This is a genomic window from Neobacillus drentensis (genome assembly GCF_036962125.1).
Lineage (GTDB): Bacteria > Bacillota > Bacilli > Bacillales > Cytobacillaceae > Neobacillus > Neobacillus drentensis_B.
Window position 1 is genome coordinate 132,649 of record NZ_JBALOA010000001.1, and the last position, 57,671, is coordinate 190,319.

General features: G+C 38.6%; 59 protein-coding genes and 1 riboswitch (1 of these 60 running past the window's edge). Of the genes, 13 read left to right on the plus strand and 46 right to left on the minus strand.

The window, feature by feature from the left end:
• Nucleotides 1–114 precede the first annotated feature (114 nt).
• Nucleotides 115–864 carry a type I methionyl aminopeptidase gene (gene map, locus V7121_RS00610; RefSeq protein WP_335500592.1) on the minus strand — a complete coding sequence of 250 codons (750 nt, stop codon included), beginning with the start codon at nt 862–864 and terminating at the stop codon, nt 115–117.
• A gap of 273 nt (nt 865–1,137) precedes the next feature.
• On the opposite strand from map, the gene V7121_RS00615 reads away from it, so the two are divergent.
• Nucleotides 1,138–1,464, plus strand: a complete 327-nt coding sequence (locus V7121_RS00615; RefSeq protein ID WP_335500590.1) for a helix-turn-helix domain-containing protein — start codon at nt 1,138–1,140, stop codon at nt 1,462–1,464.
• Between the two features lie 92 nt (nt 1,465–1,556).
• On the opposite strand, the gene V7121_RS00620 is transcribed toward V7121_RS00615, so the two are convergent.
• Nucleotides 1,557–1,679: an anti-repressor SinI family protein gene (locus tag V7121_RS00620; protein WP_335500588.1), complete on the minus strand. Its 123-nt coding sequence runs from the start codon at nt 1,677–1,679 to the stop codon at nt 1,557–1,559.
• A gap of 30 nt (nt 1,680–1,709) precedes the next feature.
• Nucleotides 1,710–1,799: riboswitch (cyclic di-GMP riboswitch) on the minus strand.
• Between the two features lie 613 nt (nt 1,800–2,412).
• Here V7121_RS00620 and V7121_RS00625 point away from each other — a divergent pair.
• Nucleotides 2,413–2,616: a hypothetical protein gene (locus V7121_RS00625; RefSeq protein WP_335500586.1), complete on the plus strand. Its 204-nt coding sequence runs from the start codon at nt 2,413–2,415 to the stop codon at nt 2,614–2,616.
• 37 nt (nt 2,617–2,653) lie between these two features.
• Here V7121_RS00625 and hutH read toward each other — a convergent pair whose 3' ends face one another.
• Both hutH and V7121_RS00635 read right to left on the minus strand, forming a co-directional pair.
• On the minus strand, nt 2,654–4,180 hold the full coding sequence (hutH, locus tag V7121_RS00630; RefSeq protein ID WP_335500584.1) for a histidine ammonia-lyase: 1,527 nt from the start codon (nt 4,178–4,180) through the stop codon (nt 2,654–2,656).
• Nucleotides 4,181–4,585: 405 nt separating this feature from the next.
• Nucleotides 4,586–6,778 carry a DNA topoisomerase III gene (locus tag V7121_RS00635; protein WP_335545399.1) on the minus strand — a complete coding sequence of 731 codons (2,193 nt, stop codon included), beginning with the start codon at nt 6,776–6,778 and terminating at the stop codon, nt 4,586–4,588.
• Nucleotides 6,779–7,025: 247 nt separating this feature from the next.
• Between V7121_RS00635 and V7121_RS00640 the strand changes: the two genes are divergently transcribed.
• Together V7121_RS00640 and V7121_RS00645 are read left to right on the plus strand one after the other, a co-directional pair.
• Nucleotides 7,026–8,294: an MDR family MFS transporter gene (locus V7121_RS00640; RefSeq protein WP_335545401.1), complete on the plus strand. Its 1,269-nt coding sequence runs from the start codon at nt 7,026–7,028 to the stop codon at nt 8,292–8,294.
• Between the two features lie 366 nt (nt 8,295–8,660).
• Nucleotides 8,661–9,893 carry an aminopeptidase gene (locus tag V7121_RS00645; protein ID WP_335545403.1) on the plus strand — a complete coding sequence of 411 codons (1,233 nt, stop codon included), beginning with the start codon at nt 8,661–8,663 and terminating at the stop codon, nt 9,891–9,893.
• Nucleotides 9,894–9,930: 37 nt separating this feature from the next.
• Here V7121_RS00645 and V7121_RS00650 read toward each other — a convergent pair whose 3' ends face one another.
• From V7121_RS00650 to V7121_RS00660, 3 genes are read right to left on the minus strand one after another with little or no spacing between them, the layout of a single operon-like run.
• Entirely contained in the window at nt 9,931–11,163 is a 1,233-nt protein-coding gene (locus V7121_RS00650) for a hypothetical protein (protein ID WP_335500576.1), read from the minus strand.
• 13 nt (nt 11,164–11,176) lie between these two features.
• Nucleotides 11,177–11,563, minus strand: a complete 387-nt coding sequence (locus V7121_RS00655) for a DUF6114 domain-containing protein (protein ID WP_335545404.1) — start codon at nt 11,561–11,563, stop codon at nt 11,177–11,179.
• A gap of 21 nt (nt 11,564–11,584) precedes the next feature.
• Complete coding sequence (locus tag V7121_RS00660; RefSeq protein WP_335500572.1) at nt 11,585–12,157, minus strand: DUF6230 family protein; 573 nt, start codon at nt 12,155–12,157, stop codon at nt 11,585–11,587.
• A gap of 199 nt (nt 12,158–12,356) precedes the next feature.
• On the opposite strand from V7121_RS00660, the gene V7121_RS00665 reads away from it, so the two are divergent.
• From V7121_RS00665 to V7121_RS00675, 3 genes are all read left to right on the plus strand, one after another.
• Nucleotides 12,357–13,859, plus strand: a complete 1,503-nt coding sequence (locus V7121_RS00665; RefSeq protein ID WP_335545406.1) for a LuxR C-terminal-related transcriptional regulator — start codon at nt 12,357–12,359, stop codon at nt 13,857–13,859.
• A gap of 70 nt (nt 13,860–13,929) precedes the next feature.
• A complete protein-coding gene (gene mscL / locus V7121_RS00670) occupies nt 13,930–14,325 on the plus strand; it encodes a large-conductance mechanosensitive channel protein MscL (RefSeq protein WP_335500568.1) in 396 nt (131 codons plus the stop codon).
• A 49-nt stretch (nt 14,326–14,374) separates the two neighbouring features.
• A complete protein-coding gene (locus V7121_RS00675; protein WP_335500566.1) occupies nt 14,375–15,010 on the plus strand; it encodes a Bax inhibitor-1/YccA family protein in 636 nt (211 codons plus the stop codon).
• Nucleotides 15,011–15,071: 61 nt separating this feature from the next.
• Here V7121_RS00675 and V7121_RS00680 read toward each other — a convergent pair whose 3' ends face one another.
• The 12 genes from V7121_RS00680 to safA all read right to left on the minus strand — a co-directional run bounded on the left by V7121_RS00680 (nt 15,072) and on the right by safA (nt 27,402).
• Entirely contained in the window at nt 15,072–16,814 is a 1,743-nt protein-coding gene (locus V7121_RS00680; protein ID WP_335545408.1) for an aromatic amino acid hydroxylase, read from the minus strand.
• Nucleotides 16,815–16,855: 41 nt separating this feature from the next.
• On the minus strand, nt 16,856–17,374 hold the full coding sequence (locus V7121_RS00685; protein ID WP_335545410.1) for an RNA polymerase sigma factor: 519 nt from the start codon (nt 17,372–17,374) through the stop codon (nt 16,856–16,858).
• Nucleotides 17,375–17,524: 150 nt separating this feature from the next.
• Nucleotides 17,525–18,889 carry a polysaccharide biosynthesis protein gene (locus V7121_RS00690; protein WP_335500561.1) on the minus strand — a complete coding sequence of 455 codons (1,365 nt, stop codon included), beginning with the start codon at nt 18,887–18,889 and terminating at the stop codon, nt 17,525–17,527.
• Between the two features lie 106 nt (nt 18,890–18,995).
• Entirely contained in the window at nt 18,996–20,750 is a 1,755-nt protein-coding gene (locus V7121_RS00695) for an FTR1 family iron permease (RefSeq protein WP_335545411.1), read from the minus strand.
• Nucleotides 20,751–20,780: 30 nt separating this feature from the next.
• Nucleotides 20,781–22,073, minus strand: coding sequence for an iron uptake transporter deferrochelatase/peroxidase subunit (gene efeB / locus V7121_RS00700; RefSeq protein WP_335500557.1), 1,293 nt, complete (start codon nt 22,071–22,073; stop codon nt 20,781–20,783).
• A complete protein-coding gene (efeO, locus tag V7121_RS00705) occupies nt 22,074–22,925 on the minus strand; it encodes an iron uptake system protein EfeO (RefSeq protein ID WP_335545412.1) in 852 nt (283 codons plus the stop codon).
• A gap of 145 nt (nt 22,926–23,070) precedes the next feature.
• The gene (locus V7121_RS00710; RefSeq protein WP_335500553.1) at nt 23,071–23,703 is read right to left on the minus strand and encodes a response regulator transcription factor; all 633 of its coding nucleotides are present in this window, start codon (nt 23,701–23,703) and stop codon (nt 23,071–23,073) included.
• Complete coding sequence (locus tag V7121_RS00715) at nt 23,696–24,751, minus strand: sensor histidine kinase (RefSeq protein ID WP_335545414.1); 1,056 nt, start codon at nt 24,749–24,751, stop codon at nt 23,696–23,698. Before V7121_RS00715 ends, V7121_RS00710 begins: the two co-directional genes overlap by 8 nt.
• The gene (gene liaF, locus V7121_RS00720; protein ID WP_335500550.1) at nt 24,748–25,494 is read right to left on the minus strand and encodes a cell wall-active antibiotics response protein LiaF; all 747 of its coding nucleotides are present in this window, start codon (nt 25,492–25,494) and stop codon (nt 24,748–24,750) included. Before liaF ends, V7121_RS00715 begins: the two co-directional genes overlap by 4 nt.
• A gap of 129 nt (nt 25,495–25,623) precedes the next feature.
• On the minus strand, nt 25,624–26,268 hold the full coding sequence (locus V7121_RS00725) for a PspA/IM30 family protein (protein ID WP_335500547.1): 645 nt from the start codon (nt 26,266–26,268) through the stop codon (nt 25,624–25,626).
• Nucleotides 26,269–26,289: 21 nt separating this feature from the next.
• Entirely contained in the window at nt 26,290–26,637 is a 348-nt protein-coding gene (locus tag V7121_RS00730; RefSeq protein ID WP_335500545.1) for a flagellar basal body rod protein, read from the minus strand.
• A 150-nt stretch (nt 26,638–26,787) separates the two neighbouring features.
• On the minus strand, nt 26,788–27,402 hold the full coding sequence (safA, locus tag V7121_RS00735) for a SafA/ExsA family spore coat assembly protein (protein ID WP_335500543.1): 615 nt from the start codon (nt 27,400–27,402) through the stop codon (nt 26,788–26,790).
• 133 nt (nt 27,403–27,535) lie between these two features.
• On the opposite strand from safA, the gene V7121_RS00740 reads away from it, so the two are divergent.
• The 3 genes from V7121_RS00740 (at nt 27,536) to V7121_RS00750 (ending at nt 29,867) form a co-directional block, all read left to right on the plus strand.
• Entirely contained in the window at nt 27,536–27,910 is a 375-nt protein-coding gene (locus V7121_RS00740) for a DUF1360 domain-containing protein (RefSeq protein ID WP_335500541.1), read from the plus strand.
• A 94-nt stretch (nt 27,911–28,004) separates the two neighbouring features.
• The gene (locus V7121_RS00745; protein WP_335500539.1) at nt 28,005–28,151 is read left to right on the plus strand and encodes a hypothetical protein; all 147 of its coding nucleotides are present in this window, start codon (nt 28,005–28,007) and stop codon (nt 28,149–28,151) included.
• Between the two features lie 180 nt (nt 28,152–28,331).
• Nucleotides 28,332–29,867 carry an FAD-dependent oxidoreductase gene (locus V7121_RS00750; protein WP_335500537.1) on the plus strand — a complete coding sequence of 512 codons (1,536 nt, stop codon included), beginning with the start codon at nt 28,332–28,334 and terminating at the stop codon, nt 29,865–29,867.
• Nucleotides 29,868–29,980: 113 nt separating this feature from the next.
• Here V7121_RS00750 and V7121_RS00755 read toward each other — a convergent pair whose 3' ends face one another.
• The 6 genes from V7121_RS00755 to V7121_RS00780 form a co-directional block, all read right to left on the minus strand.
• A complete protein-coding gene (locus V7121_RS00755) occupies nt 29,981–30,115 on the minus strand; it encodes a hypothetical protein (RefSeq protein WP_278251575.1) in 135 nt (44 codons plus the stop codon).
• A 68-nt stretch (nt 30,116–30,183) separates the two neighbouring features.
• Nucleotides 30,184–31,644 carry an amidase family protein gene (locus V7121_RS00760; protein ID WP_335545416.1) on the minus strand — a complete coding sequence of 487 codons (1,461 nt, stop codon included), beginning with the start codon at nt 31,642–31,644 and terminating at the stop codon, nt 30,184–30,186.
• Between the two features lie 534 nt (nt 31,645–32,178).
• Entirely contained in the window at nt 32,179–33,324 is a 1,146-nt protein-coding gene (locus tag V7121_RS00765) for a DEAD/DEAH box helicase (RefSeq protein WP_335545417.1), read from the minus strand.
• Between the two features lie 115 nt (nt 33,325–33,439).
• Entirely contained in the window at nt 33,440–33,739 is a 300-nt protein-coding gene (locus tag V7121_RS00770) for a DUF5658 family protein (protein ID WP_335500530.1), read from the minus strand.
• A 149-nt stretch (nt 33,740–33,888) separates the two neighbouring features.
• Entirely contained in the window at nt 33,889–34,737 is an 849-nt protein-coding gene (locus V7121_RS00775; RefSeq protein ID WP_420490619.1) for an MBL fold metallo-hydrolase, read from the minus strand.
• Nucleotides 34,738–34,910: 173 nt separating this feature from the next.
• Entirely contained in the window at nt 34,911–35,111 is a 201-nt protein-coding gene (locus tag V7121_RS00780) for a heavy-metal-associated domain-containing protein (RefSeq protein WP_335500610.1), read from the minus strand.
• A gap of 166 nt (nt 35,112–35,277) precedes the next feature.
• Between V7121_RS00780 and V7121_RS00785 the strand changes: the two genes are divergently transcribed.
• On the plus strand, nt 35,278–35,979 hold the full coding sequence (locus V7121_RS00785) for a Crp/Fnr family transcriptional regulator (protein ID WP_335500526.1): 702 nt from the start codon (nt 35,278–35,280) through the stop codon (nt 35,977–35,979).
• Here the strand turns inward: V7121_RS00785 and V7121_RS00790 are convergent.
• Entirely contained in the window at nt 35,972–36,223 is a 252-nt protein-coding gene (locus V7121_RS00790) for an amino acid decarboxylase (RefSeq protein WP_335500524.1), read from the minus strand. The genes V7121_RS00785 and V7121_RS00790 overlap by 8 nt on opposite strands.
• 267 nt (nt 36,224–36,490) lie before the next feature.
• Between V7121_RS00790 and V7121_RS00795 the strand changes: the two genes are divergently transcribed.
• Nucleotides 36,491–36,826, plus strand: a complete 336-nt coding sequence (locus V7121_RS00795) for a hypothetical protein (protein ID WP_335545419.1) — start codon at nt 36,491–36,493, stop codon at nt 36,824–36,826.
• Nucleotides 36,827–36,941: 115 nt separating this feature from the next.
• Here the strand turns inward: V7121_RS00795 and kynB are convergent, their stop codons facing one another.
• The 5 genes from kynB to V7121_RS00820 all read right to left on the minus strand — a co-directional run bounded on the left by kynB (nt 36,942) and on the right by V7121_RS00820 (nt 42,473).
• Nucleotides 36,942–37,559: an arylformamidase gene (gene kynB / locus V7121_RS00800; protein WP_335500519.1), complete on the minus strand. Its 618-nt coding sequence runs from the start codon at nt 37,557–37,559 to the stop codon at nt 36,942–36,944.
• Between the two features lie 102 nt (nt 37,560–37,661).
• Nucleotides 37,662–39,644: a WG repeat-containing protein gene (locus V7121_RS00805; RefSeq protein ID WP_335545421.1), complete on the minus strand. Its 1,983-nt coding sequence runs from the start codon at nt 39,642–39,644 to the stop codon at nt 37,662–37,664.
• 97 nt (nt 39,645–39,741) lie between these two features.
• On the minus strand, nt 39,742–40,107 hold the full coding sequence (locus V7121_RS00810) for an SCP2 sterol-binding domain-containing protein (RefSeq protein WP_335500515.1): 366 nt from the start codon (nt 40,105–40,107) through the stop codon (nt 39,742–39,744).
• Between the two features lie 142 nt (nt 40,108–40,249).
• The gene (locus tag V7121_RS00815) at nt 40,250–41,263 is read right to left on the minus strand and encodes a 4Fe-4S binding protein (protein ID WP_335545423.1); all 1,014 of its coding nucleotides are present in this window, start codon (nt 41,261–41,263) and stop codon (nt 40,250–40,252) included.
• Between the two features lie 223 nt (nt 41,264–41,486).
• A complete protein-coding gene (locus V7121_RS00820) occupies nt 41,487–42,473 on the minus strand; it encodes a Gfo/Idh/MocA family protein (protein ID WP_335500511.1) in 987 nt (328 codons plus the stop codon).
• 243 nt (nt 42,474–42,716) lie between these two features.
• On the opposite strand from V7121_RS00820, the gene V7121_RS00825 reads away from it, so the two are divergent.
• Entirely contained in the window at nt 42,717–44,378 is a 1,662-nt protein-coding gene (locus tag V7121_RS00825) for a glutamine--tRNA ligase/YqeY domain fusion protein (protein ID WP_335500509.1), read from the plus strand.
• Nucleotides 44,379–44,414: 36 nt separating this feature from the next.
• On the opposite strand, the gene V7121_RS00830 is transcribed toward V7121_RS00825, so the two are convergent.
• From V7121_RS00830 to V7121_RS00900, 15 genes are all read right to left on the minus strand, one after another.
• On the minus strand, nt 44,415–45,476 hold the full coding sequence (locus V7121_RS00830) for a PAS domain-containing protein (RefSeq protein WP_335500508.1): 1,062 nt from the start codon (nt 45,474–45,476) through the stop codon (nt 44,415–44,417).
• Between the two features lie 18 nt (nt 45,477–45,494).
• The gene (locus V7121_RS00835; protein ID WP_335500506.1) at nt 45,495–45,944 is read right to left on the minus strand and encodes a GAF domain-containing protein; all 450 of its coding nucleotides are present in this window, start codon (nt 45,942–45,944) and stop codon (nt 45,495–45,497) included.
• An 11-nt stretch (nt 45,945–45,955) separates the two neighbouring features.
• Complete coding sequence (locus tag V7121_RS00840; RefSeq protein ID WP_335500503.1) at nt 45,956–46,609, minus strand: response regulator transcription factor; 654 nt, start codon at nt 46,607–46,609, stop codon at nt 45,956–45,958.
• A gap of 26 nt (nt 46,610–46,635) precedes the next feature.
• The gene (locus V7121_RS00845) at nt 46,636–47,289 is read right to left on the minus strand and encodes a sensor histidine kinase (RefSeq protein WP_335500501.1); all 654 of its coding nucleotides are present in this window, start codon (nt 47,287–47,289) and stop codon (nt 46,636–46,638) included.
• Between the two features lie 45 nt (nt 47,290–47,334).
• Nucleotides 47,335–47,616, minus strand: coding sequence for a hypothetical protein (locus V7121_RS00850; protein WP_335500500.1), 282 nt, complete (start codon nt 47,614–47,616; stop codon nt 47,335–47,337).
• A complete protein-coding gene (locus tag V7121_RS00855; protein WP_335500497.1) occupies nt 47,603–47,914 on the minus strand; it encodes a hypothetical protein in 312 nt (103 codons plus the stop codon). Before V7121_RS00855 ends, V7121_RS00850 begins: the two co-directional genes overlap by 14 nt.
• Nucleotides 47,907–48,098, minus strand: a complete 192-nt coding sequence (locus V7121_RS00860) for a hypothetical protein (RefSeq protein ID WP_026564483.1) — start codon at nt 48,096–48,098, stop codon at nt 47,907–47,909. Before V7121_RS00860 ends, V7121_RS00855 begins: the two co-directional genes overlap by 8 nt.
• Nucleotides 48,088–48,612 carry a Rieske (2Fe-2S) protein gene (locus tag V7121_RS00865; RefSeq protein ID WP_335500492.1) on the minus strand — a complete coding sequence of 175 codons (525 nt, stop codon included), beginning with the start codon at nt 48,610–48,612 and terminating at the stop codon, nt 48,088–48,090. The genes V7121_RS00860 and V7121_RS00865 overlap by 11 nt, the downstream gene beginning before the upstream one ends.
• Before the next feature lie 11 nt (nt 48,613–48,623).
• On the minus strand, nt 48,624–49,184 hold the full coding sequence (locus tag V7121_RS00870; protein ID WP_007086371.1) for a 4Fe-4S dicluster domain-containing protein: 561 nt from the start codon (nt 49,182–49,184) through the stop codon (nt 48,624–48,626).
• On the minus strand, nt 49,185–51,353 hold the full coding sequence (locus tag V7121_RS00875) for a molybdopterin oxidoreductase family protein (protein ID WP_335500490.1): 2,169 nt from the start codon (nt 51,351–51,353) through the stop codon (nt 49,185–49,187).
• Nucleotides 51,340–52,422, minus strand: coding sequence for a hypothetical protein (locus V7121_RS00880; protein WP_335545425.1), 1,083 nt, complete (start codon nt 52,420–52,422; stop codon nt 51,340–51,342). Before V7121_RS00880 ends, V7121_RS00875 begins: the two co-directional genes overlap by 14 nt.
• 157 nt (nt 52,423–52,579) lie before the next feature.
• A complete protein-coding gene (locus tag V7121_RS00885) occupies nt 52,580–53,761 on the minus strand; it encodes a hypothetical protein (protein ID WP_335500485.1) in 1,182 nt (393 codons plus the stop codon).
• A 158-nt stretch (nt 53,762–53,919) separates the two neighbouring features.
• Complete coding sequence (locus V7121_RS00890; RefSeq protein WP_335500484.1) at nt 53,920–55,107, minus strand: HD-GYP domain-containing protein; 1,188 nt, start codon at nt 55,105–55,107, stop codon at nt 53,920–53,922.
• A gap of 237 nt (nt 55,108–55,344) precedes the next feature.
• Complete coding sequence (locus V7121_RS00895) at nt 55,345–56,586, minus strand: ATP-binding protein (RefSeq protein WP_335500482.1); 1,242 nt, start codon at nt 56,584–56,586, stop codon at nt 55,345–55,347.
• A gap of 195 nt (nt 56,587–56,781) precedes the next feature.
• On the minus strand, nt 56,782–57,671 hold the 3' portion of the coding sequence (locus V7121_RS00900) for an amino acid permease (protein WP_335500480.1). Its footprint extends 526 nt past the window's final position; only the last 890 of its 1,416 coding nucleotides appear in the window; its start codon lies off the right edge, out of view; its stop codon occupies nt 56,782–56,784.

The following is a 57,671-nucleotide window of genomic DNA, read 5'->3' on the forward strand; positions in this document are numbered from 1 at the left end:
GAAGGACACTAGCCGCTAGGGCGCTGGAGCTAGACAGTAAACTAAGTTTCAAAAACTTATTTTTTCTTATCTTAAAGCGAAAAACCCGTTATTTGAAATAACGGGTTTTGTGATTTAATCCTGATTGGTTAAGATGACTGGTCCCTCTTTTGTAATTGCAAGGGTGTGCTCGTATTGAGCTGAATTTTTCCCATCAATGGTTCTTGCCGTCCAGCCATTGAGATCCATTTTTGTTTGGTATCGGCCAACATTAACCATGGGCTCAATCGTAAAGACCATCCCCTCCTTGATTCTAGCCCCTTTCCCTGGCAGTCCATAATGAGGAACATCCGGTTTTTCGTGAATGACAGCTCCAATTCCGTGTCCAATAAAGTCGCGAACGACCGTAAACCCTTCGCCTTCAACGTATTTTTGAATAGCGTGCCCGATATCTCCAATCCGATTGCCAACTACCGCTTGTTCTATCCCTTTGTATAGTGCTTCCCTGGTGACATTTAGTAAGCGTTCATTTTCCTCAGATACCTTACCAACTGGATATGACCAAGCCGAATCAGCTAAAGCTCCATTGTAATTGACCACCATATCCACTGTCACAATGTCCCCTTCTTTTAAAGGTTCCTTTCTTGGAAAGCCATGGCATATTTCATCATTTATACTCGCACAGGTGGCAAATTCATAGCCCTTGTAGCCTTTTTGTTCTGGAGTTGCACCTTTTTCTTTAAGAAATTCTTCAACAAATACATCAATTTCCCAAGTGGATATACCTGGTTTAATCAATTTAGCAATTTCTTTATGACAAGCAGCAAGTATTTCTCCTGCTTTTTTCATGGCTTCAATTTCACGTTGTGATTTAAGGACAATCATTATAGGAGGTCCCCTTCCTTTTTTTATTTTATATGTATTTAGATAAAAAGTGTTATTCGCCTATAGAAAGAACTTTAGAGAATAATACAATCAACCTCATTAGGCAACACTTTTAATATTAACTCTATCCTCGTTTTTTTTCAAAATTACTTTTTACATTGAATATTTCTCAAAGTTCATTTACTTGTCATATTTCTCCGTTCTTAATATGGTACTTTTCAATTCTTTTTGGTAGAATTAATTTAAAGTGACTAATAATTGGGTGTGATATGAATGATTGGTGATCGCGTAAAAAAATTTCGCTTAGATAAAAAGATGTCATTATCTGAACTTGCTGCTCAAGCAGGAGTGGCTAAGTCTTATCTAAGTAATCTTGAAAATAATAAACAAGAGAATCCTTCGATAAAGTTTCTCGAAAAAATTGCAGCTGTTTTGAATATCCCAGTGGATCATTTAATACATGAAGAAATCGATAAAGAAGAATTAGATATAGATTGGATGAATCTAGTCAAAGATGCTATGAATTCTGGTGTTTCTAAAGAACAATTTCGTGATTTCCTTGAATTCAACAAATGGCGAATTAATCAAGGCGATAAATAATTACCCTAAAAAGATCAATTGAAAAAGAAAAGCATTCTCATTAAGTGTAATACTTTTTGAGAATGCTTTTTATTTTATGTACATTTTCTTGACTATCTCTCGGTGGTTAAAAAATCACGAACTGTTTCTATTGATAACCCTAAGTCCTTCGCCTCTAGTATAAGTGCCATCCACTCTTGATCGATTACTTCTACATTACTTCCGGTTATAACCATACCATTCACCCCTAAAATACTTAATGTATTCCAGGTAACCCGGCCATCCTAGCAAGAAATCCTCACCTTAGATCCTCGGCTTTGCGTCCCTGCTTTTCAACAAGTTTGCCTTTTTCTGATACTAATACAACTTAAGTCACTGTATTAGGCATTTAATTAGTTTTAATAGGTCGATTTCCTTAATCCACATTGCTATTATATCTAGTGCTATTTTAGTAGGGTGTTGTAATTTGTCGCTATATTTAAATATTCAAAAACCTTTTTCTAACAAATTATCCCATATATCTACAAAAATACCTTGTATCATGTTCAACATCCTGCAGCTCTATGTCAAAGATAGTGATATTTGGAAGAAAGTCCCTACCAATTCATTTTGCTAAGCAATTAATGAATAGAATTAGCATCTAAACATTTGTCTAAAATGTGACAATTAGCATATAATGTAAACAACATATAAATATACTTAATATTATTAATATTCAAAAAAATGGTGGTGAAGGATGCGATGACCTTTATTCATATCTTGAACTTTTCCATTCCAATTGCTTTCATTGTGGTTGCTGGGTATTTATTAGACCGGATGTGCAAACCAGATTCTCCAGAACAAAAAGCTGGTGAAGAGTGAATTTATTCCTCTTTTACTCAGCTTTTTCTTTTTATGTCTTGTTTCATATAGTAATTATTTCACTCCAATTTGGGAATGCTACTTGCGAAGACGAAAGGAGTGTTGAAGATGGGACGTGGGCAACATTTTGATCATAAAAAGAAAAACCATCCCGGGGAATTTCCACAAGACAGTTTAACGGAAAAACATGTGAAAGAAGCGGTTGGTGACGAAGAGTTTATAGTAGTACAAGAAGCATTTAAAAACCGAATCGAAAATGAGGACGAGAATCGCGGAGATACAGCTCGTTTGCTGAACGATCAGACAGAATAAAAAGGCGTGAAACGCCTTTTTATTCTGTTTGATTCTTTTAAAATTGGCCATTTTCCATACTTAAATCTCTTATAAACAGTTGGAATTCGATTGACTTTAGCCATACAGCTGCTTTTTCAATATCCTTGGAGAAGACCCTATCTTGATTAATCGATGCCACCTGTTTGCGTCCTTGATCATAAAAAGCCCTTGTATGTGCTGCCATTTTATCAACTCCGCGAATCTCCACTGCCTGCATCGCACAAATCAGTTCAATCGCCAAAACACGGCGTGCATTTTGAATAATTTGATAGGCATGCCTTGAGGCAATTGTCCCCATGCTTACATGATCCTCTTGATTGGCTGATGAAGGTATAGAATCGACACTGGCAGGATGGGCAAGGGTTTTATTCTCTGATACCAGAGCTGCAGCTGCATATTGCATGATCATTGCACCTGATTGTAAACCAGGCTCGGGACTTAGAAACGCAGGCAAGTCATTTAACTGCGGATTAACTAATCGCTCAACACGTCTTTCCGAAATATTTGCTAGTTCTGCTACAGCAATTTTCATGAAGTCCATTGCAAATGCAATCGGTTGTCCGTGAAAGTTCCCTCCGGAAATCACCTTTTCGCCATTATCAAAAATTAACGGATTATCCGTCGCTGCATTCATTTCAATCTCTAGTTTTTCTTTTACATAATCCAAGGCCTGCCACGATGCACCATGGACCTGGGGAATACAACGGAGAGAATAAGCATCCTGAACTCGTAACTCACCCTGTTGTGTTGTTAATAAACTATCACTTAAATAACGACGAATCCTTGCTGCCGTATCAATCTGCTGTTGGTAACCTCTTGCTATATGAACTTCTTCAGCAAAGGCATCAATAATTCCATGTAACCCTTCCATTGTCATGGCAGCAATTAGCTCACTTTCATAGGCAAGTTGCTCGGCCTCTAAATAACCGATTACTCCCATCGCTGTCATCGCTTGGGTCCCATTAATAAGGGCTAAACCCTCTTTTGCTTCTAATGTTAAAGGGAGAATTCCTTCTTGTTGCAGTGCTTGAAAGGCGTCCATTTGTTTCCCTTTGTAAAATACCTCTCCTTCCCCAATTAAGACCAGGGCCAGATGAGAAAGCGGGGCTAAATCACCGCTTGCACCAAGTGATCCTTGTTGCGGGATGACAGGAATGATATCTAAATTCACTAATTCTAATAACTTTTCAATGACAATTGGCCTAACCCCTGAAAAGCCTTTAAGGAGGGCGTTAGCGCGGAGAAGAACCATCGCTTTAGAAACCATTTTCGGAAAGGGTTCACCAACCCCGCACGCATGGGAGCGAATCAAATTAAGCTGCAGGTCCTGAACATGGTTCTTATCGATGAGTACATCGCTGAACTTTCCAAATCCAGTTGTAATTCCATAAACCACTTTTGATTCCGCAACAATTCTTTCAACTGCCTCACGACTTCTTTTGACAGCTTCCATACTCTTGTCTGAGGCTATAACCTTTTGTTTGCGATATAATACATCTTTCATTTGCTCTAAAGTCAAACTTCCGCCTGTCAATGTAATCATATTTATCCCTCTCCTCTACCACTGTAGTATAATAAAGAAAGAGGCTGGATTCCGAATCTAATTGATTAGGAGTCCAGCCTCTTTTATGATTAATGGTTTGAATATTTGCAGATGCCTCATGGGTATCATCCATTCTTTAACGATCTTAGTGTAATTTATTGTATGGGATGATATGCTTTTTTGTCAATTTAATTTTCAGAATTTTAGTACGATAACACTTTAGTGGGATAACATATGATAATTGGTAATCCCAACGAATTTCAAATCTTTATTACATATTTATTAAAATGCATAAACGATTGCATTAATTAAATAAACAAAAGGCTATATTTACGGTGATTTTAAATGTAAATATAGCCCTTTTCAATTACCATTAAACACTTTATTATAACTACCAAATACGACTTATTTTAAATTCAATTTCTTTAAAGCATCTGCCAAAGCTGTATTAATTGGCTCTTCTTCCTTGTTTTGGTTTTTCAGATACTTTTGGACCGTGCGCTTATCCACTTTACCACCAGATTCTTTTTTGCGTCGTGCTTCGAAAGCAGATAGCTTTTCACGATATCCACATTGACATGCAAAGATTTGCCCTTCTCCCTCACCACGTAGTTCAAGTTTTTTCCGGCATTGTGGGCAGCGGGCATTTGTAACGCGTGAAACGTTTTTGCGATGACCACATTCACGATCCTGACAAACGAGCATCTTCCCATTTTTGCCGTTTACTTCAAGCATTGGTTTTCCGCAATCTGGACATGATTTTGTTGAAATATTGTCGTGCTTATACTTTTTAGTACTTGCTTTAATTTCGCTAACGATTTCTTTTGTATGCTGCTTCATCTCATTGATGAATGTTTCCTTTTTCAGTTTACCTTTTGCAATTAACTCTAGCTTTTGTTCCCACTCTGCTGTTGTTGCAGGGGATTTTAGTTCTTCTGGAACTAAATCTAATAGTTGACGACCCTTAGAAGTAATATGAATATCTTTTCCACGTTTTTCAATTAAGAACGAATTAAATAGTTTCTCAATAATATCAGCACGGGTTGCAACTGTACCGAGACCACCGGTCGATTTCAATGTGTCTGCCAGCTGTTTATCTCGATTCTCCATATACTTCACTGGATTTTCCATTGCTGATAATATAGTAGCTTCTGTAAAGCGTGCAGGCGGTTTGGTTTGACCTGACGTTTGAGCGATTAAGGTAACATTTAATGAATCACCTTTTTCGATACGGGGTAAAATCTGTTCCTTTAAATCGTCTGCATCATCAGCATCATCTTCAAAGCGGTTTTCGTATACTTCTTTCCAGCCGGAGTTCAGAATCGTTTTTCCACGCGCAACGAAATTTTCATCACCAATTTTTGCACGTAGCGTTAATTGTTCGTACTCAAATGCCGGGAATAACACGGCTAGGAAACGTTTAATAACTAAATCATATATTTTCCGTTCTTTATCTGTAAAAGCGGAGAGGTTCACATACCCTTCCGTTGGAATAATGGCATGGTGATCACTTACTTTGCTATCATCTACAAATGATTTAGAAGCCTTTATTGGTTTCTTCAATACTTTGTTTACTAACGGACGATAATCTCCTATTGAACATGCTTTAAGTCGTTCTGGAAGCGTTGGAACAATATCTGATGAGATAAAGCGTGAATCTGTACGAGGATACGTTAACACTTTATGTTGTTCGTACAGCTTTTGCATAATATTTAGCGTTTCTTTAGCAGAGTAGCCAAATATTTTATTGGCATCACGCTGTAATTCTGTTAAATCATAAAGACCCGGAGAGAATGACTTCTTCGGCTTTTTCTCAATCTCCGTTACAATAGCATTTTTCCTGCCAAGTTTTTTCACAATCTCATCGATTTTTTCCTTATCAAAGCTGCGACCCTCGCCTTTAGCATTCTGCCAGGTTAGTTTTAACTTATCCATGGTGTGTGCTTCGATTCCATAAAAGGCTTGAGATTTGAAGTTTTTAATCTCATCTTCACGAGTGGCAACAATTGCTACCACCGGAGTTTGCACACGTCCGCAATTTAATTGAGCATTAAACCTTGTCGTTAGTGCCCGAGTAGCATTTAGCCCGATATACCAATCGGCTTCTGAACGTGCCACCGCAGAAAGATATAGGTTTTCATATTCCTTACCATTTCTTAACTTCTGGAAGCCCTCTTTAATCGCCTTATCTGTAACAGAGGAAATCCAAAGACGTTTTGTTGGTTTATTCACCTTTGCTTTAACAAGAATCCAACGTGCAACTAATTCTCCCTCACGAGCACTATCTGTTGCAATCACAATTTCGCCGACATCAGAACGATGTAGCTGGCTCTTCACTGCATGGAACTGCTTACTCGTTTGCTTAATGACCACTAGCTTTAATTCGTTCGGCATCATTGGTAAATCTTCTATTTTCCACGTTTTATATTTTTCGTCATACGCTTCAGGATCAGCAAGTGTAACTAAATGTCCAAGTGCCCATGTGACAATATATTTATCTCCCTCTAAAAAACCGTTACCTTTTTTATTACAATTTAACACCCGAGCTATATCTCGAGCGACAGAAGGTTTTTCGGCAATAACCACACTTTTTTTCACTTTATTTAACACCCTTTCAGTAAACCATTGAACTTTTAATATAACATACAAATTCATAAAATGCAGAATTGCAAAGATGTGGTCATTGATTCTGGCAATAGGAAAAAGACCTCAATATTTTCATGAAATAATAAGAAAAATCATGAATGGTAAGCGTTCTCAATGCGCTTACCGTTTCTGTTGTAAGTTTTACCATAAGAATAGTATGATAGGATGGTCAAAAATTTTGAAAGTGCGAGGACAATGTATGAGAATTAGGGATTGGGATCCTAATTTAAAAGTTCGTTTATTTAGTGAAGCGATGATGAATATCACCTTCTGGATGTTTTTTCCGTTTTTAACGATTTACTTTGCAGAAGAGTTCGGAAAGAGTAAAGCAGGTTTATTATTAGTTTTTTCGCAGATTTTTTCAGTATTAGCTAACCTAATGGGCGGGTACTGCGCCGACCGGTTTGGGCGGAAAAGAATGATGGTATTGTCTGCTATCGGCCAAGGACTTTCGTTTATAGCATTTGGTTTTGCTAGTTCACCTTGGCTTCAATCGCCATGGCTGGGCTTTATTGCCTTTGCAGTCGCTGGTGTATTCGGTTCTTTTTATTGGCCAGCAAGCCAAGCCATGGTAGCGGATGTAGTCGATGAAAAGGACAGAAGTAATGTGTTCGCCATTTTCTATACATCTATTAATATTGCCGTCGTAATCGGTCCAATTCTTGGAGCTATTTTCTATGTTCATTACCGTTTTCAGCTTTTACTTGTTGCTGGCTTAGTTTGTATGTCCTTAGGACTAATATTAGCCAAATGGACTCGAGAAACGGTTCCGTTAACAGATCATGCTTTTTCGCCTGACGGGAAATGGTACTATTTTTTAATCAATCAACTGAAGGATTATTCATTGATTATTAAAGATAAAACCTTCCTATTATTTATTGTAGCAGGTGTATTAGCCGGGCAAACATTTATGCAATTAGACTTGTTGATTCCTGTTTATATTAAGGATGTGTTCAAAAATCAAAGCCTTTTCTCGCTCGGGAATTGGTCGTTTTCAGTCAATGGTGAGCAGGCCTTTGGGATTGTACTTGCGGAAAATGGCTTCCTGGTCGCCCTTTTGACTGTGGTTGTCACGAAATGGATGAGTCAATATTATGAAAGAAATGTGTTTGTCCTCTCTTCGGTTGTATATGCCATTTCCATCATTCTTTTCAGCCAAACAACCTGGATTTGGGGGTTCATGTTTGCGATGGCATTTTTCACATTTGCCGAATTAATGGGTGCGGGCCTGCAGCAAAGTTTTGTATCAAAATTAGCGCCAGAACATATGAGAGGTCAGTATTTTGCAGCTGCAAGCCTTCGATTTACGATTAGTCGTACAATTGCTCCGCTTGCAATTCCTATGACTGTTTGGGTCGGCTATGGTTGGACGTTTTTCAGCTTAACGATACTTGCCCTCTTAAGTGCTGGGATTTATTGGTTGATGTTTTATACATTTGAAAAACAAAAATTGAATGCACAAACATAAAAAAGTCAATATTTTTTAAATAATTGTAATAAATTGTTCACATTCGCTCAATTTGTATTATAATTAACTTATATAGGTTATTAATACAAGGGCGGTGGAATTAATGGATTTATCACAGTTCATGGCTCCAACATCATGGTCAGGTATTATTACATTTTTAGTTCTATTTTCCGCAGGTGTTTATTTTAATATAAAAGTATACGGCAGCAAGCTGCAGTAAAGATGGAAAACTTTACTGCTCGCAGTAGAGATGAAAATCTCTACTGTTTTTTGTTTTACAGGCCGTTTTTCATTAATAGCTATAAGTTTCTTTTTCAAAATAAACAAGCTACAATATAGGAAGATTCAGAAAAAGGAGGCATACATATGAATGAATTTAAAATGAAACTAGAAAAATATGCTGAGCTTGCCGTGAAAGTCGGGGTCAATGTCCAAAAAGGCCAAACATTGGTCGTTAATACTACCCTGGATGCAGCGGAATTTGTCCGGCTGATTGTAAAAAAAGCCTATGAAACAGGAGCAAAGAATGTCATTGTCAACTGGAACGATGATACGGTGACGAGAACAAAATATGATTTAGCTCCAGACGAGGCCTTCTTAGAATACCCTGTTTGGCGTGCCAAAGAAATGGAAGACCTTGCAGACCAAGGTGCAGCCTTTATGTCGGTTATTTCTACTAGTCCTGATTTGCTTAAAGGTGTGAATCCAGAAAAGATTGCCAACTTCAATAAGGCGGCGGGAAAAGCACTGGCGAATTACCGAAAGGCTGCGCAATCTGATAAGGTAAGTTGGACCGTTATCGCTGCTGCATCCCCGGCTTGGGCTGCTAAAGTATTCCCAGATGTACCTGCTGAAAACCAAGTAAGCAAGCTTTGGGAGGCCATTTTTAAGGCAGTGCGTGCGGATTTAGACAACCCTGTAGAAGCTTGGAAAAAGCATGATGAAACCCTTCATGAAAAAGTACATTATCTCAATGAAAAAAGATACCAAAAGCTTCATTACACAGCACCAGGTACTGATTTAACGATTGAGCTTCCTGAAAAGCATATTTGGGTCGGTGCGGGCAGTGTTAATGAACAAGGCTTTGAATTCATGGCAAATATGCCGACAGAGGAAGTTTTCACTGTTCCAATGAAAACCGGTGTGAATGGTACGGTTACTAGCACAAAGCCATTAAGCTACGGCGGCAATATCATTGACCGTTTTTCGGTTACCTTTGAAAATGGAAAAATTGTTGGAGTGAAAGCCGAAGAAGGCGAAGAAATCCTAAAGCGTCTTGTCGATACAGACGAAGGTTCCCACTATCTTGGCGAGGTTGCGCTTGTCCCGGTTAACTCACCAATTTCACAATCAAACGTCCTTTTCTTTAATACCTTGTTTGATGAAAATGCCTCAAACCATTTGGCAATCGGTAGTGCCTATGCTTTCTGTATTGAAGGCGGCAAGAAAATGTCTTCTGAAGAATTGAAAGAAAATGGCCTAAATGAAAGTATCACCCATGTGGACTTTATGATCGGCTCTTCTGAAATGAACATTGATGGAATCACGTCTGATGGCAAATCAGAACCAGTGTTCAGAGGCGGAAACTGGGCGTTTTAATTTCACAACAAAAGAGCAGGCAACCCCTGCTCTTTTTTTATGGTGAATATATGATAGCGCCATCCTTTTCTTTAGCGATTTGTTCACGCATTTTATTCAGTTGGTCAAGTGAATCTACCGGAACAACCTTCCCTAAAATACCAATCAGGTTGAGCGACTTTAACAAACCCTCTTCCAGATTTTGCAATTCATCTTTCAGCGGTTCCCCTTGACAGACGGTGCTTAAGGTTTTGTTCTTGTTAATGGCTTCATCAATTAGTGACAAGGCTAACTCTTTTGTAACTACCCCTTTTGCATCCTCTAATTGGCTGCAAACGGATTTCACCACCTGTTCAACCTTTTCCGTTGTTCCAATTAAAACAGGGTCAATTTTCTTAATAACTGGCTTAAGCGGTTTTGTTACCGGGTCGAGGTGTTCCAAAACGGGCTTAAGCGGTTTTGTTACTGGATCGAGATTCTCCAAAACAGGCTCAAGTGGCTTTGTTACTGGATCGAGATCTTCCAAAACTGGCTCAAGCGGCTTTGTTACTGGATCTAACGGATCTAGGATTGGTTTCAGTGGTTGTGTAATCGGTTTCAATGGATTTGTCACGACATCAACTGCATCTTGTATTGGTTCAGTAATTTTCCCCACGCCAACTGGTGTATCACTCTCATTAGAGCCATCTACACATGTCAGCGAGAAATGTCCATTTTTAATTTTATCAAGTTCTTTATCCAATTCACTAACAGGAAGCATGCTTAAATCTTGAATGATTTTCAACTTTCCGAGTTTTGGTGCATTTGATTGACCTGAAACTGTATTTAAAACTAACTGCTTAATGATACTATTTTCGGATTCCATAGAATGAGCAACCATGACCACATCCTCCATTCCAAGTTCCGGAATCGTTTCTGCAGCCTTTACACAAGCACCTTTGAAAGAAATAGCTGTAGTATCAACAATCATATTTTTTACACTAACAGGTCCATTTGCTTTTAAGCTAATACTTACAGGACCCTTTGGTGAATTCACCTGCTTGGTTAATTTCATTCCATATATCATTGCCGATTTATATTGAAAGCGGAGCATTACTTTACCATTATCAGTTGAAGTTTCTTGTTTAATAAGGGAAGCTGTCATCCCCGTACCTACGACTCGGTCTGCTTCAATGACGAACCCATCGGTTGAAGTTTCATCCGCCTTTACCGTTCCTCCAGTGGAGAAAATGGTTAAACACATCAAAGAGAGACAAAAACTTAACAAAGGAAGCTTGCTTTTCCACAACATAGTTTGATCTCCTTTAAAAAGTGTGAGCCGATTTTTCCAAATCGGTTGGGGGTGGTACGTTTACTTTCACTGGTGCAAGCCGCCAAGCCATCAGCAGTGCTCCTCCAATGATTCCAAAAATCGTCCCGAATAGGAAACCTCCTAGTGCACCAATAACAGAAAGGATGGATAAAAAAATAGAAAAGATCCCTAGAATTTTAGAGGCATTGGGAAAGAACAAAGCAACAACCCCAATTAATGTAAGCAGTCCACCAAAAAGCAGTCCAATAATGGCTATCGAACCTGGAAGAAATGTACTTAAATAAAGGTTTAATGGCACCCAGGAAATCATCAGTCCACTAAGTAGTGTCATCAAAGACCCCCAAAACGGCCGGCTTTTTCGCCACTTCGTAAATTTCATCCATTTCCCTCCTATTCCTTATTATTTATTAATCTTTTCAACTGTAAGTCTCATTCCATTCATATTAATTGTTTTCTGAAATAGATAATGTGTTTTAAGCTTGGCATGCTCTAATGTAATCTTTGATGAAGTTTGTCGAAATTGTTTTTGCCAATCCTCACTATGATTCTCTTTAAGCGCTAAGTTTTCGAATTTAGCATCCGCCTCAATCAGCCCTGCATCATGTTGCAGACCGGTAATCTGTACAGGCTTGGAGGCTGTGATTTTGACACGAATCCACTGCTTACCGACCTTGAAGTCCTTATACAATTGCAAATGATCAATGGTCAAATTTTCGATTAAATTTGTACCCTGTGGGGCTGAATCTTCGCTACTTGTCTCACCCATTTTCGGAAAGAAGGTGTAACCGTTCCCCTCTAATTTATCAAACTCTACATAAAAGTCACCTACCCCTGCAATCGGAACAGCATAGGCCACCCCTGAAATTCCAAATGAGACTAATAACAAAGCTAATACCACTATTCCTGTACCTAAGGCTGACCAGAAAACTTTCTTACTAGTACTTCCCTCAACCAACTGAATTGAATTTTCCATAAGCGCCTCCTAATTTCTGAATTTTTAAACAATACACTTTTTAATAACCTTACTATGGTTACTCCACGGTAACAATCACGTAAGATATCGTAAAAATCTAACTACCCCGTCAAATGTCGGGTCTGATTTTATACTACGGACATAATGAAAACGATTACAACGAAATATATGAAAAAGAAATAAATGAGGTGGGGGCAACATGGAGCATAAAGTGGATCAGCTTTTACAAAAGGGACTCTCAATTCTTTACCGGCTGAGTGAGCCATTTATGAAAGAATGGAAGACAGTCTTAGCTAAATTTGACAGCCAAAAAGAAAATTTGGTGGATAAATTTAATGTCATCATCGAGATTGCCTTCCAACAATTACATAATACGAATATAACTAGTGTAGATTCCTTCATTCTGTCCCTTCTTACGGAATGGCAAAACCGTTTTGGCACTAAGTATGATGAAAATGAGTCGATATTTTTATTAACCTCGATTGAAAATATCTTTTATAGACTTTTATCTGCAAATAAATCATCCACCTTCCTCGATTATCAGGCTGTCCAATTTGTTTTTTCGAGAATTCTTGACCAGACGCTGTTAACACCAGATATAGAAATTCAAAATGAAAAATTAGTAAAAACCATTATCGCCACAAACATCATTCCTATAAAGTGGATTGCTGTTGTTAATAAGATTCATGAAGATTATCTGGTTGATAGTATTGTCTGTTCTGAGGACAGTCAAGTGGATCATTATATACTTGATATGACCGCAAATTTAAAAGCAGGTCAAATCGATCATTTATCGATGGCACTCACTAGACTATTAGGAACGGACAATCAGGAGGATAGAGTAATCCGGATTCCTTGTTTGAATGAAACCTTATTAATTGGCTTGCAAAATCGAGACTTTCCTGTCACTACACATGAAATAGAATTTATAAGAGGTATGTATTTACGTCAGTTAAAACTACAACACCTAGAAAGGAAGATGGAATGGAAAGACGCCTCCCTTCTCTTCTTACAGCATCTATTACGTGCCCAGGATGCAGATGAAGCGGTTAAAGCAATTACTGAAGGGTTAGTCGAATATATGCCATTTAGGCGATGCGCTTTATTTATGTATAATCACTACGAGGGGAAAGGAATCGGTGTTTCCGGTTATAATGTGAGTAATCCCTCTGTACAGCAGATTAGAGAGGAAATATTTAAACTACCCTTAATCAAAAAATACTTACCCTCGTTAACTCATTCTCAACCCCTTTATTTTACCAATGCTGCAACCGTGTTACCGAAAAAATATGTACAGGAATACCAGTTAAAATCATTAGTGGTATTACCCATATTTGTACCTACACAATGTAAGCTGATTGGAATTGCCCTTTTGGACAAAGGAGAGGACTCTCAATTTGAAGTCTCCATTCAGGTTTTGACCACATTAATAAAATTTGGGCAATATGCAGGGGAATTGCTTTTTTCTTATAGGGACAGGACCATTCAACAATTGGGAAGCTCTAATAGTGTCTTAACACCGCGTGAGAAAGAGGTATTAAAGCTAATTGCCGAAGGAGCAACCATCAATGAAGCTGCTATAACTCTTCACTTAAGCAGCTATACGGTTCGTGATTATATATCAATCATCATTCAAAAATTAGCGGCAAAAAACAGGACGGACGCAGCCGTAAAAGCGATTAGGATGAACTTAATCTCCTAAGGCAAGGTTTGCTATTTTAACAGTTTCAAGGTTACAATGGACTATAATTAGAGAGCTAGGAGGATATTTTATGTGGAATGAATTTAAACAGTTTGCTATGAAAGGCAACGTTATTGATTTAGCCGTCGGTGTTATTATCGGTGCAGCATTTGGAAAAATAGTTTCATCTCTGGTTGCCGATATCATTATGCCTTTAATTGGGGTAATCATTGGCGGCGCTGATTTTGATTTTTCTAAACTTGCTTACGGAACATTAGCCTATGGAAAATTTATTCAAACGGTAGTCGATTTCTTAATCATTTCATTTTCAATCTTCCTATTTGTAAAGTTAATCAACCGTTTTAAAAAGAAAGAAGCGCCAGCTGAAGTGGTTGTTAAAGTAGACCGAACAGAAGAGTTATTAGCAGAAATTCGCGACTTATTAAAAGAGGATAAAGATTTTTTCAGAAAAAATGAAACATCTTGACCCATTAATCGTATATTTCTTATAACAAATAATTTTTGAGGTGAAAAATTTGTATACACAAACATCTACTGAGTTTTTGCCATCTGTTTTGAGAACATTCGCGCTTTCCCTTGCGATTGCTTTCTTGGGCACTATGGCAGGTGTATTTGTTCCAGATAGTTTATTTATGCCGCTTGCGATTCTTGAATTCGTGATGCTTATGATTGCATTCTTCTTCAGACGTAAAAAGGCGATTTCGTATTCATTTCTTTATATTTTTACTTTTATCTCTGGTATAACACTTTTTCCAATCGTAGCCTACTACACTGCTTCTGTAGGTGGAAATGTGGTGGTTATGGCATTTGCAAGTACTACCGTTGTCTTTACCGGTGTGGCGATTTATGCAACGAAATCTAAACAAAACTTTTCGTTTTTAGGTGGATTCCTGCTTGCTGCATTACTTGCCTTAGTGGCGATTTCTATTTATAATATTTTCTTTCCATTAGGCTCGACCGGGATGCTTGCCTATTCCTTTATTGGAGTGTTAGTATTTAGCGGTTATGTTCTGTTTGATTTCAGTAGAATGAAGCATTACGGAGTTAGACCTGAAGAAGTACCATTGATGGCATTAAACTTATATTTGGATTTTATTAATTTATTTATAAGCATCCTTCGTATTCTTGGTATTCTTTCCAGCAAAGATTAAATAGCTGAAATACGTAGAACATATAAGAAAGGAGCTTGGATTTCCAAGCTCCTTTTCTTTATCAATTATTGTTTAATAACATAAACCCTCGTTGGATCACTTGATTTACTGATTTCCCCCAGTTTTTGTTCAGTAACATCTCTGAAATCTTCTTTACGTTGGGATGACTATTATTTTGAAGTTTATAAATTTCTAGTATTTCCAGTCTCAATAACCACTCGTTGGGATAGGTCTTATCCAGGGTCGATATTACCAGATCTAATCTCGCCCAACTCTGAGCATTCCACTCAGCGCCTTCGCGCAGGCTGCGAATCTCCGCATATAGTCTTTCTAGTTCATTCAGTTGCGGGACATCTATTTCCTCCGAACTTACGGTTTCATTTGTTGGCATATCAAAATACGCATCAGGATCTGCTGCTCCTGCATAGACCGATGTGATTTCTGCGCCAACTGCCATATCATAGGTCCCCCATGATGGCTCAAAAAGGACTTGACCATTATACATTACTTGGCAATCCTTAAAAGAGATTAAGACAGGCTTACTTTCTGACAACAAGATGGACTTGACAAGTCCCTTCACATGGACACCACTTTCAAATTTCAATACCACCTTACTGCCTTCACTTATTCCCATATCCTTTAATTGTACGAGCGAGCAATTCTCTATGATTGTCTTGTCTTCAAGTTTGCCTATTGGTGTTCCGAAGCCTTTATGATGGGTATCCTTGCCATGATTCACTAATTGCTTCAGATTCAATGATAGTGCAGTCGGTCCTTTTGTTCTAATATAAACGGCTTCTCCCTTCTCATCCTTTATGAGGGTTGCCAATGTTCCCGTCACTTGCAATCCCGACGAAAAGACCAATGTCGCAAGATTATCAGATTGCAAGGCTTTCTCTAAACTTTCCGTGCCGCCTTTTTTAAATGCCATGCCAGCAGCAAATTGATCAATAGCTTCCGTTAATTCATCAAAATCTTTACAGACAAATAATTGCGGCTGAGGCTTGGTGACATCATATGGTGTCTTAATACACTCCTCAACTGAAAATGGGATCTTTTTCACATCATCCGCTAAACAGCTTTGACTTTCACCTACAGATGACAGCAGTCCTGCTCCGTATATCTTCGGATTCTCTAAATCACCTACTAATCCATATTCTACCGTCCACCAAAAAAGCCGAGATACTTGGTCGGCCTCTGATAACCCCTTGACCTTCTTTCTAGCCTCTGCAACCAGTTTTTCTGCTTCTTTAACCTGCTCTGGTGAGGAGTTTGGATCTTCAGCAACAATTGTTAAATGGCGAACGGCCATAAATACCTCTAGCTTCTCTCTACTGGAAAGTGCCTTTGCACCCATTTCTCCTATTTTCCTCACAAAGTCCCGGTATGATTTATTTAATAATATCGGTGCGTGCCCGGCTGCTTCGTGAATCATATCCGGCGCAGGGGTATAAGCAATGTTTTGTATGTTTCTAACCTCTGTCGCAATAGGTAAAATGCCATTTGCCAGAAAGCCGTAAAATACAGATCCAGGAATTAATCCATCAATCGTAATGGCCCCCCAGCCTACTTTCGCCAGACTTTTATTCATGTCATCTACCTTTGGAATGGATTCAGTTTGGATACCTGAATCCCGCAGGCCATTAACATAGGCGGGATGGGCAATATCCTTTAAAAAGTAATGATTTTGTCTCATGACGAATCGCCATACCGAATGATCAATGGGTGTATACCGATGGTAATATTGCTTGGAGATATAGGGCTGTAAGTGCGCATGGCCTTTATTTGCTCCTATTCCAGTCATAGGGAACATTCTCCTTTTCAAAAGAGTATTGTTACCGGGAATCATGCAAGTGACTGCATTTTTGGTCGAAGTCTTTCTTTTGCCCTCTTCATTCTTGTTTTTACGGTTGACATAGGAAGGTTACTTTTCTTTGCAATTTCCACTAGAGAGAATTCTTGATAGTAATATAGATAAATAGTATATCTGTAGATTTCTGGTAGTAGGTTCACCTTTTCAGCCATTTGTTCTGCAGAAAATTTATGTAACACTTCCTCTTCAGGAATGACGGTTGGTTCGATGGAAGCTGAATAGGAATAAACCCCTTCCTTCCAAAATTGTTTTGATTTATTTTCCTTCCGCCAATAATCACGGCATTTATTGATCGCAATCGTAAAAAACCAGCCTCTAAATTTAGTTTGCTCCTTTATTGAAGGATATGCTAAATAGGCAGCGAGTAATACCTCTTGATAGATGTCCTCTGCAAGTTCTTTATGCTTAACTAAGGAAAATATATAATTATAAATTGCTCTTCCATATTTTAATACCACTTCTTCAAATGATGAGGTACATCCATTTTTCATCTTTCTATCCTCCAGATCGAAAAATAACATTTCATAATTAATAGACGGAATGGCCTTATTCCACCCCTACACTCTTTTAGATACTATTTACATACCCCTTGGTTGAAAAAAAAAACCTTCTCGCTCTTTTTAAGAGGAGAAGGGATTCATTTATTTACCTCCGAATAAATCTGGGCTGCTCGTCTGATTCTTGGGCTGCCCTAATCCTGACATGGTAAAAATACTTACCCCGATTTTCTTGCAAATGGTTAAATAATGCATCAGGGCTAATAAAACCGAACCAGTATTCATTCCAATAATAACCCCGTTCATTCTCCATTCTGGCATTGCTGCAAGCAGGACAATGAGTGCAAAGGAGATGATGGTCGACCAAATGATATGAATAAATGTCTCTTTAAGTAGATTAAGTCCAAACAAAAAGGCTTGCATCGGCATGATAAAGAAATGGAATAAGAAAAACGGCCAAAGTAATTGTAAAAATATAGCAGGTGTTTCTGATTTAAAAAATAGTGAAGTTAACTCCGGTGCAAAAAAGTAAAAAATAGCTACAGCTGCGACCCCATATACAAAAGTGAGCTTCATCACCTGTTTAAGCATTTTTTGAAGCCTTTGATAATCACCCTGTGAGTAAGTCTTAGATACAGCAGGAATTAGAACGACCATAAGGGAATGGGCAATAAATGCTGGAAAAAAACCGATTGACATGGCTACTCCCATCAGCAGCCCAAATTGCTCTGTCGCTGATGTTTCACTTATGCCAGAACGAACCAACGCTGCCTTAATGATAAAGGGCTGTATGGCACCCGTGAATGCTGAAAACAACCGAAGACCTGTGGTTGGAATCGAGACTGCCATTAAATTCTTCTGGACTACCTTTCGTTTCATATTAGAAAATGGCTGTCGCTTCAATTGCTGAAACTGGATAATGAACATATAGAATAAGTATAGAAACACAACAATCTCGCTTCCAATAAAGGTACCAATTGCGATTAACAATGACTCGGATGTGTCAAAGGCAAACAAACGAAAGAGGAGAAACAATCCACCGAGTTGTATGGTTTTCCTTAAAAAATTAGAAACGGCTATTTTCCCCATTTGTTGCTTGCCCATAAAATATCCCCTCGCGACGGACGTGAAGGAAATGATTGGGATTAAGATCAAAACAAGCCATCTAACGTATGGATGATATTTATCAAAAACAGGAATAAACGGAATAATCACGGTTGCTGCTAAAAAAAGGACAGCCGAAAATACAATCGTAATCGTAATAGCATGATGAAGGATATTACGGTGATAACGGTCTTCCCTTTCGGCAATAAATTTTGAAATTGATACAGGCAACTCAAAGCTTGCTAGTAAAACAATGAAGAATATTGATGGCAAAATGGACATATACAGTCCTAGCCCGTGTGGTCCTAACTCTCGAGCAAGAATCATATTTACTAAAACTTCAATCCCTTCCCCCAAAAAAGCAGCGGCTGCTAAAAAGAATATTCCCTTATAATAAATTCCCAATTTTTTCTCCTCCATACTAATCTCACTTTTATAAACTTATGAGACAAGTTCTTTGATTAGTAGAGGAATATATTTTGGAGGACGAAAAAAAGGGCCCGCAGCCCTTTTAAACATTTGAGGTTATTGTTCTTTTTTTGACAATCCAGGTTAATAAAACAATGACCATGATTAATAATAATTGAGTAACCGTGGTTTCCCAGGTTGGATATAATCCAATCCAATCAATAAATGGGAGCTGGTGCACAGTGCTAGTTGAAAGCACATCTGAAATCTGCAGGGCATGGATGCTAATCCCAAGAATTTTAAAGGCTAGGAAATAAATAAGTATAGTTGCAGCCTTAAAGAAGAAGCGAATCGGTATTTTTACACTGTAGTAAATAATCGCAAAGCCAACGATGACTAGGATGAAAGCGGCAAGTAAAACACCGAGAACAAGCTGCTGTAAGCTAATGTAAGGGGTAATCCCTGTGTAGAATATGATCGTTTCAGCCCCTTCACGGAAGACTGATAGAAAACTAATTAAAGCAAATGAAATGAGACTCCCTCTGGCAATTGCATGCTCCATTTGTTGATTGATATATTTATTCCAGTTCCCAATACTGGATTTATTATGAAGCCAAGCCCCCACCGTTAACATCATAATCACAGCGACAACTCCTGTAACTCCCTCAATATATTCACGGCTTGAAGCAGCCACTATCCGGGAAAATACAATATTAATAACAATAGCTAGGACCGCACTTGCGAGGATACCTGCACCAACACCGGCCCAAATCCATTTCTGTTTTGCTCCCTGACCCATCTTTTTCAAAAAGGCAAGCAATGTGGCAACGATTAATAACCCTTCTAACCCTTCACGCAGCAAGATTAGTGCCGCATCCCATAAAGAATAATCCGTTTTACTAATTAATGGGGCTAAACGTGAATTTATTTCTTTTACGATTTCTTCTGCTTTTGCACCATCGACCTTTGCAGAGCTTAATAGACTAATAGCTGTAGGTATTTTCGTTTCTAAATCGCTGTACAGCTTACTGTCTCTCGTCTGAACATCTCCTTCGACCATTGGCCAAACGTTTAAGACTTCATCTAATTGGTCAGCCGCTCTCTTATAGTTTTTTTGTGAAATCTGTGTTTCTGCCTTAGTTAATAATGCAGAAAGATCCGCCAGTGAATACTCACCTTTAATCTGGTTAGAAACCTTACCAGCTAGAAAATTCTCCACTTCACTTGATAGCTTTTCGACGTTTGTTTCCGCCTTATCTAAATCTACTGGATTCTGTGTAATCGCGATTCGAATTAGCGCCATATATTTTTCGATACTTCCATAGGCTGTAATACTCTCATCATGAACGATCTTTTCAGAAGCATTCCATTGATTTAGTAGGGCTTGATATTGAGCTTTCAATCCTGTCTGATTCCCGTCTTCAATTGAATTCTTTAATGTAGCGATGTGTGGTGTCATCTGTTTTACTTGTTCTTTTCCCTTTTCTTTATCTTGTGGATTTTGTTCTTGGTCATAGAGAACCACCGCACTTGACAGAGACGATAGACTTTTTGAAAGATCCTCTTTTTCTACCTTCCCTTTGGCAAGTAAACTTTGAACCTCTTTAAGCGATTGGTCCACCTTCTTAGCCTGTTTACTATCAGCGTCCTTAATCGATGCCCATTCGGTTGCAAACTGTTCCATATTTATTGATACGATGGACGGGTCCCCGTCTTTAGCTTTCATTAGGCTATCTCCGATCAGAACGAACAGCTCATCATGATTGACTGCTGCTTTCACGGGATGAACAGTTTGAATAAGAACGAACAAGATCATTAATATTAATATGGATTTACTTATACTCCTAAATCGAAACATCTATCTCTCTCCTCTTTGAAGAAAAAAACTCTAGTTAAAAAGTGTTTCTCCTATAAAACCACCTGGTTTCGTTCCTGGTAAACAAGCAAAGATGGCACTTCCTTTGTGGGATGTATACTCATTCAATTTATCCATTTTGGCTAGCCTATTTTGGATGGGGATAAATTGTTTGCTAGGAGAACGCTGAAAACATAAGAATAACAAGCCTGCATCAAAGCTTCCGGTTTTTAAATCCATTCCATCAGAATAAGAATAAGCCCTGCGGAGAATTTGCTGAGAACCATCCCCATGGGATAAGCGCGTATGTGAATTAACAGGGAGGCTATATTCACCTTTGTCATTTTTATGCTTTAGGTCAAGTGGATCAAATTCATTTTTCTTCCCAAATGGCGCCCCACTATCACGGTAGCGACCAAACGTATTTTCCTGCTCTTTTAATGTCGACCGATCCCACACTTCAATAAACATTTGAATTCGGCGGACAACAAGATAGCTTCCGTTGACAAGCCAATCCGGTCCATCCCCCGGTTGCACCCACACCTGCTTATTCATTTCCTTCTCATCATTTACATCAGGATTGATTGACCCATCCTTAAAGCCAAACAGATTTCTTGGTGTTTCATTTTTTGAGTCAGCTTGTTTTGTGCGTTGAAACCCTGTTTGTGCCCAGCGCAGAATTGCCTTTCCTCTTGCAATTCGAATCAGATTCCTGACTGCGTGAAAGGCTACCTGCAAATCATCGGCACAAGCTTGAATACAAAGGTCTCCTCCCGTCCATTCGTCTTCCAGCGCATCAAGCGGAAATTTAGGTAGGTCCACTAATTCTGACGGTTGCTTATGCTTTAATCCAAACCTGTCTTGACTGTCTTTAACAAACAAACTAGGACCCACTCCGAAGGTTACCGTTAAATTAGAAGCAGATAACCCTGCTGCCTCCCCAGTATCTTTTGGGGGGAGAAACTCATTACTCGATAAATCGCCAACTGCCTTCCCTTCAGATAATAAGGCGGATGCCTTTGTCCAATCCTTGAATAATTGAACCAGATCCTCCTTTTTCGAGGTAGTTACATCCAAGGAAACAAAATACACATGGTTTTGCGTTTTCGTGGTAATCCCACTTTGCTGTTTTCCATAAAAGGGAACGATTTCGTGGGCTTCCTTCGTCGTAGCTTTGCTTTCTGTTATGGAAAGCAGCCCACCGAGTCCAGAAGCACCAAGGATTACCCCTACACCACCAACGCCAGCGGTTTTAAGGATATCCCTTCTCGAAATCTTCTTCCCGATATCTGAAGATTTATCGATGATGTTTGTATTCTTTTCCAATTAAGACGCCTCCGTAACAAGTCCTATTTGTGAAAGTGGTTCTGCAAGTGCATCGATTGCCTGGCTTAGTCCCTTAACCTCTCCCTCTGATAATTCTGTGTACAACTTATAGCCTTCACCTTTTTTATGCTGGTTTAGTAGATTATAAACATCAGTGAACCGTGCCTCTATTTCCTTTGCCACAGCCTCATCTTTCTTCTTTAGTGCTGGAGCGAGGAGTTGGTAAATCTTTTCGGCTCCCTCGACATTTGCAGCAAAATCATATAAATCTGTATGAGAATAGCGATCCTCTTCGCCTGTTACTTTTGATGTGGATACCTCGTTTAAAAGGTCAACTGCACCGGTTATTAACAATTCAGGTGTTACCTCCACAGTATCGACTTTGGCACGAAGGAGATTGACATCTTTCATTAACTGCTCAGCGTACTGCTCATATCCCTTAGTGGTTTTGTCAATCCAAAGACCTTTTTCAATACGGTGGTAGCCGCCCCATTCCGCTTCCGGTACATCGCCTTCACGGGCATCAATCTTCGGATCGAGGTCACCGAAAACCTCTGCTATTGGTTCAGCACGCTCATAGTGCATTCGCGCTGGTCCATACAGGGATTTCGCTTGCTCAATTGCTCCGTTTTTAACGGCAGTCGTAAAGGCGTCCGTCGCCTTCACAAAGGCTTCAATTTCTCCTATCGCATATGCTCTGTATTCATCCGTTACACCAGTAAGTTCAGCCTGACTGGTTGGTGCTTTCGCCTTAACCTTTTCTGAAGTAGACGTCTTCTCCGCATTACTTGCACAGCCAAATAGGAGACTGCTAGATAAAATTATGGTACCTGACACCTTGAGTAGTTTCATATATGTAATCCTCCAATATTTAATAATGATAATCATTTTCATTAATAGTATCATAACAGTAAATGAGAACCTTTTTCAATTGTATTTTTTGAAATTTTATAAAAAAGAAAAAAGACCCTCCTAAAATTGGAAGGCCTTCTGGATTTTATTTAATTAATGAATGTTTAAATGCATAAATAACAGCTTGGGTTCGATCTTGTACGTTAAGCTTGCTCAAAATATTGCTGACATGGGTTTTGACGGTTTTGAGTGCAATATACAACTCGTCCGCAATATCTTGATTCGTTTTTCCTTCCGCCATTAATAATAATATTTCGATTTCACGCGAGGTGAGATCTTCGTGTGGCAGGTGGGTATTCTTTTGACGCATTTTCACCATCATTTTTCCGGTAACTTCTGGTTCAAGGACTGATTGTCCATGATAAGTAGCACGGACCGCATTGGCAATTTCCCCTGCTTTAGAGGTTTTTAGCATATAACTGGTAGCTCCAGCTTCAAGCGCTGGATATACCTTTTCATCGTCGAGGAAACTGGTTACGATGATGATTTTTGCTTCAGGCCATTGTTCAATTATTCTCCTCGTGGCTTCAATCCCATCCATTTCCTTCATCACTAAATCCATTAAAATGATATCAGGGCGAAGTTCGAGGGCAAGTTCCACGCCTTGTTTGCCATCGGCGGCTTCTCCAACCACCTCAATATCTGGCTGGGCTGATAAATAAGAAGAAACCCCGATTCTTACCATTTCATGGTCATCTACAAACACTACTCTAATCATTGGCACCATCTCCATTAATCATCACCGGAACCTTTACTTCCAGCCTTGTTCCTTGATTCTTTACACTAACCACCTTTAATGTCCCGCCTACTTCCACCGCACGCTCATGCATATTTTGCATTCCATAGGAACCTGCCTTCATCTCGTTGACATCAAATCCAATCCCATCATCAATAATCCTTAAGATGACTAGGTCATCCCGTTTAACCATAAGAACCTCGAGCGAACTCGCTTTCGAATGCCTTAACGTATTGGAGAGAGATTCTTGGAGGATTCGGAAAAGGTGGTCCTCCACCCCTTTATCTAAGGGAAAAGCTTCTGTTTTCCACTTAATATCCATTTCAACCTTTTGTGATAATTCGATTAATAGCTCCTCAATTCCTTCTTGGAGCGTCTTATTTTTCAAAGCAACGGGTCGTAAATGTAACAGGAGAGCACGCATTTCCAACTGTGATTGGTGGATCATTTCTTCGACAAGCTTCAATTGCTTTGCTTCGCGGTCATTTTCTGTTGCTGACTGTTGTTTTGTTTCATTGATGGCTGACATCATCATCGAAGCCGCAAATAATTGCTGACTAACCGAATCATGCAGTTCACGGGCCAATCGGTTCCGTTCTTGCTCGATGATTTCTTGAATTCTTTCTTCGAGGTCTTCCACTTTTTCCGTTGCCATCCGCTGCGAGAGCTTTGCCTGCTCAGACATTTGTTTACCAATTTTTTCAATTCGGTTCGCAATAAGCTGCATCTCCGAGATAACCGGTCTCTCTTTCACTTCCAGCTGCTTTCCCTCCTCTAATAAATGCAAGGAATGTTCAACCGATAGGAACTGCCTTCTCCAATACATCCCAGAGAACGCACCTACGATAATTCCAACCGCAATACTAAAGGCCGGGACAAAGATAACAAAGGGGATATTCATGAAATGTTTACTCCACAATTCAGACCAACTGCCTAGTGGATATACGAACACAAAAACAGCACTCACAATAATCGCAAGGAAAAAGGTAAAGCCAACACTCCAGAAAATTTGACGCTGGGTTGTGCTCATATCCGGCTCACCTCTAAATTACCAACCACGAGCGAGGTGAAAATTTTCACTTTATGCTCCGCTGTCTCATATCCTGGCGTTTTTAGGTGTAAAACTCGATTGAAAAGTTTAGCATCATGGTATTCGAACATAGACGTTGAACCAATAATGGAAGAATGTCGGATACATACATCAATATCATAGGGAACAAGAATCTGTATATTACCAATAAGATTACGAATAAAGATAACCGTTTCTCCTTTTGGCAGCATTGTAAAACTCAAGTCAATGACAGTGTCACCCATTCCTGCCTGGATATTAACATCATTCCACTCATATGCTCCATGCGGGGTTTTTTGTTGACCTAGGACGATGTTTTCAAATAGGGGTTCCGACCTAATTATCGTTTCCTCATACCTGGCAGCTTCGTTTTTGTTTATTTCAGGCGTAATTTTCTTTGGATGCTTTTTTGTATTTAAAAACTGAATAAAAAAGTGCAGTAAAATCGCGGCTAATAAAAACTTAAACGTCATCATGTTTAAAAGACTAATGGCAAGGAAAATAACACCAGCAATTAAAAGTATTTTCCCCTTCTTTTTTCCTGCTCGTTTTCCTGCTCGTTTACGGCCTAAATAGATCATACCTCCAGAGATAAAAAGGGAGAAAATTAGCCCTCTGTTAAAAAATAAAATCTCCATAACTAAAATGATCACACCAATGAAGACGATCCGTCCAATATAATCATTTTTAGTATTTTTAAACATTGATTCACCCTCCCTTTTTCAACCTCTGGCTATAATCTATGGTTATTCATTATTTTCATTTATGGCGAAAAGACGCAGAGAATCTACGTCTTTTTGCCCGCAATTATTTTAAGAATACCATATTTGCTATTAAATGGACTTGCTTTCTTCTAATTTCATTTCTTTTTCTAATTGTGCAATACGTGCATCGATTGTATTTCGATAAAATGAACTATTTACTTGATGCTCTAAGCGATCTAGATAGTTTTCGATTTCTTTAAACTTTGAGTATGATTTATCAGAGTATCCATTAGTATCTAGCACTTGGTTCATTTGATGGTTCGCCCGTGTCACATTTTCACGTCCCATTAATTCCATCCGTCTTAGGTGCATGTCTTTCAATTTATGCTTCATTTCCTCATATTTTCTCTCTAAGTCCACTAATTGACCCTTTACTTGTTCAAGGGAGGTACTTAAGCGGACAGCTCGGTCTGCATATTGCTGATGTTCTGCTGAGGCAAACTGGTGAAGCTCAGTTTCGCCAGCTGTAGAAGCAATTTCAGCTTGATATTTTCGTTTTTCAGCTAATTGGGATGCTTGGTGATACTCTCTGGTAAATTCATCTTTCAAAGAATATTGACGTTCCAGCAACTTTCTCACTTTTTCTGTTTCTAGTTCACACTGGCGTAGGTATTGATTTAATAATGCAATTGGATTTTGTTTTTCCTTTTGGTCAAGTGCCTCGTTTAAATCCGCTGAAATGATATTTTTAATTCTTGTAAATAAGTTTGTCATGTTTATACTCTCCTTTTGATTTTATAAATTTTTTAATTCATTCCACTGTTTTTCAAAGTTAACAAAGGGATCTGATTCTTCTTTTACTACTGTGCCTTTTTCCTTGTTCCATTTTTTATAAACGAGATATAACACATAGGCTGCAACTACTCCAATGATAGCTGGGGCATTATGAATGGAAGCCATCAGGACGATGAAGCCCAAAATCCCGAGGCCAATTTTACCTCCAGTAGATTTAGCTTTTAAGAACTGTTTGAATATGAAGTATAGGAGTACTAAGCTAACGAGTAACCCCACCATTGGACCAATCGTTGAAAGCAAGACCATCGCTGCAATTCCACCGGCAACCAATAAACCAAATTTTTTCATTTTGTTTTTCTCCTTTCTTTAACTTGATTTCATCTTACCTTTTTTCTTTGGTTCTCATAATTGCGCTTTAGCTTGATTTTCATCTCAGTCTTAAGACGGAGAAAGGGTCAGTCTCTTAGCAAAACGCCTTAGAAACTGACCCTTTTCATCTTATTTAGATATAAACATTTGGACCCAATAGTGTCTGGATTTGCCACCTTGTGCATAACCCACACCGATATAGGTGGATTTTGTGCTTAGAATATTGGCTCGGTGACCCGAACTATTCATCCAAGCTTGTACCACGGATGCTGGTGTGGTTTGTCCAGCAGCAATGTTTTCAGCGGCCGAACGATAGGTAATCCCAAAGTTTTTCATCATGTCAAATGGACTGCCATAGGTTGGACTGGTATGACTGAAATAACCTTTATCTCTCATGTCATTGGCCTTATAACGAGCTACTCTTGATAGTTCCCAATCAGGAGTTAATGCCTTTAATCCATTTTTTGCGCGCTCTTGATTGGTTAATTGAATGACCTGGTTTTCAATGCTTTTGACTGCATCGAAACTTGGAATGGTTACCTTTTGACCTGGATAGATCAAATTTGGATTGGTAAATTGCTTGTTGGCCGCGATAATCTCAGAAATTCCCACCTGATACCTGACGGCAATCTTCCAAAGTGAGTCACCTGGCTGAACCGTGTAAATTTGCTGGGCCATAGACAGGCTTGGCAAACAAAATAGTGATAATAAAAACAGAAAACTAAACCAAAAAGATTTTTTCATTTTTTCGCCTCCTCCGAATATATAATCTTGATTTCAGGCTCAAAATATACTAGGTGGATGCAAAAATTATATTTTGTTTTGAACGATATAAAATTTTGATTACCATAAACTCAAATTCTTTGGAGGATATACATTGAAAGAACTTTCATGGATGACCTATATCATGCTCATTTTAGCAAGTTATCGATTAACACATTTAATTGTCTTTGATAAAATCACTGAATTTATCCGTAAGCCTTTTGTAAAAAAAATAAAGGTAGAAACAAGTGATGGTGTGGCAACAAAGGAAGTCCCAACCTCTATGTTTGGTTATTTATTGAAGTGTTATTGGTGTGCTGGTGTTTGGAGTGCCATCTTATTAGGCGGAGCTTATTTGCTCTTTCCGCGGATAACCTTTGTAATTATTTTAATTTTATCGATTGCGGGCGGACAGTCCATTATTGAAACATTTGTTGGTGTTAATATTAAAAAGGTCGATTATTATGCTGGACTGAAGAAAAAAGACTAAAAGAAATTCGTTGGAAAAATTCTCTCCCCTTTTGCATATATTTTTAGAAAAGCTTCAGACATCTGTCTCTTAAGCTTTACAAAGGGGGAATACAATGGCGGCTATTTGGTGGGTCACAGCGGTTGGTTTTGTGATAGTTCTAGGTTGTATTGGAGGAACGTTCTTTCATTTTCTTAGAAGTTCCTTAAATACAGAAGACGCTACTCGTATTGATCCATTAAATATTGATAAAGAAGAATGAGTTTCATTTATTCAACTAAGCCATAATTTCACTTTTTTTAAAACTTAACCAATCATGAAGGACCCTTTTTAATAGAAGGGGTCTTTTTAATTTTTTGAAAATCTTTCCTAGGTTACATTTATTTTAGCATTTTAGGAAAAATTAATTCTGATGTCATTTTTTTAAGCTGGAGGCGTACATATGAGTTCATCTGAAATCAATCCACAATTTCCAAAAACGTATTGGCGTGAAATAGAATTACCTACTTTTCAGAAATTAACCGAAGATATATCAGTCGATGTCGCGGTCGTCGGTGCAGGTATTACTGGGATTACCGCAGCTTATTTACTATCGAAGGAAGGAAAAAAGGTCGCCATTATAGAAGCAGGCAGTGTCCTAAATGGGACCACCGGCCATACTACTGCAAAATTAACTGCTCAGCATGGTCTTATTTATGATGAATTTATCAATCATTTTGGTAAAGAAAAGACAAGGCTCTATTTTGAATCCCAAATGAATGCCCTTCAATTTGTCGAAAAAATGGTCACGGAGAACGGGGTCGATTGTGATTTCAGCAAAGAAGATGCCTATATGTATGCCACAACGGATGAGTATGTGGACAAGCTTAAAACGGAGTGGGAAGCCTATAAAAGCTTAGATATTGATGGGGCATTAAAAGATACAATCCCCTTTAATATTCCAGCAAAAGCAGCACTAATGATGAAAAATCAAGCCCAGTATCATCCACTTAAGTTCCTAAAATCCCTGCTCGATGATGCAGTGAAAGCTGGCTGTGATGTTTATGAAGATACCGTTGCAGATGATATTGAGGATGATAATTCCAATCCAAAGGTTGTGACGAAGTCTGGTCACCGGGTGACATGTAAACAGGTCATTATTGCTACGCACTTTCCATTTTATGATATACCAGGGCTATATTTTGCAAGAATGTATCCGGATCGGTCCTATGCCATTGGAATAAAGACGGATAAAGAGTATCCAGGTGGTATGTATATAAGTGCAGACAGCCCCTCCCGTTCGATTCGCTATACACCGCTAAATGAGGAAGGGAAAAAGTTACTGATTATAGGTGGAGAAAATCACAAACCTGGGCAGGGAATCGACACGTTAAAACATTATGAAGCCCTCGAGGCGTTTGCGGAAGAAGTATTTGGTCTTAAGGGATACGATTACCGCTGGTCTGCCCAGGATCTTGTTACATTAGACAAAATTCCCTATATCGGTCCAATTACCGCAGCGCGAGAGAATATTTTAGTCGCAACTGGCTATAAAAAATGGGGGATGACGACGGGAATCTCTGCTGGACATTTATTGACTGATTATGTAATGAACCGACACAATCCATACAAGGAGCTTTATTCACCATCCCGTTTTGATGCAGACCCAGATTTAAAAAGTATCGTAACAACCAATGCAGATGTCGCTAAACATCTTCTTAAGGGCAAGCTGGAAATTGTTGAGAAGGTTACGGATGACTTACAGAATGGCGAAGGGTCTGTTGTCATGTATAAAGGAAAAAGAGCTGGTGCCTATAAGGATGAAAATGGCAAGATTTATATAGTGGACACCACCTGTACTCATCTCGGCTGTGAATGTGAATGGAATCATGCGGAAAAATCTTGGGATTGTCCATGCCATGGTTCAAGATATGCTTACTCCGGAGATGTAATTGAAGGGCCTACTAAAAAAGCTCTAAAATTACTTGCTGAAGAGTGAGTCACACAAAAGCGCCTCCTAACTAAACTTAGGAGGCGCTGTTTGTAATCAGATATGATTGTGTAGTTTTTAACCTTAATTTACAGTCAAAAATCAGGGCGCTTGCGCTATTCTTATTTACTATTTGGACGATTATGTTTTAGAGGTTCCCCAGTTGTAAATTCAACTAGTTCCTCACTATCTCTCATTGGCTTTTTGCGGTTATTATTTCGCTGTGCATTTTGATTTCCAAGCTTCTGTCTTCCCATACCTACCAGCTCCTTTTTTCGAGAAGTACATTGATAGTATGAGTGAAAATAATTCGACTTATTCTTTTTTAGAGGATCGGTGCTTTTCTAAATTTAGTCAATTGTTCATAAGCATAAGCGATTTCGATTAATGTCGGTTCACTGTAGGCAGTTCCAGCAAAAGTAATTCCCACCGGCTCCCCTTCCTCTGTATAACCGGCTGGTACGGCAATACTTGGATAGCCGGCTTTGGCACTGATATGTGAGCCTTCATCGCTTGGAAAAACAATCGCATCTAATTTATACTTTTCCAAGACGAAATCAATACCCTGCTTTTTTGAATGATATAAATCAAATTCCAATGCCTCGATATAAGCAGCCTCGGTTAAGGAGCCACTCGTTTCCTCTGATTCGATTAATACTGCCTGGCCATATTTAAGCATTTGTTCTTTATGGTTATGATTAAACTCAATCAGATCTGCCAATGTCCTAACAGGTATGGAAGGATGAAGGTTATTTAAATAAGCATTCAGGTCAGGTTTAAATTCATAAGTCAATACATCGTACTTCCAATTGGCATTTGCAGAGGGTAGTTCAATATCTTCCACCACAAAAGCATCTGATTTCTTTAAAAATTCAACAGAAGTATGGATAACGAGTTGTTTTTCTTCACTCAATATCTCAACAAAACCTTTCCATGCCAGCCCAATTCTTTTACCCTTAAGACCATTTTTTAAAAGAGACTCTGTAAAATCGAAATTTAGAAATGGATTAGTTTTTGTGATTGGATCACGCTCATCGCTTCCACATAATGCGTTAAGAAGAATAGCAGCATCTTCAACGGTTCTTGCCATTGGCCCTGCTGTATCCTGCGTATGAGCAATGGGGATAATCCCACGCCTGCTAATCAGGCCGACTGTCGGTTTGATACCCACCAAGGAGTTCTGGCAGGCAGGGTTTAAGATGGAGCCAGATGTTTCGGTTCCGACAGCCACTGTGGCAAAGTTGGCAGCAATCGCTGCTCCAGAGCCTGAGCTCGACCCACCCACATCAAACTTGCCTGGACCATAAGGATTTAACACCTGTCCCCCTCGCGAACTATAGCCAGACTTCATTCCAATTGCCATGAAATTCGCCCATTCGGTCATATTCGTTTTGCCGAGAATGACTGCCCCAGAGGACCGCAATTGCTCAGCCACAAACGAATCATGAAGGGCAATTGAATCTTTTAACGCTAGGGACCCAGCACTTGTATGCATTTTATCATGGGTATCAATGTTATCTTTTATTAAAATCGGAATCCCATGCAACCTGCTGCGCGGACCGTTTTTCTTACGTTCGGCATCAAGTGATTCGGCGATCTGCAAGGCATTAGGATTTACTTCCAGTATAGAATGGAGACGGCCATCATAGGCCGCAATCCTATGTATATACATTAAAACTAACTCTTTCGAGGTGAGTTCACCCTTCTCAAATTTTTCTTGAATCTGGGTGATGGTTGTTTCTTCAAGCCAGGTATCGTACAGTTTTTTCAACTTTGGATTTTCCATGTCATTTCACCCTTTGTTATTGATAGACTACCTTTTAACTTTAATATACCGGATTATCAACTTTTCAGAAAGTTATGTAAGGTGGAAATCCCTTTTTATCTTACCCTTTCAGCGATTTTCCCAACTGTTGGGTAAGATAAAGCCCGCTTATCTTACCGGACCATCCATTTTCCCAGCTGTTCGGTAAGATAAAGCCCTCTTATCTTACCGGAACATCCATTTTCCCAGCTGTTGGGTAAGATAAAGCCCGCTTATCTTACCGGACCATCCATTTTCCCAACCGTTGGGTAAGATAAAGCCCGCTTATCTTACCGGACCATCCATTTTCCCAACTGTTGGGTAAGATAAAGCCCGCTTATCATACCGGACCATCCATTTTCCCAGCTGTTCGGTATGATAAAGCCCTCTTATCTTACCGGACCATCCATTCCACATGCTATTCGGTAAGATAAAAGACAAAATCAAAAAGACCATTTCGTTGTGCGAAATGGTCCATTCTTCCATATTAAAATTGAGTCTTGGATGACACTAGCCTTATTTCCGTAGTTTTTGGTCCCGTTGGCCTTCTTCCGCAATTAGACCTTTGTAAAAGACTCGTTTATGGACCGGTACGTTTAATTCACGGCAGTACTGTTTCAATTCGCGTTCTTCCCTATCGGTAACTAGCGAGATAACAATTCCGTTCGCGCCCATTCTTCCTGTTCTACCCGCTCTGTGTACATATTGAGTTATATCCTTTGGTGAATCGATATTAACCACGTGGGTAACCCCTTGGATATCAAGGCCTCGCGCCGCCACATCTGTCGCAATCAGCATGTTCATTTTTCCATCACGGAAAGACTTTAAGGCTGCTTGTCGTTCTAACTTTTTCATATCGCTATGCAAAATTCCGATTGATAACTCTTTAAAATGTAATTTTTCCTTGAATACTTCGATTTCACCGATATCATTAATAAAGGCCAGCGATTTACTCTTTTCTAAGCGCGTGATTTTTTCGAGGAGCTTGATTTTATCTCTTGGTTCACATAGAAAATAAATATGCTCCACTTCTCCAGACGAAGCTGCCTCATCCTTTTCTACCCGAAGAACCTCTGGGTCCTTTGTCATTTCTTTCGCCAATTTCTCTGTTGCCGGTTTCATCGTGGCAGAAAATAAAACAATCTGGCGGTCACTCATTGTTGCTTTAACAATATTTTGGACCGTATTAATATGCTCATGAATCAGTAATTGATCACCCTCATCGAGAACGACTAGTTTTACTTCGTGCATTTTCACCTTTTTTTGTTTGATTAATTCTAGTAATCGGCCTGGAGTGGCAAAAATTACTTGTGGGCGTTTTTTTAATTTTTCAAGCTGCCTTTTCATATTGGCTCCGCCAATAATAGATGTGCCGCGGATTCCGCTTCCTTCAGACCATTTTTGAAATTCTTGATAGACCTGCATCACTAATTCCTGCGAAGAAGCTAACACAACAGCTTGGAGAGATTGTATACTTGGATCCACCTTATGCAGCAATGGAAGTAAATAAGCCAGCGTTTTCCCAGTACCTGTCGGTGACTCTGCAATCAAATTCTTGCCTTCAAGAATTAATGGAATGGCTGATTCTTGTATGGAAGTCGGTTGTTGAAACCCGGACTTTTCCCAAGCTTCCTGCAAGGAAGGTTTTAAGGTATTTAACATAATGAAGTGCTCCTTTATTTAAAAAACATTTTTCTTATTATTTGTCACTGCATATCGTATTGATACTAACTTAATAACCCTGGTGTGTCTAGTTGGGATGGAGTATATTTTATCATTATGATGCAGAATTAAAATAGAGGGCAATCCAAACCATATGATAAACCAGGACAGAGAGGTAAAGGACACAGGTGGAAACCAAAAGGGTGCGTATCCATCCTTTTAATGGGCGCAGGTAAAACAAACCGAGCAAAAACAGGGGAAGAAAAATTTTAATTATGTAAAAAAAAGACCAGCTTTTTTCAATGACAAGTTTCATCATCGGATTTCCTTCTTCGACCATGCCAGCGGCAACTCCCAAATGGGTCAAAACAGCATCCAACAGCCCTGCAATTAGCAGGAAGAAACAAAGTCTCATACCTTCACCTCAAATGTTTAATTTGTTTCCATTATGTCTAGTTATCCTTATGCTGATACATCTAGTTACTTTCATTCGTTCTTAAAAACGAACACATACTCGATATTAAAGAGCTGCTTTGAGAAACAGCCCATGTGTATTCAAGATGATTAATTTACATATTTACCACTGTCTGGCCGGCCGATTTCGTTAAAATGCTCAACCAAATATGTTAGGTTTTTAGTTAACTCCTCGCCGCTCATCGGAAGACCGTGTCCAGTCACGGCAACATTGGGCTTAAGTGCCTCTAATTTTTTCACCGATTCAAAAGCTGCATTCCAATCAGTTGTGTAATATTTGGGAGGACCGCTAATCTCTTGGGATTGAGTCATTACTTTATAAAGAGATTCTTGTTTTACCGTTACAAATGCATCTCCGACAATTAATACTTGGTCTTGTTCACGAAATAAGGAGATATGTCCTGGTGTATGTCCCGGTGTATGTACCCATTTCCAATCAGGCAGATAGGGAACTGTTCCATCCGGAGGAAGTACTTGAACATAGGCACTTATATCAATCCCATGGTTCGGAAACAGCGGCGACATTTTTGCAACAAGGCCACTATCAACATTGGGATCACCCGGTGGATAGTCTTTTTGCCCTGTTAGATAAGGAATCTCAAGCTCATGAGCATAAACAGGAATCTTCCATTCCTCCAATAATTCAGCGACTGAGCCGACATGGTCAAAATGTCCGTGCGTTAACACGATTGCCTTTGGAATCGCTCCCTCCCCAAAACGTTCTTCCACCATTTCCTTTATTTCATCTGCTGACTTAGGCATGCCTGTGTCAACTAACACAAAGTCCTCCGTCTCATTTGGTTTGCCAACAAGAACAAGGTTGACGATTTGGTCTGTATAACAAAAGATATCCGGTAAAACTGCAATCCCAACTCCACTGCCTATTGAGGTCATTGGTAGAAAGGTTTCTTCAAATTTACTATCTAGATTACGCTCCAACATAATTCCTCCCTTTTTTATTTATTATTTATCGAGAAGAGAAAATTATGTTAGAACTGTCAACCCCGTTCTTTTATAAAGGCCGTAATACCCCGTAACACCATTATAAAGAACAATATATTCTTAATAAAGGTATTTCTTTCAAAAAAAAAACTGCTCTCGCTGAGCAATTTTTAATCAAATTGTCTTAGTGTTATCTTATAAAGGTTTCGGTTTATTTCTTCAGAGTGAATAAGACTTTCATTAAAGTTGATTTGAATCTTCCCACTACCAGGTATGATCTTCACTTTTTTAACCCCATTGGTTCTTTGCATCTCTCTTTTAATCTTGCCAATACAGCCGGAGCAGGCAACCTCGTTTAATGCCAATTCCATGATACTCAATTGAATCGATCCCCCTTCTTTTTTCTTTTATTATAATGCGAATGATTCTCATTCACATTGATTTATATCAAGAAAAACAGATTTGATGTAAATCACTACAAACATTGATAAAAACAGATACTATAAATAATTAGTAAGCTCAAGGAGGGACCTCAAGATGTGTTGTGACCAACGTTGCACTCATGACTCTTCATGTCTAGCATCGGTACCGGTTTTTAACGGCATGAACGAAACTGATCTTCAACAGCTGCAAAAGGTAACTAGAAGCAAGCAGCTGGTTAAGGACGAATTTATTTTTCAAGAAGGCGAACGGTCAGAGATGCTGTTCGTTGTGAACGAAGGATTGATCAAGTTAACAAAAATATCCCCAGAAGGAAAAGAACAAATTGTTCGATTGCTGTTTCCTGGGGATTTCTTTGGTTTATTCTCATTATTAAGGAATGAAAAACACTATATGAATGCGGTAGCGGTCAGTTCCTCAACGGTTTGTTATATGGAAAAAAAGGACTTCCTTATCACCATGGAGAAGAACGCTGGATTAGCCTATCGTTTCTTACTTGCTGTCAATGACCGCCTATATGAAGCAGATGAATCGGTTGGTTTCCTTAGTCTAATGGAAGTGGAACAACGGCTGGCAAGAGCTCTTATCTTGTTTCACGACAAGCTGAACGCCAAAGAAGGAACCTTTGACCTGCCTATCACGAAAAAGGATTTAGCCAGTTATATTGGAACAACTCCAGAATCGATTAGCAGGAAACTGCTGTCGTTCATGTCAAAAAAATGGATCAGCATGAACGGGCGCCGCCAAATACAGATTCTAGAGCTGGATAAACTCAGGGTATTATCAGGTATTAGTTAATTTCGTCTAGCTTAATTGCCATTAACCTAAAATGCATAGGTTCAAGTTCATTGACAATCACATTCATTCCGAACGATTGTAAGCTGGCAATCAGCGGTTCCCCACGATGTGGCAGATGAATTTCAAATATGGTTCCTATTGGAGCAGCTTTAACAAAGTTTAATATTTCCCGTCGTGGATGTTCTCCCTTTGCAATTCGTTCCCTGATATCCATGACAGCCTTTTTATCAACTATTTCAAACATAAGCTTGTCCTCCTTTTTCTATGGATCATTTATTATTATTTAGTTTATCACCATTCACTTTCAAAGAAATTGATTTATATCAAGTTCGCTTTTAGGTGATTCAAGTTGCCAATCAACTGTACTTCCTGGATTACATTCAATGAAAACGATATTTTAATTCAGGTGTAATTTCGAAAGCTTTGTGAACAATGACTTCAATTTGATATTAGACTCAGGATTCGGTGATAGAATGAACAACAAGAAGATAATAATATATCGGAGTTGAAAATGATGTTTAATAAGATTTCTCTTATCACATCACTGTTGTTTTTTCTATTAGGAACGAATGTCTTTGCCGATACTCAATTAAAAGTTTCTTCTCCTCAAAATATTCCAGTATTAAGCCAAATAACTCAAATCAATACCGTACCTTCTGATAAGAATAAAATTGCAGCGGCAAATAAGAAATCCAAGACACAAGCGGAACAAGCATTACTCCCTTCAAAGCAGGTGAAGGAAGCTGCCCCTTCCTTTAAAAATTATTTTATCCCAAGTTTGGTTGGTATCTTATTTATTGTCGGATTTGGAAGTTACTGGATGATATTTCGGAGAAGATTTACTTAGGACGAAGTACTCTGGAGCATTTTATCCTTTTAGGTTGATGTACCTGTTTTATAAATATATTAAAAGAAGCGTAAATCTAATTTAGATTACGCTTCTTTTAGGTTACACGATTTCTTTATTTACGCAGGACCGCGCGAACAGGGCTCCCGTCTCCGTCGGCCAGTGGCAGTGGCAGGGCAATAAGCTCGTAATCTCCAGGTTCAATCTCATCGAGACGTAAGGACTCAAGAATGTGTATACCATTGTCATTCAAAGTATGATGGGCTAAAAGGTCTTTACTATCAATAGGATCGACAGATGGTACGTCCAAACCAATCAGCCTTACCCCTTTACTTGCTAGAAATGGTGCAAGGTCTGGTTCAAGATGGGGAATTCTATCTGGGAAAACATCAGGATTTGCCCATGCCAGCGTCTTAAATATCACCCTGATGCATCCCTCGAGGTCCACACTATCTAAATCGGCTGCACCTATGCTTTCCTTCCCAATCACCTCAATGACTCTTGCCCTGCCGATGTAAAGATTCAAGTCCAAATCAATGATTTTTTTTCCTTGGTTATCAAAGTGAAAGGGAGCATCTACATGTGTTCCCGTATGAGTACTCAGTTCGAGTCTGCCTACATTAACAGATCCGCTTTCCTCCATTGACCATGAGACCTCATATTGATATGGAGTATCTCCAGGCCATACCGGCATCCCGTTCATTAGTTTTCTAGAAATATCATAAATCTTCATCCAAGTCACTCCCTAAACAATAATATTGTATATATCCTCATTATTTCATAACTTCCTTATTTTTTTCAAAAAGAGAAAGACAGGATGGGATTCCTGTCTTCGTCAATGAAATGATTTCCAAAGTTCTCCATTTATATTAATTATAGCTTGTAGATCCTCAATTGGGATGGTAAAGGTAGGGAACCCAGCTGCAAAAGCCGCGATTTCATATGGATTAAAATAGATATTCAATCCACTCTCACTGATAAAAAACGGCTGATCGACTCTGATTCCATGGTATTCATCTGGAAACAGGTAGGATGAATATTGATTATTACTTTTTATTTGATCACGAATAAGATCACTAATTACTTTTACATAGGGGCTGTCTGCCTTGAAAAGGTCTTTTAGCTGATAGATGGAGCCCGTTTTAAGGTCTAGATGAGCATATTTTCTTATAGGCATACCATGTGCGGCACAAAACGGGTAGTCATACCCGGTGATTTCAATAACCAATAAATCCTTCTTGTAATACGTAATCTCAAAATCCCCTGAATAAATGGATTCCAGCTGTTTATTTACTGGCACGGGCTTAACACCAGCAAGCTCCTTTAAAGTGCAATTTACACTTTCCGAATTTTCCATACCGACAATCTGTGGGAAATAGACTAAGTAATCCTTATTCGGCTTGTATTTATGCTGAGTAACAGAAAATTGTTTATCTAAAGGGATAACGTCAGCTTGCTTCCATACTAACTTACCAGCTTGATTAAAATAAAATAATCGGTTGTCAATTTCACCTTTAATTAATGTTTTATCGAACCTTAACGAGCCGCTGCCACTAACGATCGGGAGATGTTCGCTTCTCTTGCCATGTTTGTCGATAAAGTAAGTATGCTGATTATCGGAAACAGACGCGAGGCCATCCTGAAAACTGGTTATTTCATTAAAGATAAATCCTGTAAGGATATGTCCTTCTGAATCTGCCAAGGCAAAAATAGACCTCATACAAGGCTGCTTTGGATCCATCTCTTTTCCAATCGCAAAGCGGTCCTCATTTAGATTTAAGATTTGATTATAGTTTGGCTTAATCACGAACTGACCATTCTGATCAATGACTCCGTAGTTCTCTTTATTGTTCTCAGTAAGACCGACAATCGCCAGACTGCCAATAAATGGCCCAGCATATGAAAATTGGGGCTTGATGACAATTTTTCCTTGCTCATTAATATAACCGAGTTTCCCATCGCTACTGTTCTTAAATGCAAGCAAACCTTGACCGAAATTAGTAACTTCAGCATAAGGATACGATTGGATTACATTTCCGGTCAGGTCGATGAGTTGATAACTGCCTTCTTTTGCTTTTACAATGGCCTTCCCCTGGACAAACTCACTGGCTGTTACATAACTTAAGGGAATCACCTCTTTCCCTCGTTTATTCAGATAACCATAAACGTACACCCCTTCCTTATCTATTTCTGCTGCTCGGACACGCCCCTCTTTATACTCACCAACAATAATCGAATATGCCTTTCCTGTGATTTCTTTACCACTCTCATCAATTACCTTAAATCCTTGACGGTCGTTGACAACGGCACGTCCTTCTGAAAAAGGGTTAATGGTCTCGTATTTGGGCTGAACAATAAAATACCCGTTGGCATTTATGGCTCCTGATTTATGCAGTAACCCGACAAGAGCTAAACCATTATCTTGAAAATCTTCGGCATGTTCATAACTAGCCGGCAGTACCAATTTCCCCTTTGCATCCATATAGCCCCACTTGTTTCCGCCAATTTCCTTTATGACAACCGGAAAGAGATAGATGGCCCTAGTCTCTTGATTTACCGAAAGCATGCGAAGCGCCCTTTTCTCCACTGCTGGTGAAATTGGATAAAGATAGATTAATTGGCCATTGAAATTTTTAAAAACAAATAAATAGGGACTTCGGTTAAGATGATACACCCCAAAGATTTCTAGTATCCCATCCCCATCAAGATCCAGATATTGAAGAATGGCTTGGTTATTCCGGTATTCTAATTCCGCTCCAATTGGCAAGTATGGTTTGATCCAATTCACCAAATCATTGTTATATCCAAACATCATCATTCACCCATTTTACTTTTTTATATGTATATGTCGATATAAAAAGAAAAACACCGCTTTTGGCTGCCCCCAAAAGCGGTGTTTACTAATTCCTATAATATTACAACTGTTCTTTTATATTGTATTTCTTCACAATACTTTCGATTTTCAATCCCGTACTAACATCACCTTTTACCTTTACCTTGCCCGTTAATAATGCCATCGTACCGCTAAGTTTACCTAATAAGGATTTTTTAAAATTATCATATGACATTTGCATTGTAACCACCGGAGAAGCATCTGTTCCCTCTTTAATCGTTAATTTTCCATCATGGAAAAAGTGCTGATACGTGCCTTCCTTATCACCGTGAATATCATACTGCACAATTGCTTCAAAACCCTTAAGAGGACCAGGATTTTCATTGAAAATTTCTTCAATTCTGTGCATTAGGTCTGTCAAAGAATATTCATCAATCGGTTTTACCATTGGATAATCCTCCTCAAAATTCCATTATTTCTCATAGTTTCATAATACTAATTTGGTCATGACCGTACAATGAAAACTTTTTGAACTTTTTGATTTTTTCCCTATAAAAATAAGCAGCTGAATTCAGCTGCCTTTAAAACAATTAATCTATGTTATTAACTTCTGGAATCAATTGCTTCCATTCATCATACGAAATGATCGTATCCCAATGGCCCGTTATCTTTGCGATAGTAACAACCACAACAAACAACACAAAGAAGGTGACAGGAACAAACCATTTATTTACCTTCTTGCTGGCAACCGTCATGTTTAATGTGTCTTTTACAGGACAAGCTTCCACACATGACATACAAGCGGAACAATTAAGAGAGGTTACCTTCTCTACCTTGTGTACCACTAATCTTTGCGGACAAACCTTCGTGCACATTTCACAGTTTGTACAGGTATCCTCATTACGCTCAATCTTTGTAATTCTAAATAGGCTTCCAAGACCAATTAATGCACCATATGGGCACAAAAAGCGGCACCAGAAGTTTCTAAAGAATAAGGACAAGATAAAAATAACAATGAGAAACTTCAAGGCAAAGCCACCTAGATTTACGAACATAAGAAGCATTTTTATATCTGATACCTTATTATAGGGCTCTTCTAAAAATCCTTTTGCCGTAAAGATGTCCATTTGAACGACCATAAGGATAAAAAATAGCAATAATAAATACTTAATCGGAGTTAATAGCCAGGTTAACCAGCGCGGAATTTCAAAATTTCTTTTAAAAATCTTCCTGCCAAGCCACGCGATCATTTCATTAGCTGTACCAACAGGACAAATCCAGCTGCAGAACGATTTACGAAGAAGAATGCCGGCTCCAACAAAAAAAGCAAATAAGACAAGACCGGCGGGATGAATCACATCAAAATCTCCACTGGTCAGCCATACCTTTAAGGCAACAAGGGCACTGATTGGTAAAAACCCTTCGACAGCGGATGGCCTTTCCACGAAAGGAGTTTTTCCGAGCGTTTCAAAATGCATATAAAATTGATAAAATTGCAAACCAACATATAATAAAAACAACAAAAACAAGCCCTGAACAGTATATCTGGTAATTTGAACAGGTTTACGTTTCAATTGTTTCTTATACCAAGCTTTAGACTTCATAAAGTTTCCTCCATTCCTACTACTTCAAATATAATGAACTGAGAAAACATTAGCCTGTGATAAAAGTCATTGAGAATATTAAATTCATAAAGAGTTCACATACCAGTCTCTAAAATGTCAAATAAGATGTTTCGGAAAGAAAACGACATATTAAAAGGAGAAAATTCCAAAAGAAAGTTGACATAAAAAACAAGACCAGAGAGATATTTCTCTCTGGTCTTGTTTATCTTTCGGCAGCAAACACGATATTGTTTTGTTTCCTAGCCTCTTCTGTGATGCGGAGGACAATTTCACTCCAGCCTTTTAACTGCAGGTATTCTTGATCATTTTTTGTTTCAATGATCCTGACGATATTTTCACATTCATATACCATGTTTTGTTCTTCTAGTTCAACACTTAAGGTTTCTCGCTCATTTCCTCTGTTGTCAACGAAGGTAATCGTTGAAATGGGTGCTGCATCTTCGAGGATAAAGGTTCCTTTTTCACCATGAATTTCACATGGTAATTCCGAATGAGCGATTTTTGAACAAAGGATCGTACAAACAAAGTCCTCATATGTTAAAACCAGGGTACCACTTCCATCCACTCCGCTCCGGAGGAGAACAGGATGATAGGTTACCTGCTTGGGTTCGTCAAACAAACCAACTGCTAAATAAAGTGGATACACACCCAAATCTACCAGTGCCCCGCCAGAATATTCCGCAGAGAAAATATTGGGTTCTTCCCCCTGTAAGAACACATCATAGCGGGAGGAATATTTGGCATAAGGTAAAATAGTACTTCGTAGTTTTCCAGCCCGCTTTAGGTTGTCCTTTAGGATCTTGAAATTGGGTGTATGCATATTTCGGATGGCTTCAAATAAGTAAACGCCATTTGCCTCTGCTACTTTGTAGGCTTCTGCTAACTCAGCACTATTAGAAAAGATGGGTTTTTCGCAGATGACGTGCTTTTTATTTTTCAAAAACAATAGCGTTTGTTCAAAATGAACCGAATTCGGTGAGGCGATATAGACCGCTTGTATTTCTGGATCCTTCGCCATCTCCTCAAGGTCTATATAATAATTTGATGCATGATATGTATCAGCTAATTGTTTCGCTTTATCCTCTGTTCTGGAATAAACACTCGTTAATTGCAATTGACCGCTTAGTTGTGCCGCTTGAATAAACGACTCGGTAATCCATCCTGTTCCAACTGTACCAAAGTTAATCATTGAAGTTCCCCTTCCATTGTATATCTTTAAAAATCTATTGTAGTCTTTTTCATCCATACATGCTAATTTCTGATTCCATTAAAAATTAACAAATATTCCATTTCACCCGTGTTTTATCGATGAATTGTTGGGAACAATGGAAAAATATCCGTATGTTATTTATAATGTAGTATAAAAGATGAAAAGTGCAGTCGCCTGTTTATCGGCGGCTGATGCTTGACAAGATGAAAGAGGTTGAAAAGGGTGGACAATCACACATCAAATTTTATTAAAGATATTATGATAAAAGATCTTGATTCAGGAAAGCACGACAAAATCGTCACGCGGTTCCCGCCAGAGCCAAATGGTTATTTACATATTGGACACGCAAAATCAATTGTCATCAACTTCGGCTTAGCTGATGAGTTTAACGGACTGACCAATTTGCGCTTTGATGATACCAATCCATTAAAGGAAGATATTGAGTATGTAAACTCGATTAAAGAAGACGTGAAATGGTTAGGTTTTGAATGGGATAATTTATTATTTGCTTCCAATTATTTTGATGAAATGTATAAACGGGCCGTTCTATTAATCAAAAAAGGCTTGGCCTATGTGGATGACTTGTCGGCTGAGGAAATCCGCCAGTACCGCGGGACATTAACGGAGCCTGGTAAGGATAGTCCTTACCGGACCCGCTCGATTGAAGAGAACCTTGATTTATTTGGAAAGATGCGTGAAGGTGTCTATGACAATGGCCAAAAGGTTCTTCGAGCAAAAATTGATATGTCCTCGCCAAATATTAATTTGCGTGATCCTGTAATCTACCGAATTGCCCATGCGACCCATCATAATACGGGTGACAAATGGTGCATCTATCCGATGTATGCTTTTGCCCATCCACTTGAGGATGCGATTGAAGGGGTAACCCATTCGATTTGTACGATTGAATTTGAAGATCAACGTCCCCTCTATAATTGGGTTGTCGAACAATGTGAAATGGAGAGCACACCGCAGCAAATTGAATTTGGCCGTTTAAATGTAACCAATACGGTGATGAGTAAACGGAAGCTGAAGCAATTGGTCGATGAAGGTTTTGTGGATGGCTGGGATGACCCGCGGATGCCAACCATTTCCGGGATGAGGAGAAAAGGATATACACCGGAATCAATTGTTGCATTTGTCCGTGAAACTGGCGTTCATAAAGGTTCCGGGGCTGTTGATTCACAAATGCTTGAACACTTTGTCCGTGAGGATTTAAAATTAAAAGCACCACGAACGATGGGTGTGATCAATCCATTAAAGATTATCATCACGAATTATCCTGAAGGACAAATTGAATTGCTTGATGCGGAAATCAATCCAGAAAATCCTGAAATGGGGTCACGGAAAATTCCATTCTCTCGTGAAATTTATATTGAACAGGACGATTTCATGGAGGAACCGCCTAAAAAGTATTTCCGTCTGTTCCCTGGTAATGAGGTCCGGCTTAAAAATGCTTATTTCATTAAATGTGAGGAAGTAGTCAAAGACCCAAATGGTAAAGTGGTTGAACTTCGCTGCACCTACGATCCAGAGACAAAAAGTGGAACGGGCTTTACTGGTAGAAAAGTTAAGGGAACAATTCACTGGGTGGAAGCAGCCCATGCCGTTCCTGCTGAATTCCGCCTTTACGAACCACTTATTTTGGACGATTCAGATAACAACGAGAGCATCGGGGCAGAAAAGACGTTCCTAGACAACGTTAATCCAAACTCCATCGAGGTCTTACAAGGCTTTGTCGAACCAAATATGAAGGAAAGCAGACCACAAGAGAAATTCCAATTCTTTAGACATGGATACTTTAATGTGGACCCAAAACATACGACAGTCGACAAACTCGTATTTAACCGCATTGTTTCCCTAAAAAGCTCCTTTAAAATCTAAAAGAAGAACCAAGCTCTCGCTTGGTTCTTTTCTTTTCTATTCCTTTATTGAACTCGGTACTTCTAATATCAGTGTAGTCCCTTTTCCAGGCGAAGAACTAATCATTAACTCTCCCCCAACAGAACGGGCCCGCTCATCCATACTAAACAGCCCGACACCAAAGGTTTGATTCTCTACATCAAACCCCTTACCTTTATCCTCAATCATGACTCTAATGACATCATCTATTTCTCTTATTGTGACTATGGCTTCGGAGACTTCTGCATATTTCCGAATATTCGTTAATGCCTCCTGAATAATCCTGTAAATCGTTAATTCTATACTTATTTTTAAGCGTTGATTTAGCACGCATTCAAAATATACATCAATATGATAATGTTCAGAGTAACGGGACAAAAACGAACGAATTGCTGGGACTAATCCAAGGTCATCTAAAACTGATGGCCGGAGCTCCCATGAGATTTCTCGGATCTCCTCTATCAGCTGCGTCGCTTCATTTTGCATTTGCATCAACAATGGATGATCCATTTCGGCAAGAAGTCGATTAATGGTAATCAGATGACTATAAAGATTTTGACCTATTCCATCGTGTAAATTTCTCGAAAGTCGCTTCCGCTCTTCTTCTTGAACATTGATGATGGTTGTCATCATTTTTTGGAGTTCCCGTTCAACCCGCTTACGCTCGGTAACTTCGTAACGAATAGCTAAGTATTGGTAAGGCTTACCTTCTTCATTTAAAAAAGGAACAATCGTGGTATCCACCCAATAGTATGTACCATTTTTTGCCTTATTGCATATTTCACCTTTCCAAACCTTACCGGTGCCAATCGTTCTCCACATTTCTTTAAAGAATTCTTTTGAATGGTACCCCGAATTTACGATGCGATGGTCCTTCCCCAGTAATTCTTCCTTAGAAAATTGGGAGATCAAGCAAAATTGATCGTTCACATATGTAATAATTCCCCGCGAATCGGTGATGGCAACAATAGATGATTCGTCGAGGGCGAATTTAATATCCATTAATTCCTGCATCGATTTCTTTAATTCTAACTCAAGGTCTTCGAATTTTTTTGCCGGCTTATGCATTTGTTTATCCATTAGCTTCCCCCAGCATACTCATAGTATTTGCTCCTCTAAAACCTCTGTCAAAACCAGAGCTGCCTCTTTTACACGATTCTGCTCATTTTCCGTAAAATTATAGGATACTCTTTTTCCAACGAGTAAAACTCCTTTTGCAACCGCATTAAAAAATAAAGGGACTGCAAAGGTTGATACGAGTTTTTCTGCAAGCATAATCGGATGATCGGTTACTTTTCCAACGATTCCTTTTGGGAAATCAACCAGCATCATCGGGCTTCCGCTTGAGATGATTTTTCCAGCAATGCCTTTTCCAAAACGAACGGTAATTCGTTTATATTTATCGTTTAAATTTCCTGATGCATAGTGCCACCTAACATCAGGACCCGCTTTATTTTGCAAGGCGAGTGCGACAAAATCACAGCCAATTTCAACCATTAGCTGTTCGCACACATCAATTACAGCCTGCAGTTCCTTAATCTCATCCATCAATAATCTCCTTATATGCTATATCCTAATAACCCTTTTCTAACAGCATATTCCACTAACTCCGGTCTGGTTTTCATCTGTAATTTTTCCATCAAGTTTCCTTTATGTGTCTCAACTGTTTTAACGCTAATGACCAGCTGTTCTGCGATTTCCTTATTCGAATATCCTTTAGCAATCAGCGTTAAAACTTCTTTTTCCCGTTCAGATAAAAGGCTGTACGTATCATTGCCATCTTGTTTAATACTACCCAAGTATTCTTCCATTAATCGTTTGGTCGCTGATGGATGGAGATAGGCTTCTCCCTTAGCTACTGATTCAATTGCTGACATTAGTTCATCATGCGGAGCACTTTTTAGAATACAGCCAGATGCCCCTCCTTGTATGGCACGGAATAAATATTCCTCATCATCATGCATGGTTAAAATTAAAATATTGATCTCTGGCTTAAGCTTTTTTAGTTCTGTCGTTGCCGACAAGCCGTCTTTCCCATGGGGCATACTTAAATCCATGACCACAACATCAGGCTTTAGCTTTAAGGCTTTTTTTATTCCTTCATTACCTTCTGAAGCTTCTCCAATTACTTCCATTTCCGGGTTTGTGTTTAGGAGCATTTTTAACCCCATTCTAACAACGGCATGATCATCGACTAAAAGAATTTTTATCATGATTAACTCCCCTTGAATCCCTATTTTTATAACGGAAGTGATATCTCGATGGATGTACCTTCTCCTATTTTAGAAGAAATGACACATTGACCGCCAGTCAGAAGCATTCTTTCTTGCATTGCCGCAAGACCTGAGGAAGGATTCAGATGCTCATATGCATCTGGTTGAAATCCCTTTCCAAAGTCTTCTATGGTAATTTTCAATTCTTTCTCCAGCCAAAAAAACCTGATTTTTACATTCGATGTATCTGCGTATTTAGCAATATTGGTAAGAGCCTCCTGACAAACACGAAATACAGTAATACTATTTTTCTCCGATATCCACTTTTCCTCACCTGTCACTTCTAAATCAATGAGAATACCAAAGGTTGAAGTATATAATTTTATGTAGCTCTTCATTGCCGGAAGTAAGCCAAGTGTGGTAAGAGTAGGCGGATGCAATTCTACTGAAAGGAGCCTAATTTCTTGGATGGTTTTTTCAATTAACTGGGCCATATCACGGACGAATTTTTTAGTATCCGGCTCTATAGAACCTGATTCAATAAACTGTAAGCCTGTTAATATACTATAAAGGTTCTGTCCAACACCTTCATGGAGCTCTAAGGCAATTCGTTTTATTTCTTCCTCTTGGGAATGGATAATATATGAGCTGATCTGCTGCTTTGAATTTAATCCATCCATTCGCTTTGACCCTCCATTATTAAGGATAAAAAAGACAGGTTCTTTTTAAAAGACCTGTACCTTTTTTACAGTATACGTTAAGCCGCTTTCCGAATCAAAAGCCGACAATTGACTGTCTGATTGACTTACCTTGCTTTTCAACGGGACAGCTAGAAAATAAAAGTCATCAAAGTAAAAACGGAAATGAGTTCCATCAGGGCAGAATTGCACCTTTTTCACCGTCTTCTTAACTGATGGAGCCTGGTCACCACCCTCTGAGTCTTGGATGGCAATCTCAACTGGGACACCAACGAACTGATTTAAATCTTCTAATTTAATGGGTTCCACAACTGTTACATCCTCTCTTTACTGGATAGATGAACATCTTATATCCTTGAAGATACATCCAAAACTTTTCATCGGCATTTTCCTCAATGAATTGTATCGTTTCTTCTTCTGAACCCCAGTCACTCATTCCCTTTATTTCAGCAATAACCATCTCGGCCCCATCAAGCGTTTTTTCTTCGAGAAACCAATTTAGGCGTTTTTTGGCAAAGGTATTCTTTAATATCGCATCAATTTCGGCAGTAAAACCACCTGCTTCAGGACGAACGAAACAAAAATCTATATAAGTCTCACTAGTCATTGACATTCACACCTTTTTTGTAAATAAGGAAGGCAACTGGAAATAATATGACGTTGATGACTGCGGCAATAATCGTATTTGTATAATTTTCATAGAAATATTGATGAACCATATATTGAGTAAAGATAATATTTAACATTAAAACTGCTAAAAGAAGGGCAACAGGCAGATAACTACGCTTCATAACGCTTCACCCCCACGGCATAAACGACACCGTTTTCTACTTTTACATAGATTTCAGGAAGCGGACGTCGCGGCGGACCCGCAATTGGCGCACCGGTTTCCACATCGAACTTTCCGTGGTGGCAAGGACAGAGCATTTCTCCTTCATCCTTTTTCCAAAACACAGGACACCTCAAGTGGGTACAGGCATTTTGATAAGCAACATATTTACTTTCCGATAATCGAATTAAGATTGCACTGTCATGTTCACCAGGAAAGGCAAAGTCAACTGCATCTCCTACAGGCAAAGAGTTAACTTCAGTTATTTTATGCTTTGGATATTTTTTATCACCCAAGCCTGATAATTCTTTTGCAGCTAATGCTCCCCAGGGAAGAGAGGAAACAGCGAAAACTCCTGCTGCTCCAACTAATGTTTTCATAAAGCCGCGACGGTCTAGTTTTCTTTCATTGTTCCGGTTTATATTATGTGTGTAATTATCTTCTTCAAACGGGATTTTATTATTTTTGTCTGACATGCTAATCCCTCCTAAAACAATTTCGTGACACCCTGTAGAATTCCAGGGAGATTCACTTTTACATTTGTTTCGCCTTCTAAATAAGGCATACTAGTTACCCACTTACCGTTATCTAAGTTAAATTGCTTTTGTTTTGCTTCAATTTCTTCATCTGTTAGCCATTGTAAGGTATTCGAAGGACATACGCTCGCACACATTGGCGGAATTCCATCTTTTGTACGGTCGATACATAGATCACATTTGTACATTAAATTTTGCTCTGTATCAAACTTCGGTATTCCATATGGGCAGGCAATCGTACAGTTTTGGCAGCCAATACACTTTTCCACAAGCGCAGAAAGAACGGCACCTGTCTCATGGATTTGGATGGCCTGAGCCGGACAGCTTCTAGCACAAGCAGGATTTACGCAGTGCAGGCACATCAGAGGCATCGTTTGACGGTTAACAAGCGGGTTCACGTCGTAAACATAGTTACGATTACGCTCCTCATGTCCTCCGCACTGTGTACATGCCGCTAAACAGGAACGGCACCCTATACAGTTTTCAAGTTCAAGATATAGCCTCTTTTTCATTTACTGCACCTTCTTCATTTCTAGTTTTTCAATCTGGGCTGCACACGCTTTGAATTCCGGCATCCGTGACATTGGATCAAGCGCGGCTATTGTTAATAGATTAATAGATTTATCGTGACCAAAATGATATGGAACAAATACGGTATCTTTACGGATGGCTTCCGTGATTTTCACTTTATATTCAACTTCACCTCTACGAGTATAGAGGCGGACAATTTCCTCGTGTTCAATCTTATATTTTGCCGCTGTTTCCGGATGTACTTCTACATATGGCTCTGGGCACATATCACGCAAAAATTGAATCCGGCGCGTTTGATTCCCAGAAAGATAATGGTAAACGACACGTCCGGTTGTTAAGCGCAGTGGAAATTTTTCATCTGGCTCCTCTGCTGGCGGACGATATGGCAAGGCACAAATTTTAGCCTTTCCATCTGGATGATAGAATCTTTTATCTAAAAACATATGTGGTGTTCCAGGATCATTTTCATCTTTACAAGGCCAGAATACTCCGTCTTGCTTATCGATTTTATCCCATGTTGCACCGTAATAGTCGGCATAACCGCCTTTAGATGCTAAACGGAATTCATCAGCGACATCTTTGGCTGTTTTTAAGTGAGAGAAATATTTTCCTCTTCCTAGGTACTCCGCAAGCTCAGCTTGGATTTGCCAATCAGGCTTTGATTCACCAAGCGGCTCTTGTGCCTTATTGATTTTAATAATACGTCCTTCAAGGTTTGTAACGGTCCCTTCATCCTCAGACCAAGTAACGGTTGGGAGAATGACATCCGCAAATTCTGCTGATTCAGAAAGATAGAAGTCGGCGCAAACCATGAAGTCCAAGCCCTTCATTGCTTTACGAACAAAGTTTAAATTAGGTGCTGATACAGCTGGGTTCGAACAAAGCAAGTACATCGCACGAATCGTTTTTTGCTCCATTAATTCAAACATCTCATAAGCAGAAACACCAGGCTGCGGCATCTCTTCAGGGGTAATTCCCCAAACCTTACACACTTCTTCTACATGCTTCGGATTGGTAATTTTGCGATAACCCGGAAGCAAATCCGATTTCTGACCATGCTCACGGCCGCCTTGACCGTTTCCTTGACCTGTAAACGTAGCAACTCCCGCTTTCGGGCGGCCAATTTTCCCAGTCACTAACGCCATATTGGTATAGGCTGAAACGTTATCCACACCTTTATGCTGCTGTTCAATCCCACGTGCAAACATGACAACCGCATTTGGTGCTTTTCCGTAAATTTCTGCCGCACGGATAATTTTTTCCGGAGCGACTCCGGTCAGTTCACTCGTATACTCTGGAGTAAATTGCTTCACCAATTCTTTTGTTTCTTCAAAGCCATTTGTATGATTGTTTACAAATGCCTCATCCGCATAACCGTTTTGAATAAGTAAATTTAGAATTCCGTTTGCTAAGGCAAGGTCCGTTCCTGGGCGTAAATCCAAGTGAACATCGGCTCTTCTTGCGATTGGGGTTTCACGAGGGTCGGCAACAATTAAGTAGCCTCCCCTTTCCTGTACAGCCCATACTCGGAACATCGAAGTCGGGTGACACTCTGCCGTATTGCTTCCGGCAATAAATAAGCAATCAGTTTCATGAAGATCTGTCCATGGCAAGGTTGAACCGCGGTCAACCCCAAATGAGCGAAGAAATCCACCCGCCGCGCTCGACATACAGAAACGGCCGTTATAGTCGATATAGCGTGTTTGCAATCCTACTCTAGCGAACTTTCCTGTCAAATAACATTTTTCATTAGTCATCGATACACCACTGAAAACTGACAAGGTATCCTTACCATATTTGTTCTGAAGCTCGCCAAACTTTTTCGCAATTAAGCTGTATGCTTCATCCCAACTTGCTTCACGAAAGCCTTCTTTTGTACCCTTTAATGAGGCATCATCACGAATTAATGGTTTTAATATCCGATCATCATGGTTGGTCTGTTGGTAAGCAGTAACGCCTTTAGGGCACATTTTTCCAACAGTCACTGGCCAGTCATAACGTGGTTCAACACCAATGATTTTATTTGTTTTGGTATTAACACGCAGGTTCATTCCACATTGCATCCCGCAATAACTGCAGTGGGTTTTTACGAGCGTTTCATTTGGATGACGAACATTTTCTATTTCTTTAAAAAATTTATCCCTTTGCATTCTGGTTTGCCTCCTTGACCTTAACTTGATGTGTTGCGAAGCCTGAGAATCTTGAGATTCTATATTTTCTGCGACATGGCAGACATAGTTCTGCAAGATTAAAACCATCCTGCATATTGAAGTCTATTTCATTAACTCCTAAAACTTGAATGACATCATTTGATTGTTCGACTGATACAAAATGGTCACCGCACACTTTACATTCTTTCATTTTCTGCTCAGCGTAATGTTCCCGATAATTTCTGGCAAAGACGCTCATTGGACGGAAAGGAATATGTGCTAGCTTACCAAATGGCAAATAGATTAGCGTGATAATGACCGAAAACTGGTGGATTAGAGACATTTGCGGCTGCATCCAGCCATGCAAGACAATATTTTGGAAGGTCAATAAGAGCCCAGTAACTGAAATAAATAACAATAAATAAAGTGGTAAGAAATCATACATAAATTTTTGTTCAGCACGCGCCTGCATGTTTTTCAAGCGGCGGTACAATGCCATACATACACCGGAAATAACCATAATGGCAGCCACATTGAGTGCATTATAGGAAAACCAGGCAATAATTCCTTCAGCTTTCACTCGCATGACGTTCATACCAAATAACACGATTGTATAGTAGCCATTGTCTTCCATTGTGAAATACATCCAGCTAAACACAAGTGGGAAGGTCACCAAGCAAGCAAGAACACAGCCCCAACCGATCAGAATGTGCTGAATCCAGCGGTATATTCCCCGATTCCGGATGAAATCGTAGATGGCTAAATGATTCACAGCCGTTTTAGGGGTGCTTTTTCGAAATAATAGTTTCAACCCTTTTTTGATAAAAATTTTAGTTGGCGGTCTTTCCCCCCAAGCAATAAAGCGGTAGAAAAAGCCTCCGATAAATACGATGGTTCCTACCATATATCCGTAAAGATTTAAATCAATATGAGTGAACATTCTCGTACCAATAAACGTTAAAATGGCGAGGCCGACAACCGTCAGAAACATTGATTTGGCATAATGAGATGCAAACGCACCATTCACAGTACGCCCTTGTTTTTTATTCGTTGAAATATTGGCTTCCATTGGATTTCCTCCTAAAAAAAAATAACACTGCCGTTTTTTCTTACTCTTATTGTAAGAAAAACAGCAATGTTATAAATATCAGGGAGTTCCCCCATCATGGGGGGAAAAAACCCCTAGAAAAATTATTTTAGACAAATTTCCGTCACAAGTAATCGTATTAGCTGCGAATGTATTTTTTTCTCCATGAATACAAAAGAAGCAATGCCCCAATTAAAATTTGCAAGGTAAATAATATTGCATCCCAAAATGAAAGTGAGGACAGCCCTTCAGTAAAACCAGGTAGAATCTTTTTCCATGCAAATAATAATTGCGGGACATAAAAGAATATATATAGGCTAACAGTCACTACGACCCCGACAACATACATTAATGAATAAAGAAAAACAATCTTCTTTTCCCCCTCAAAAACCACCTCATTTGAGGTTGGGGTGTTAAGAAATGTAAACTTCCTCTTGATCACTTGCTGAGCATTTTCCATTAAATTATAGCAGCCAGATACACTTTCAATCAGGTAATATAGATCTGTTTTCATATAAACACAGCATTGGTAAATTATTCGAATAAATGTATCTAAGACCACTACATTCATGATTCCAAGAAAAATCTCTGACCCATTTAAAAAAATCAGTTGGCTAATTAATGCAAATGAAAGTATCAATGTATCAAAGCAAAGGCCCGCCAAAAATAAAACATTTCGGTCCTTTGATGGAAGTTTCCATACTGATGACATATCCGTTTCTAGGACGACTAGGAATAAACGGTGACCTACCTCCAATTTAGTTGGGAGGTTTTTTGCCCTCATTGCTAAAATATGGCCGAATTCATGAATTAGGACAAGGATTATAGTGATTCCCATCCAAGTGGGGATATTCAAAATCATTAAATCAAAAATAAATAAATCCTTATAATGAGGAAATAAACTTGGTTGGGATAAAAGGATGTACAAATTAATAAGTAAAAAAGTCAAATAAACAAAGAGTGCAGCCCTATTAAAGAAAAATCTCCCGATCTTTGGAGTAATCCATAGAAAGCCTAATTTTTCATTTTCTTTTTCCATAATTTCAATATTGATACCGTCAATTTCAGAAACAAGCGCTAGCTCCAATAACTGTCCAGCAAAATCAATTAGGTCAACTTCTTCTTTAGGGTATTTTACTTTAAGCTGTCGTTCAATCTCCCCCAATGTTTCTCCATAATTAATCATTTCAATAGCATTAATACATATCTCAGGCATCTCATAAAATTCACCTGAGGTTTTATCTTCGACGATAAAATGTTTTTTATCCTTACGAATATTGATAGGTACCAACAAGAGAGTACTATTATGTGTTAGATTCATTATTACACCCTTTAACTTGGAATCTATACATAAAAAAGGATGCTTCAATATTTCCTAGCATCCTTTTTTTCATTTTATAAAAACCAGCACCACCAGCAAGGAGCAGTTGCCTTAACTTTTTTAAGTTTACGGATTCTCACATTATCCACCTCCTAAAGTTAGATGTACGCTTTATTTATCTTTATTTCTTGACCACCACATTTTTCATTTGCTTTTGCGTGAATCTTTTTCCATGATGGAAAAACACGTTGGAATGCATTAACCAATTCAGGATCAAACTGGGTACCCTTGCCCTCCAAAATTCGCTCGAATGCTTCATCGATGGTTAAAGCAGGTCGATATGACCTTGTGGAAGTCATTGCATCAAATGCATCAGCAACTGCTGCAATCCGAGCTAGATACGGTATCTGTTCGCCTATTAATTGGTCTGGATAACCTTTTCCATCCCAGCGTTCATGGTGAGAACGAATTACTTCGATATTACTTCTTAATCCCGCTACCTCTGAGACTGCCTCAGCGCCTACAATTGTATGGGATTTGATTATTTCATATTCATCTTTTGTAAGATTAGTTGGCTTCATTAGAATTTGATCTGGTATATGAATTTTGCCAATATCGTGAAGTAAGCAAGCATAATTAAATGACTTTAGCTCTTCATCTGAATAGTTCCCACAAATTTTCGCTAATTCTAAAGCATAATCTGCAACCCTTTCACTGTGGCCTCTGGTATAAGGGTCTTTAAGTTCAAGAGTAGCAATTACTCCCTTAACAATTCCGATAAGTTGAGAGTCATAAGAAGTTTTTACAGCATTAACATATGATTGGAATCTATTTAGTAGGATGAACGAAAAAATAGAAAGAATAAATACCATTAAAATACTCATTAGCGCAAAAGGAGTTTGAATAATTAATCCAGCAATAATGTACTTCAGTAATAACCCTATCGTTACCACTTTAAAAAAGGGTGTACTCACAAAAATAGGAGACAATAATAACCAAAAGATTTCAACTGCATTTCCTGTTTTATAAAGTTCTGGTTTACCTATAAATGATACAATGTCATTTAATAGGGTTATTGATGTATAACAAATAAAATACAAATACTTGATTTGGTGATATCTTTGCTTTTTGTACAAGTAGACCGCAATTGGTATTAAAGAAAACATAATAATATAAATCCATAAACGTAATACATCAGGTGCATCATCATCTAATTTTGGGATATACTCAGCGATAAAAGTATATGCAACATCAAAACCTACATAGATAATATAAAATAATACCAAAAACCATTTGACCGTTCGGCCTTCTTCATTTCTTATATTTGAATCTATTTCTTTTTTCATAGTTGTTTCCCTCACATAAAGAATAAAATAACTTTAAGCGACAACAAGATATAATATATGACATATATTTCTTAAAAAAGATTAAACACTACTCTTCACTTAATTATAAATCATTTGTTTTAATAGAAATAGATAAAACAATGATGATTTATGTATAAAAAAGAAATATTTTTAAATAAAATGTAGATTTCACTCATCTATTTCATAATAATTTAAATTTTTCCGTAATCATTTTACTTATCTATGGTTTATCGGTAATATCACATCAACCCTAGTCCCTTTTTCAAGCTCACTACTAATGTTAAATTCCCCAAAATGCTCTTTTATAATCTGATTAGTAACCATTAACCCTAAGCCGGTACCAGACTCTTTTGTCGTGTAAAATGGTTCTCCTAAATTAAGGATGTTTTCTTTTGGAATTCCGTCACCTTCATCTTGTATAGATACTACCATTTTCTGTTTTTCTAAGACTTTCACACGAATTTCAATTTTTCCACCCTCAGGCATGGCTTCAATTGCATTTTTGATTAGATTAATAAACACTTGCTTCAGTTGTTTCTCGTCGCAATCGAGAGGCGGTAAGGGCCCTGCCATGGTTGTTTCAACCTTTACACCTTGTCGCTCTGCTTGTTGCTGCGTAATGGATAATGTGTAGGCAATGATTTCTTCAATGCTTGCCTTTTCAAAATGGATTACCTTTGGTTTTCCAATATACATCAAGTCATTAACAATTGAATTAATTCGGTCAATTTCCTGAATCATAATTGGAAAATAATCATTGGTATTTGGATAACGCTCTTGCTGCAATTGTGTAAAACCTCTTAATGAAGATAAGGGATTACGAATTTCATGACCAATAGCCGCAGCCATTTGACCAATGACAGCTAACTTTTCTTTATGTCTAAGTTCTTCGTATACTGTTGTCAGAGTTTTAATATATGAATTAAAACGAATCACCAAAATATAGGCTATCACTGATAAGATGATGTAAATAACCATAGGTACTACTACATTTAAATCTTGTAATAATAGGCCTATAATAATTTCTTTCCCTATCATTCCTATTGAAACAGTCCAAAAATATTTTTTATTAACAAAAATCGGGCTAAATAATACAAATAATACCTCAACTATATTCCCCGCAGAATATTTATCTTCTGTTCCCATATATGTCATGAGAGTATCAATCATATCAATACCTATATAACCAAGGATGTAAATATATTTTACAATGTAGGGATTACCTTTTTTTATAAAGTAGATTGAAACAGGGAGTATACAAAAGATTAAAATATACAACCATATCCCAAGTCCAACCTCGTCAGTTTCAAAAAGGGTTTTTTCGCTATTTATTTTTGGTCTAATCTGATAATAGAAGAATTCAAAAGAATAATACATAATGTAAAACAACCATATAAATAGTATTATTGCCTTTCTCTCTTCAAATAACAGCTTTGGATTCTTGATGCTTTCTTTCATGTGGCTTCTCCCTTAATCTGATCATCGTGTAAACATAGTGATTAAATCCTGCTCCTATCTTATCATCTTTTTCAAGTCTTAATTACATTATTTTTGTAGAAACGATGAATTTCGACATTTTTCGCTATTTTTCGCTATTTTTTCCATACAAAAAAGGGCTTACTCTAGGTAAGTCCCTTTTGTAATATCCCTTAATTAACTTACTTTTTTCACTTGTTCAAGCGGCTTATTCATGGTTGAATGTTTACGTCCATATCCAAAGTAAACAAAAAGCCCGATTACCAGCCACACTCCAAAGCTAATCCATGTTGTTTTCGGTAACTGCAGTGCTAAATAACCACAGAATACAAAGGCTAAAATTGGAATATAAGGTACAAATGGAACCTTAAATCCGGTTTTAGGTGCTTGCTTGTTTTTACGAAGATATAAAATTCCCACTGCCACTGTCATGAAGGCAAATAATGTTCCAATATTTGTTAGTTCGGCAAGTTTATTTAATGGGACGAATCCAGCAAAAATCGAAACTAGTAAACAAGTAATCCATGAATTCATCACTGGTGTCTGCTTCTTCTTATCAACCTTTGAAAAGACTTTTGGTAAAAGGCCATCACGGCTGATCGCATAGAATAGACGAGATTGTCCATAAAGCATAACCAATAATACAGTCGTGATACCTACAATCGCACCTAATGAAATAAAACCTGCTATCCAATCCTGATGAATATAATTAAGTGCAAATGCAACTGGATTTTTCACACCTAATTCTTGGTAAGGAACAATTCCAGTTAAAATTCCAGAAACAACAATATACAACACGGTACAAACTAATAAAGATGCAATAATACCAATTGGCATATTCTTTTGCGGATTTTTTACTTCTTCAGCCGCAGTCGCTACAGCGTCAAAACCAATATAAGCAAAAAATACAGTCGCCGCACCAGCTGTAACACCTGAGAAACCAAAAGGCATAAATGGTGTCCAGTTTTCAGGCTTTACATACCAAGCACCTACGCCAATAAACAATACCACAACTGCCAGTTTAATAATTACCATAATCGTATTAAATCGAGCGGATTTCTTAACAC

Coding starts and splice junctions, on each gene's coding strand:
- map (WP_335500592.1), bottom strand. CDS start 864: ATGATTGTCCTTAAATCACAACGTGAAATTGAAGCCATGAAAAAAGCA.
- V7121_RS00615 (WP_335500590.1), top strand. CDS start 1,138: ATGATTGGTGATCGCGTAAAAAAATTTCGCTTAGATAAAAAGATGTCA.
- V7121_RS00620 (WP_335500588.1), bottom strand. CDS start 1,679: ATGGTTATAACCGGAAGTAATGTAGAAGTAATCGATCAAGAGTGGATG.
- V7121_RS00625 (WP_335500586.1), top strand. CDS start 2,413: ATGGGACGTGGGCAACATTTTGATCATAAAAAGAAAAACCATCCCGGG.
- hutH (WP_335500584.1), bottom strand. CDS start 4,180: ATGATTACATTGACAGGCGGAAGTTTGACTTTAGAGCAAATGAAAGAT.
- V7121_RS00640 (WP_335545401.1), top strand. CDS start 7,026: ATGAGAATTAGGGATTGGGATCCTAATTTAAAAGTTCGTTTATTTAGT.
- V7121_RS00645 (WP_335545403.1), top strand. CDS start 8,661: ATGAATGAATTTAAAATGAAACTAGAAAAATATGCTGAGCTTGCCGTG.
- V7121_RS00650 (WP_335500576.1), bottom strand. CDS start 11,163: ATGTTGTGGAAAAGCAAGCTTCCTTTGTTAAGTTTTTGTCTCTCTTTG.
- V7121_RS00655 (WP_335545404.1), bottom strand. CDS start 11,563: ATGAAATTTACGAAGTGGCGAAAAAGCCGGCCGTTTTGGGGGTCTTTG.
- V7121_RS00660 (WP_335500572.1), bottom strand. CDS start 12,157: ATGGAAAATTCAATTCAGTTGGTTGAGGGAAGTACTAGTAAGAAAGTT.
- V7121_RS00665 (WP_335545406.1), top strand. CDS start 12,357: ATGGAGCATAAAGTGGATCAGCTTTTACAAAAGGGACTCTCAATTCTT.
- mscL (WP_335500568.1), top strand. CDS start 13,930: ATGTGGAATGAATTTAAACAGTTTGCTATGAAAGGCAACGTTATTGAT.
- V7121_RS00680 (WP_335545408.1), bottom strand. CDS start 16,814: ATGACTGGAATAGGAGCAAATAAAGGCCATGCGCACTTACAGCCCTAT.
- V7121_RS00685 (WP_335545410.1), bottom strand. CDS start 17,374: ATGAAAAATGGATGTACCTCATCATTTGAAGAAGTGGTATTAAAATAT.
- V7121_RS00695 (WP_335545411.1), bottom strand. CDS start 20,750: ATGTTTCGATTTAGGAGTATAAGTAAATCCATATTAATATTAATGATC.
- efeO (WP_335545412.1), bottom strand. CDS start 22,925: ATGAAACTACTCAAGGTGTCAGGTACCATAATTTTATCTAGCAGTCTC.
- V7121_RS00710 (WP_335500553.1), bottom strand. CDS start 23,703: ATGATTAGAGTAGTGTTTGTAGATGACCATGAAATGGTAAGAATCGGG.
- V7121_RS00715 (WP_335545414.1), bottom strand. CDS start 24,751: ATGAGCACAACCCAGCGTCAAATTTTCTGGAGTGTTGGCTTTACCTTT.
- liaF (WP_335500550.1), bottom strand. CDS start 25,494: ATGTTTAAAAATACTAAAAATGATTATATTGGACGGATCGTCTTCATT.
- V7121_RS00725 (WP_335500547.1), bottom strand. CDS start 26,268: ATGACAAACTTATTTACAAGAATTAAAAATATCATTTCAGCGGATTTA.
- V7121_RS00730 (WP_335500545.1), bottom strand. CDS start 26,637: ATGAAAAAATTTGGTTTATTGGTTGCCGGTGGAATTGCAGCGATGGTC.
- safA (WP_335500543.1), bottom strand. CDS start 27,402: ATGAAAAAATCTTTTTGGTTTAGTTTTCTGTTTTTATTATCACTATTT.
- V7121_RS00745 (WP_335500539.1), top strand. CDS start 28,005: ATGGCGGCTATTTGGTGGGTCACAGCGGTTGGTTTTGTGATAGTTCTA.
- V7121_RS00750 (WP_335500537.1), top strand. CDS start 28,332: ATGAGTTCATCTGAAATCAATCCACAATTTCCAAAAACGTATTGGCGT.
- V7121_RS00755 (WP_278251575.1), bottom strand. CDS start 30,115: ATGGGAAGACAGAAGCTTGGAAATCAAAATGCACAGCGAAATAATAAC.
- V7121_RS00760 (WP_335545416.1), bottom strand. CDS start 31,644: ATGGAAAATCCAAAGTTGAAAAAACTGTACGATACCTGGCTTGAAGAA.
- V7121_RS00765 (WP_335545417.1), bottom strand. CDS start 33,324: ATGTTAAATACCTTAAAACCTTCCTTGCAGGAAGCTTGGGAAAAGTCC.
- V7121_RS00770 (WP_335500530.1), bottom strand. CDS start 33,739: ATGAGACTTTGTTTCTTCCTGCTAATTGCAGGGCTGTTGGATGCTGTT.
- V7121_RS00780 (WP_335500610.1), bottom strand. CDS start 35,111: ATGGAATTGGCATTAAACGAGGTTGCCTGCTCCGGCTGTATTGGCAAG.
- V7121_RS00785 (WP_335500526.1), top strand. CDS start 35,278: ATGTGTTGTGACCAACGTTGCACTCATGACTCTTCATGTCTAGCATCG.
- V7121_RS00790 (WP_335500524.1), bottom strand. CDS start 36,223: ATGTTTGAAATAGTTGATAAAAAGGCTGTCATGGATATCAGGGAACGA.
- V7121_RS00795 (WP_335545419.1), top strand. CDS start 36,491: ATGATGTTTAATAAGATTTCTCTTATCACATCACTGTTGTTTTTTCTA.
- kynB (WP_335500519.1), bottom strand. CDS start 37,559: ATGAAGATTTATGATATTTCTAGAAAACTAATGAACGGGATGCCGGTA.
- V7121_RS00805 (WP_335545421.1), bottom strand. CDS start 39,644: ATGATGATGTTTGGATATAACAATGATTTGGTGAATTGGATCAAACCA.
- V7121_RS00810 (WP_335500515.1), bottom strand. CDS start 40,107: ATGGTAAAACCGATTGATGAATATTCTTTGACAGACCTAATGCACAGA.
- V7121_RS00815 (WP_335545423.1), bottom strand. CDS start 41,263: ATGAAGTCTAAAGCTTGGTATAAGAAACAATTGAAACGTAAACCTGTT.
- V7121_RS00820 (WP_335500511.1), bottom strand. CDS start 42,473: ATGATTAACTTTGGTACAGTTGGAACAGGATGGATTACCGAGTCGTTT.
- V7121_RS00830 (WP_335500508.1), bottom strand. CDS start 45,476: ATGGATAAACAAATGCATAAGCCGGCAAAAAAATTCGAAGACCTTGAG.
- V7121_RS00835 (WP_335500506.1), bottom strand. CDS start 45,944: ATGGATGAGATTAAGGAACTGCAGGCTGTAATTGATGTGTGCGAACAG.
- V7121_RS00840 (WP_335500503.1), bottom strand. CDS start 46,609: ATGATAAAAATTCTTTTAGTCGATGATCATGCCGTTGTTAGAATGGGG.
- V7121_RS00845 (WP_335500501.1), bottom strand. CDS start 47,289: ATGGATGGATTAAATTCAAAGCAGCAGATCAGCTCATATATTATCCAT.
- V7121_RS00855 (WP_335500497.1), bottom strand. CDS start 47,914: ATGACTAGTGAGACTTATATAGATTTTTGTTTCGTTCGTCCTGAAGCA.
- V7121_RS00860 (WP_026564483.1), bottom strand. CDS start 48,098: ATGAAGCGTAGTTATCTGCCTGTTGCCCTTCTTTTAGCAGTTTTAATG.
- V7121_RS00865 (WP_335500492.1), bottom strand. CDS start 48,612: ATGTCAGACAAAAATAATAAAATCCCGTTTGAAGAAGATAATTACACA.
- V7121_RS00870 (WP_007086371.1), bottom strand. CDS start 49,184: ATGAAAAAGAGGCTATATCTTGAACTTGAAAACTGTATAGGGTGCCGT.
- V7121_RS00875 (WP_335500490.1), bottom strand. CDS start 51,353: ATGCAAAGGGATAAATTTTTTAAAGAAATAGAAAATGTTCGTCATCCA.
- V7121_RS00880 (WP_335545425.1), bottom strand. CDS start 52,422: ATGGAAGCCAATATTTCAACGAATAAAAAACAAGGGCGTACTGTGAAT.
- V7121_RS00885 (WP_335500485.1), bottom strand. CDS start 53,761: ATGAATCTAACACATAATAGTACTCTCTTGTTGGTACCTATCAATATT.
- V7121_RS00890 (WP_335500484.1), bottom strand. CDS start 55,107: ATGAAAAAAGAAATAGATTCAAATATAAGAAATGAAGAAGGCCGAACG.
- V7121_RS00895 (WP_335500482.1), bottom strand. CDS start 56,586: ATGAAAGAAAGCATCAAGAATCCAAAGCTGTTATTTGAAGAGAGAAAG.